Below are 55,077 nucleotides of genomic sequence, written 5' to 3' on the forward strand. Positions count from 1 at the left end.
AGCGTGCCACCGACTGGCGCGGCAACAACAACATCGCCGAATCGATCTTCGATCAGATGGCGCAGGAGCTGCACCCCATTCCGGAATGGGTGGTGGTGGGTGCGGGGACCGGCGGCACCAGCGCGACCATCGGTCGCTACATCCGCTACCGGCGCCACCACACTCGGCTTGCGGTGGTCGACCCGGAGAACTCCGCATTCTTCGGTGGCTACGAGACGGCCAACGCCGACTACTCGACCGGAATGCCCTCGCGCATAGAGGGAATCGGACGGCCGCGCGTCGAGCCGTCGTTCGTGGGGCAGGTCATCGATCGGATGATCCAGGTCCCCGACGCGTCGTCGGTTGCTGCGGCCCGCCATGCCAGCGAGGTCTTGGGTCGACGCGTGGGGGGATCGACCGGAACCAACCTGTGGGGTGCGTTCGGCTTGATCGGTGCGATGCTCGGCGAGGGGAAGTCCGGCAGCGTGGTGACGCTGTTGTGTGACGGCGGGGATCGCTACGCGAGCACGTATTTCGACGACGAATGGGTACGGGGGCAGGGGATGGACTTGGGCGAGCCGACGGCAGTGTTGGAGGAATTCGCCGCGTCGGGAGTCTGGCGAGGATAGGGCGTGCGGATCCTGTTGGCCGCGCTCTGCGTTGCCACGGCCACGATGATGTGTCCTGCCGTCGCCGCTGCCGAGCCGGGATCGGGCGGCGTGTGGAGCGAGGAATATTTCACCGGACCGGACGGCGTCGTGCTCCATGCGGATGTGTTGCGGTCGAAGGGGCTCGGTTCGACTGATCGCACACCGGTCATCATCTCCGTCGGTCCGTATTTCAACCATTCCGGTCAGGGCGGTGTGGCGGGCGCGTTGGACGGCATCCCTTACGATCCGCGCATCCCGGTGGAGCACGGCACCCGTTTTGCGGATTTCGTCGACGGTGCCCACCTCATGGAACGTGGATACACCTTCGTCACGGTCGACTTGCGCGGAACCGGTGCAAGCACAGGCTGTTTGGATCTGACCGGCCCCGGCGAGCAGAGCGACGTCGACACCGCGGTGCGGTGGGCGGCGACGCAGCCGTGGTCGACCGGCAAGGTGGGGATGTACGGCAAGTCCTACGACGCGACGACAGGTCTGATGGGTGTCGGCTCACGGCCCGAGGGGCTGTCGGCGGTGGTGGCGCAGGAACCGCTCTACGACATGTATCGCTATCTCTATACCAACGGCATCGGCTACCTGAAATCCACTGTGACGCCGCTGTTCTATTCCCAGATCGCGGCTACCCCTGGCGTGCTGTTCGGTGACTCCCAGCGCTACCTGGATGCGTCGCTGTACGAGGTGGCGCACCCGAACTGCCTGACCGACAACGTGATCGAGCCGTTGGATCGAAACCCGAACTCCGCGTACTGGACCAGCCGCAACCTGATTCCGAAGCTGCGCGGATCGACCGTCCCGCTGTTCCTGACGCAGGGCTTGATCGAGGACAATACCAAGCCGGATGGATTCACCGACGCGCTCGACGCCGTCGCCGGACCTACGCGAGCATGGATCGGCATGTGGGATCACAAGCGCGGGAACGATATCGACGGATTCGGTCGGCTGGAGATGGGTCGAGCGGGTTGGTTCGACGAGGTGATGCGGTTCTACGATCAGCACCTGAAAGGGATCGCCCCCAGCGTGGCCGATCCGGCGTTCGCGGTGCAAAGCAGCGACGGCACGTGGCGGGCAGAGTCGTCGTGGCCGCCGAAGTCGGCGTACACCGGTATCGCCCCGATCCCGACGGGCGAGTATCTGGATGTGTTGCCCGCCATCGGGTCCGGCCGCACTGTGGGCGGAATCGCAGATCTGAACAAAGGCCTGTGGTCGGTGTCTGCGCCGCTGCGTGTCGAGGCACACTTGGCCGGTAAGCCGCGCGCGACGGTGCGCCATGACGCCACATCGCCGAACGCGAACGTCGTCGTCGACCTGTACGACGTTGCGCCGGACAACAGCTCGCTGCTGGTCACCCGCGGTGCGACCGTTGCAGGCACGGGGACTTCGAACGCATTCGATCTACTGCCCAACGACTGGAAATTCGCTGTCGGACATCGCATTGCGGTCCGGGTGACCAACGCCAATGCCGAGTGGTGGCTCGGTATTCCGAGTGCGGCGAACGTCCGCGTCACCGGTGGTGAGGTGAGCATGCCGTTCACGACCTGCGCTTCGACCCAGCCGCTCGACGGTCGGCCTGCGGTGTTCCTGGATCGATATCGTGCGAGTTCGGGCGTATACGACGTGGATGCCGGACTTGTCGCGCGGAGCGAAAATCCTGCCTTTCGGGTGCAGGAAGTTACTTGCTGACGGGAGACGGATTGATTGCGTTTCCTCCCGGTTTCCGGGAGGAATGCCACGCGATCGGGTTGGTGAGAACTGTGGGTGGGCCGGCGGCAGCAGTTGTCAATTTGTGTTGACAGCACCCGCATGTCAACGTAAATTGACAAACATGACCGAAGCAACCAATTTGGCGGCCGCAGCCGCCAGCCCGGACCCGAAAGTGGGGTTGCGTGCGGTGCTTGCGCTACGGCGCCTGCTCGAACGGCTCGAGGCGATTCAGGTCGCCAACGCCAGAGAGCAGGGCTGGCCGTGGCAAGCCATCGCCGACTCGCTCGAGGTGAGCAGGCAAGCCGTCCACCAGAAATACAACCGTCGAGACAGGGGTAGGTAGATGTTCGAAAGATTCTCCAAGAGTGCACGTTTCGCGGTGATCGATGCGCAGAAAGAGGCACGCGATCTGAAATCCGAGCGCATCGACGTCGAGCACGTTCTGCTCGGTGTGCTCACCACCGCGGACAAGCCGCTCGCCGATCTGCTCACAGCCGCAGGACTGACCCCCGATGCCGTCCGCACCTCGATTGGCCAACACAAGCACGGCGAGCCGCTCGGTGAGGAGGACGCGGAAGCGTTGAAGTCGATCGGCATCGATCTCGAAGCCGTCCGCGAAAGCCTCGGGGCCACCTTCGGCGACGACGCGCTCGATCGGGTGGAACCGGAAGAGCGTCGTGGACTGTTCGGGAAGCGGATGGGCGGCCATATTCCGTTTCGGAACAGCGCGAAGAAGACGCTGGAACTCGCACTGCGAGAGGCGCTCCGACGTGGCGACGACTACATCGGGTCCGAACATATGTTGCTCGGCATCCTCCGTGCGCCCAATGCGATTGCTCGCGACGCGATCGAAGAGCATGTCACTTCGGCGGAGCTGCGTCGGCAACTCGAAGCTCTGTTGGACCGCGCGGCGTGAAGATGTGCCAGCATTGACGCATGGTCCTTGTAGTTCGTCTGGTCATCAACGCGATCGCCATTTGGCTTGCCGCCCACTGGATCGTCGGAATCGACATCATCAGCTCGGGGCGAGGCACGGGGTGGGACATCGTGGTTCTGCTGGCGGTTGCCGCCGTGTTCACGCTGGTGAACACACTGGTCAAGCCGCTGGTGAAGCTGCTTTCCTTGCCGCTCGTGATTTTGACGCTGGGATTGTTCCTGCTGGTGATCAACGCGCTGATGCTGAAGCTGACGGCGGCGATCACCGAAACAACTCAGTACGGTCTGCGCGTCGACGGCTTCTGGGCAGCCACCTGGGGTGCGATTCTCATCACGATCGTGAACTGGGTACTCGGCATTTTCGTGCCGGACAAAGACTGACTCGATGCCCGACCTCGCAAGCGACGACACGTTACTGACTCGGTTGCGTGCGCGAGACGAGCGGGCGTTCGAGGCGATCGTCGACAGCTGGTCCGGCGGAATGGCGCGGGTCGCAAGAAATTTCGTGTCGACGCACGAGTCGGCGGCGGAGGTCGTCCAGGACACTTGGCTCGCGGTGATCCATGGACTCGACACGTTCGAGGGGAGATCGTCCCTCAAGACCTGGGTGTTCCGAATCCTGATCAACACCGCGAAACGCCGGGGATCGAACGAGTACCGAACGACACCCATGAGCAGCCTCGTCGACGACGAGGGTGTGGGCCCGACCGTCGATCCGGCCCGGTTCCGGTCCGAGGGTGAGTCGTATCCCCATCACTGGCGCGAGCTTCCACTGCCGTGGCCGTCACCCGAGCAGCGGGTGCTCGACGGCGAACTGCGGGCTCGCGTCGTCGATGCCGTGAACCGATTGCCCGCCCGACAGGCCGCGGTGATCACCCTGCGCGACATCGAGGGGTACGACTCCGGCGAAGTGTGCGACCTACTCGACATCAGTGCCGCGAATCAGCGGGTGTTGCTTCATCGCGCTCGCGCATTCGCGCGAGGCAGAATCGAGGAGTACGTGATGGCAGTCGCAGCTGGTGAAGGGTCGGTGACGGCATGACCGACATGCATTGCGACGAGTTCGTGGAGTTGGTTACGGCCTACCTGGACGGCGCACTGGACGCAGACGATCACGCCCGCATGGTCGAGCATCTGTCATTGTGTGACGCCTGCACGATGTATCTGGATCAGGTACGCGCCACCATCGGCGAGCTGACCACCTTGCCTGCCGACCCGGTCGATCGCGAGGTCAAGAAGGCCCTGCTGAGCGCATTTCGCACCCATACCGAAAAAGATCCCGGACCCGCGTAACGCTTCTGTCCCGTGCTGACACTGCATCTCCATACCCGTTCACCAACGTCGCATGGAGATGCACATGATCACAGTTACCACCAGCCGAGTCACAGGCCGAGCCGCAACTGTCACCGCAGTCGTCAGAATTCTCGTCGGAGTCCTGTTCGTACTGGCGTCCATCCCGAAATTTCCGTTCGCCGGGAGCGCACACGACAGCGAGGTGGCCCAATTCATCAGTTTCGGCTTTCCAGCGTCGTCGGTGGAGGCGTTCGTCCTCTTCACCGGCACCGTCGAGTTGGTTTGTGCCGCATTGCTTATCGCGGGATTCCTCACCCGATTCGCTGCGGCCGGACTCGCTGCGGTGATGATCGGGGCGATTTCGACGGCAGGACTACATGTCGGGGGACCGTTGCACCTGGGGGTTGCGCCGACGCTGCTGGTGATCCTGCTGGTCTTGGTCGTCGTGGGAGCCGGTTCGTGGTCGATAGATCAGCGACTGGCGGACCGAGTGCGCTGAGCTGTACACCCGTCGCTCACCGGCCTACGCCAAGCCCAACGCGAGGCCGGTGAGCGCGGCCCAGATCAGCATCGCAATCCCTGAATCACGCAGTGCGGGGATCAGTTCCAGGCCGTGTTTGCCGCCGCGGACCGGCGCGTTCGCGCGCCAGATCAGCGGCGCGGCAAGCAGTCCGAGCAGCGCCAGCGGCGTCCGCACGACCAGCGCCAAACTCACGACCAGCGGCACGATCAGCAACGCCAGGTGCAGCGTGCGGGTCCGCGCATCGCCGAGGCGCACCGCAAGGGTGTGTTTTCCGGACTCAGTGTCGGTGGGGATGTCGCGCAGGTTGTTCGCTACCAGTACGGCACTGGAGAAGCAGCCGACCGCGATCGCAGTGACTAGACCGGCCCAGTCGATGCGATCGGCTTGCACGTACTGGGTTCCGAGCACCGCGATCAACCCGAAGAACACGAACACCGCGATCTCACCGAATCCGCTGTAGCCGTACGGATTCTTGCCGCCGGTGTAGTACCAGGCGCCTGCGATGCAGATCGCGCCGACCAGGATCAGCCACCACGCCGACGTGAGCGCAAGCACGATTCCGGCGACCGCCGCGATACCGAACGCCGTCATCGCCGCCGTTTTCACGGCCTTCGGCGACGCCACCTTCGAGCCGACCAACCGCAGCGGCCCGACGCGCACATCGTCGGTGCCGCGAATGCCGTCGGAGTAGTCGTTGGCGAAGTTCACACCCACGATCAACGCCAGCGAGACCACCAGTGCCAGCAACGCCTTCCACCACACGCCGCCGGAAAGCGATGCGGCCGCGCCGGTTCCCGCGAGCACCGGGGCAATGGCGTTCGGCAGAGTGCGGGGTCGAGCCCCTTCGATCCATTCAGCAGCTGTGGCCATGGCAGCGATCTTTCCATGTGAGGGAACAATGGACTCGCGAGGTGTGAAGCACCTCGAATACGATCGGATATCAGTGCATCCAGACAAGAGCGCGACCCAGCTGTCGACGCCCGCAGGCGCCTCGGTGGTGGTCGCCCTGCTCGGCGAGGTTTCCACGCGCCGGGACGGCGAACTGGTCCCGTTGCCGGGTGCTCGCGCACGCAGCCTGTTGGTGGCGCTCGCCGGTCATCCAGGGCGTAGTCGCAGCGCACAGGCCCTGATCGACGAGATCTGGGGCGACGACCCGCCCCGATCACCGATGAACGCGCTCCACACCCAGGTGTCTCGACTCCGCGCCGCGCTGCCCGACGGTGCCGTCGAAATGGGGCCGTCGGGTTATCGTCTCGCACTCGACAAGAACCAGGTCGATCTCACCCTCGCCAGGCTGCTGGAGCAACGCGCGCAGCAATCTCATGCCGAGGGCGACGACAAGGCCGCGGTCGCCGCCGTCGAGGAAGCCCGCGCCCTGTGGCGCGGCGAGCCCGGCGCCGATCTGCCCGACGGCGTCCTGGCGCGCGAACTCGGTGGCGAAGCGGCGGCGAGGCAGAGTGCTCTCGACACGGTCGAGGTGGCCGCTCGTACAGCAATCGGCGACTTTGCCGGCGCCCTACCGCGAGCGCGTGCGATGGCCGGGCGTGCTCGTCTCGACGAAGCGGCGCATCTGCAATTGATGCAGGTTTTGGTCGGGTTGGGCCGGTCCAACGACGCACTCGACGTCTTCGGTGGCCTGCGGGCGCGGCTCGCCGATCAGCTCGGCACCGATCCCGGGCAGGCGCTGGTCGAGCTGAACACCGCGATCCTGCGCGGCGATGCGATCGAACCGCCACGCGATACCGGCTCGCGATTGCCCAACGCGATCGGGCTCCGCGCCGCCCCGAACACGCTTCTCGGCCGTGAAGCCGACATCGCCGCCATCGAAGATCAGCTGCGCGCCGCTCGCGTCACCACTGTGCTCGGGCCTGGCGGCACCGGCAAGACGCGGATCGTGCACGAGGTGGGCGCACGGGCGGCACACTCGATGCCGGTCGCGTTGGTGGAGCTGGCGTCGTTGCGCAGTGGCGAAGACGTGGTCGCCGCGATCAGCGGCACCCTCGGCGTCAGCGAAGTGGACCTGACGCCCGGCCTCGGCCGGACCCGATTGCATTCTGCGCGTGAACGATTGCGTGAAGCGCTGTCTGCGCGTGCAACTCTGCTGATCCTGGACAACTGTGAGCATGTGATCGGCGACGTGGCCGAGGTGGTTGCCGATCTGGTCTCTGCCAGCGACCGATTGGTGGTCCTCGCGACGAGCAGGGCACCGATGTCTATCACCGCGGAATCGGTATATCCGTTGCCCCCGTTGGTGATCGACGAGGCCGGCTCGCCCGCTACCGACTTGTTCCGGGCCAGAGCCAAGGCCGTTCGACCGTCGGCGCGCCTCGATCCGGTGGAAGTTGCGCGGCTGTGCCGGACACTGGACGGGCTTCCGTTGGCGATCGAGCTCGCGGCCGCCCGCGTTCGCACGATGAGTGTCGAAGAGATCAACACCAGGCTGGCCGACCGATTCGTGTTGCTGCGCAGCGGTGATCCCACGTCGCCGCAACGACATCGGACCCTGCACGCCGTGATCGACTGGAGTTGGAACCTGCTCGACGAGCAACAGCAGATCGTCCTGCAACGGCTGTGTCGGTTCCCTGCAGGTTTCAGCCTGTCGGCGGCGGAGCAGGTTGCCGAATGGGGCGAAGTCACCGACGTGGCGTCGGCACTGGACGGGCTGGTCAATCAATCGATGGTCGCGGTGACCGAGAACGACGAGCCTGTCGGGTTGCGTTATCACATGCTCGAGACGGTGCGTGAGTTCGGCGAGGAACAACTGGACAGCGCGGAGGCGAACGAAGTCACGGCCCGCATGTGTTGTTGGGCAAGGGGATTCGCCGCTGCTGCCGCCGCCGATTTCCGCAACGAGCACCAGGTCGCCACCGTCCACGCGGTGGAGGCGGAGCACGACAACATGCTGGCTGTCCTGCGCTACGCCGTTGCGCGTCGTGATGCGGCGACGGCCTATACGACGTTCCCGCTGGTCGGCCTGCTGTGGGTGATTCGGGGTGCGCACTCCGAGGTGTTCAACTGGGCGCCGAAGATCCTCGACATCGATGCGCGAGACGTCCAGGACCGCGTTCCAGGCGATCTCTTGGTGATGGCGTACCTCTTGGCCGGGATGCACATGGTGCTCGGTGGCGATGTTCGATTGATCGCGATCGCACGTGCCCGACTTCGGCCGCTGCTGCGCGATCGTGACGACATCAGTTCCGCCATGCGATTGCAGGCATCGCTGATTCTCGGCCCGCTCAACGGTGCGGGCGTCGCACGGAAACTCGCGGTCGCCATTCGATCCGACGATCCGTGGACACGCGGCTCGGCGCTGTCGAACCGCGCCAACCTGCGCGAGAACAGCGGCGACATCGACGGGTCGATTCGCGATGCACTTCGTGCGCTCGACGTGATCAGAAAGATGGACGATCTGTACGGTCTTGCGATGATCTGCCAGCATCTCGGCAGTGTCTACGCGCAGACCGCCCGATACGCCGAATCCGTTGTCTACTACCGAGAGTCAGCCGATGCCCTGGCGACGCTGCATGCCTACGAGGAAAGCACGCAGAGCCTCGCGTACATGAGTGCCGCACTGATCGGCTGTGGCCGAATCGACGAGGGTCGGCGTCAGCTTGCTGCGCTCTACGGATTGGAATCCGTCCCGGTGCGACGTGAAGACAACGATGCGAGCATGTGGCCGGAGGAAAGCAGCCAGCGCCTTGCTGCGCTGAGCAGTGGTCTCGCAGAAGCAGATCTGGCGGAAGGCGACATCGAAGGCGGGCTGAGTCGATACCGAACGGCGTTGACGGTCGCAGGCTGGCCGGAATCGGGAATCGCCCCAGGTCCGTACGAAACGATGGTGGCAAGTGCCGTCATCTGTGCGCACGTGCTCTACGGGCAGCCCGAACTCGTCGTCGAGACGGTCCCGCAGATCAGGGAGATCGCTGTTTCACGGTTGAGTCAGTTCCGAGATGTTCCCCAAATGGGTTGTGTCGGTACCGCTGTCGGCAGCTACCTGATCGCCACGGGCACGGCCCTCGAGCTGGGCGCGCGGTTGCTCGCCTTGGCTGTTCGGTGTCGAGCGCGGCAGGACTACCCGGCGATGCGACTCGACAGACACCTCGATGCCGCCCGCTCCGTTCTCGGCGACTCGGTGGTCGATCGAGAGTTGGAGCGGACGGCATCGATAACGCGTGAAGCAGCACATGCGGAGCTGCTCGCCTCGATCTAGCAGGGCGACTACGCCTTTCGCATGTACATCTTCACGGTGAGCGGGGCCAAGACCGCGACCAGGATCGCGGAGCCGAGCAGCGACCAACCGAAGTCGGCGCCGATGTGACCGTGGTTCGCGAGATCGCGAACCGCACCGATGATGTGCGTGACCGGGTTGACCTTGACGAACGCTTGCATCCAGCCGGGCATCGTGTTGATCGGCACGAACGCGCTGGACATGAACGTCAGCGGGAACATGATCAGCATCGAATAGCCCTGCACCGTAGACGCTTTGCTGGCGAGAACGCCCATCAGCGCCCAGATCCAGCTGGTGGCGAAGGCGCAGACGATCACGAGGACCGCGGCAGCGAGGACGCCGAACACACCGCCTTCGGGACGCCAGCCCATGATGATGCCCATCACGAGCGTGAGCGTGGTGGCGACGAAGTAACGGACCATGTCTGCCGTCAATGCGCCGGCGAGAGCCGAAATTCGCGCGATCGGAAGGGATTTGAACCGGTCGAACACGCCCTTGTCCATGTCCTCACGAAGCTGGGTGCCGGTGACCATGGACGTGGTGATGACGGTCTGGACCAGAATGCCGGGAATGATGACGGGCAAGTAGGCCGAGACGTTGCCGGAGATGGCACCACCGAAGATGTAGGTGAACATCAGCGTGAACAGAATCGGCTGCACGGTGACGTCGATCAGCTGTTCGGGGTTATGCTTGATCTTGAGAATGCCGCGGTAAGCCATTGTCATCGAGTTGGCGAAAGTCTGGCGCAGCGTGATCTTTTGCGCCTGCGGCGTGATGACGGGCGCTCGGCTCGTCAGTGTCGAATTGTTGTCCGGGGGGCTTGCGAGTGTGGTTGTCATGCGACGCTCCGCTCTGAATCGTTGTCGGTTGCATCTTCGGCTGAGTGGCCGGTGATGGTGAGGAAGACCTCGTCGAGGCTGGGCTTCTGGACTGCGATCTCGTCGACCGCAATTCCGTTGTCACGCAACCGAATCAAGATCTCGGGAGTGGCGCTCGGATCGGCGAGGGGGACCGTGAGTCGCGCTGCTTCCGGCGTGACGGCGGCGTCGACACGGAGTGCCTCGCTGACGATGCGTCGGGCATCGTCGATCTGAGTGCGGTCCTGCAGGGTGAGGTGCAGCGACGAGTTGCCGACCGAAGCCTTCAACTCGTCGGAGGTGCCGTCGGCGACCAGCTTGCCACGGTCGATGACGGCGATCCGGTCGGCGAGCTGATCGGCTTCGTCCAGGTACTGCGTGGTGAGCAGCACCGTGGCGCCCTCGCGGACCAGTCGTCGGATGGTTTCCCACATCTGGGCGCGGGTGCGCGGATCGAGACCGGTGGTCGGCTCGTCGAGGAACAGCAGCGGCGGGGTCGCGATGAGGCTTGCCGCCAGGTCGAGCCTGCGTCGCATGCCGCCCGAGAAGTTCTTCAGCGGCTTGCTGGCAGCCTCGGTGAGATCGAATTCTTCGAGCAGGTCGGCAGCGCGACGCCGGGAATCGGCACGGCTGAGGCCGAGCAGGCGGGAGAAGATGATGAGGTTCTCGGTGGCGGACATGTCTTCGTCGACCGAGGCGTACTGGCCGGTGACGCCGACGAGCGAGCGGACCGCGTTGGGCTCGTGGACCACGTCGTGACCGAAGATGCGGGCGCTGCCGCCGTCGGGATTGAGCAGGGTCGCGAGCATCTTGATGGTGGTTGTCTTGCCGGCTCCGTTGGGGCCGAGGACGCCGTAGACGGCGCCTTGCGGAACGGTGAGGCTGACGCCGTCGACGGCGCGCTGTTTGCCGAAGACCTTGATCAGGCCGTCTGCCTCGACCGCGGGGACTGTTGCGCTTGCAGAAAAGTTCATGGGAGAACAATGACGTGGCCCTCTTGCAGCGGCCTTGCACGTCGATTGCGTGGGCTGTCGTCCGCTGTCGCGGTTAGCTGACCTGGGTGGGAGCGGCCATTACTTCGAGCCCGGAAGCCATGCGTAGTTGGCGGTACGAGAACCGTACTTTGCGTAGCGGTTGATGGTTTCCTTGCTGATCGAACCGACCCGGCCTGCGATGAACAACCGCCGTGGTGTGTCGTCGCGGCGGCACGCCAGCACCAGACCGTTTCTGCGTCCGAGGCTCACCGCCTGGCCCGCATAGCCCATCGAGAACGGCTTGATCTTGCGTCCTTTCGCCAACCGGATCAGCGTGGCTGCTGCGTGCGCGCCTTGCGGGGTAGCCGTTGCGCAGGCGAATCGCGCGCCGGGAACACTGGCGCAGTCACCGACGACGAAGACGCGGGGATCGGTCACGCTGCGGAGGTGTTCGTCGACCACCGCACGGCCGTCCGGATCGACGGCCATTCCGCTGGATGCGACGAGTGCCGGCACGCTCGCGATGATCGCCCACAGCGTCAGATCCGAATGGAATTCTTCTCCAGACGCGAGTACGACCGTGCCCTCATTGCCTGCATGTGTGGAGCGCATCTCGCTGACCATATCCTCGTTGACCTGCACCTTCATCGATTCAAGGTCCGTTCGCACTCGGCGCTGCGCGCCCGCCGACAGGGTTGCGCTGATCGTTTGACCGACGACCCGTACCTGCAGGTCCGGCCGAGCTTCTGCGACTTCGGCGGCTGTCTCGATGCCCGTCAATCCGCCACCGATGACGGTCACCACCGCGCCGGCAGGTAGGCCGGCCAACGCGGTTCGGGCGCGTTCGGCACCCTCGAAAGTCCCGACCGGCACGGTGCCGGGCAGCGGTGTGACCGTACTTCCGACAGCCACGACCAGGTAGTCGAAACCGATGCTGGTGCCGTCGTCGAGGCCCACGGTGCCGTCGCCGATCTTGTCGACCGACCCGACGTGCACAGCGATGTCCTCACGCAGCATCTCGGTCAATGGTGTTGCGGCAGAGCCGGTTCCTGCGATTTGCTGGTGCAACCTCACGCGCTCGACAAAGTTGACGCGCGGGTTCACCACGGTTATGTCGGCGTCGGCCAGCTTCTTCGCGAGCCGGTTCGCCGCGATGGTTCCCGCGTAACCGGCGCCCGCTACGACGACCTTCATGACGACTCCTCATGTTCGTTGAATTGGGTTGGCACTTCCGTTGGACCGACCCCTCGTCAGTCCAACCGCAGGACAGTTGCGGCGATGTCCTCGAGTCCGGACCGAACGACGCGTGGATCAGCACCCTCGACGGCCGCCGCACGTAGCAGGCCGAGATAGCCGTAGTAGAGGGCACGAGCGGCAGCAGGGGCTTTTGCGCCTCGACCCGCGGCCCGGGCGACCTGTTCGAACTCGTCGATCAGTGTTGTTGCCAAGTTGCCGAACACGGCGGTCCGGTGGGTCCCGCGAGCGAGGATGGCTCCGTGTTCGCGGGCAAGCCCGGCGTTCGACGCGAACAGGTCCAAAAAGGGCTGCACCACGTCACCGACATTGCGCACGGGGTCGTCGACGGGCACGGCGCCTGCAGCAGCGCGTGACTCGTGTACTGCGCCGATCCATCGATCGAACGCCATGAGCAGCAGCGAATCCTTGTCTCCGACAGCCATCACGCTTCCGACGCTCACACCTGCGGCCTCCGCAATCTTGCGGACAGTAGTGGCCTGGAAGCCGTCAGTCATGAACATCCGCTGCGCTGCGTCGACGATGCGAGCCCGTGTCTCTTCACGCTGTCGACTTCGACTTGAATGAACGTGTTCAGTGAACATGTTCAGGACGGTACGCCCGCGCGGGAACCACGTCAAGCCGGGTTGCGCACCCGGCGTGATTAGGCTCGTCGTATGTGCCTGCTGCTGATCGCGTGGAAGGTGCACCCGACCTGTCCGCTGATCGTCGCGGCCAACCGGGACGAGTTCTACCGGCGGCCAACGAAGCCAATCCATCGGTGGGACGACGGGTCGGGGATTGTGGGCGGGCGCGATCTGACCAGTGGCGGTACGTGGCTCGGGGTTACAGCGTCCGGTCGATTCGCGGCGGTGACCAATGTTCGAGACGGCAAGGCCGAGGGCACGCCGCCGCAGTCGCGTGGTGCGCTCCCGACCGGGTTCCTCGACTCGACGGCGACACCGCAGGCGTACGCGGCGGCGGCCGACGGCGACGACTTCGCCGGGTTCAACCTGCTGGCATCCGATCTGGACGAGTTGTTTTGGGTCTCCAACAGATTCGACGGTGCAGGGGTTGCGGTCGAACCCGGTATCCACGGCCTGTCGAATGCGCAGTTGGACACCCCGTGGCCGAAGGTGACGGCGGGCAAGGCTGCGCTCGCGGCCGCGGTGAGCGAGGACTCGGGTGCGCCGGACGCCGACGTGGAGTCCTACTTCGAATTGCTCCACAGCACAGATCCGGCTCCGCGCGCCGACCTGCCGAACACCGGCGTCGGCGTGCGACGCGAGAAGCAACTGTCGCCGCTGTTCGTGCGGACCCGGTTCTACGGCACCCGCGCGAGTACCGTCCTGCGTGTGCGATCGGACGGATCCTTCGACCTGACCGAGCGGACTTTCAACTCACGTAGGCAAACCGGTGAAACCAGAATCGAGGAGACTTCGTGAACAGCGCACTGATTCGGTGGATCGCGGCCATCGCTCTTGCCGGTAGCGTCGTGGTTGCCGCGCCCATCGCGTCTGCGGCGCCTGCCGACAACGCGCCCGGGACCGTCGTCGACGTCAGCGATCTACCTGCGGCACTGTGGTTTCCGAGCACCGGCAGCGCGAAGCGGGTGACGTATTGGTCGGTCGGATCCGACGGGAGGCCTGCCCTGTCCAGCGGCGCGTTCTACCTACCGGAGGGAACACCGCCGGCGGGCGGCTGGCCGGTAATCGGTTGGGCGCACGGCACTTCCGGGCTTGCGGACGACTGTGCGCCGTCGCGCGTCGGACCGGCACTCGCCGGTCGTGATCGGCCCTATCTGGGGAACTGGCTGGCCCGCGGCTATGCGATCACCGCGAGCGACTACGTCGGACTCGGGACGCCCGGCGTTCACCCGTATCTCGACAGCAAGGTCGAAGCTCACAGCGTTGTCGACATGGTCAAGGCGGCTCGAGCGGTGACGCCCACGTTGTCGAATCGGTGGGTCGCGATCGGGCAGTCGCAAGGCGGCGGCGCAGCGGTGGCGACGGCTGCGCATGCCTCCGAATATGGCGGTCCCGCACTGGATTTCCGCGGAGCGGTGGGAACAGGTGTGCCTGCCTACATCGAAGACACCCTGTTGCCGCTCGGCCCCGGCGTCCCGCCGGTCGCACTGCCTGCGGGGATCACGTCGTACGTCTTCGACATTCTCGCCGGCTTTCGTGCGGCACACCCGGAGTTGAACGTGAACTCGTACCTGACGCCGCTCGGTCGCAAGTACGTCGACCTCGCAGAAACGTTGTGTACCAACGAAACCGAAGATGTCGTCCGTGGGGTCGTGCTAGGCGACGCGGTCAACAAGCCGCTCCGCGACGTCCCGAACTTTCAGGCAACTCTGACGGATTACATGGCGCTGCCGGAGACCGGGTACAACCGGCCGCTGTTCATCGGGCAGGGCCTCACCGACACCGATGTGCCTGCACCGCTTGCGACCGCTTTCGCCGCGCGGCTTGCGGCGAACGGGCAACCGGTCACGTTCAAGACCTACCCGACGGATCACAGCGGGACGTTCGTGCAATCGCAGGCCGACGCAATTCCGTTTGTGGAGAGGCTATTTGGGAAATAGTGCTGGTGGCGGATGTCGGTGGTTCCGGGTATACTCGAACACATGAGCGATACGGGGGTGTTGGAGGTAGAGCAGTCGATGCTCGGTGACCTCGTCGACATCTCCCGGGCTGCGAACGCCGCGGATGCCCGTCGGCTCGCATTGACCAAGACGTTCTTCGAGTCACGAACCACCTATCGGGCTGCCGGACTGGATGCCCGGTTCGACACCGATATGGCAGGTCGGTCCGCGATCGCAGAAATCGCGCTCACCTTGTCGACGACGTATCACGCGGTGTCGGAATGGGTGCGGATCAGCTTCACCCTCGAACGATTCCCCTACGTAGCGGACGCATTCGAGGCCGGGCTGATCCCCTTGGCGAAGATCCGCACCATCCTGACGCACACCGCAGGTGCACCCGCAGAAGTCACCCGGCTCATCGAAGGGCAGATCGTCAGCGCCGCGCAACGGTTGGCGACGCGGGCGTTGGGAGAAGAAATCGACCGGCTGCTCCTCGAAACCGACCCCGATGCCACCGAACGCAGCACAGAGCGTGGCCGTGCAGCACGTCGGGTGTGTACGCGTCGGCGGGCGCATGGGATGGCGGATGTGTCCGCCACCCTGTCTGCGGCTGAAGCCGCCGAAGTCACCGCCCTCATCAACGAGATGGTGGGCACAGTGTGTGTGCAGGATCCGCGGGATCCGCAACAGTTGCGGGTCGACGCCTACCTGGCGATCCTGCGGGGCTGCACCACACTCGCCTGCGAATGCGGCTGCGGCCGGGCAGACGACACCGGTAACGATGTGCGCCCCGATATCCGGTTGCAGCTGATGTGCAGCCTCGACACCCTCCTCGGGCTCGGGAAGAACCCCGGCTACCTCGCCGGCTACGGTGCGATCGACCCGCAAACGCTGCGTGACCTGGCCCAGGACGCGACGTGGCAAGCGATGATCAGCTGGGCGAAGGCGCACTACAACAAGCACGATCCGGTTTCCGCGTGTGAGACCACCGCCGAATTCGAGCGTCTCCTCACCGAGGATCCTCAACACCTCGTGCGGCGCCGTGATCTGTGGTCACCTGCGGCACCGTCCGCGGGTCTGACCGGCACGGCGGGGACGGTGGTTGTGAAGACACCACCGTTCGATCCGGGAATGGTGTTCCCACCCGGCCGCCGCCACCAAACGACGAGCCGTAGCACCGAGTTGAACACCCTCCTCGACCGCTACCACGCCAACCCCAGTCTGGCGCAACCCGAGTTCCCGGACGGTCATGGTGGTTTCACCGAACCACCACCCGGCGCCCTCACCTACCAACCCAGTGCGTTGCTTGCTGCTGTCGTTCGGTTACGTGACGGCACCTGCCGCCACCCCGGGTGCGCGGTCCCGGCCGCGGATTGCCAGCTTGATCACCTCGTCGCGTACCTGAAAGCGCATCCCGAAGCTGGCGGGTGGACCATCCTCGCGAACCTGCACTGTTTGTGCCTGGGTCACCACCAACTCAAAACCGCGAAATTCTGGTCCTACGAACTACTCCGCGACGGCATCATCCACGCCACCAACAGACTCGGCAACCACGGATTCACCCTCCCAGCGCATAGGTAGTCGCCGAGTGAACGCTATCGAGCGTTCGGTAATGGTCACCCGCAATATCGAGATACCGTAGACGTTCGGAAAGTGGATCCGGGAGGACAAGCCGTGGATGACATATCGGTGGCCCATCCACCACCGCTGGCGGCGCGGTTCGATCTTGCGAGCGAGACGATTCTCGACTTTCTTCGTGATGCCGTTCCAATGGGGCTGTGGACGGTTACTCGCGTCGTCGACAATCGGCAGACGTATTTGACTGTCAACGGCACCGGATTCGGGCCGATACCGGCGGGAATATCGGTTCCGTGGGACGCCGCACTGTGCAAATACATGATCGAGGGCGAACCTCATGTCGCTCCTGACGTGCGCGAAGTGCCTGCTTACTTTGCAGTAACAGAGGCCGACGGCGGACGCGTCGCCGCGTATATCGGCTATCCGTTGATCACCTCCGACGGACATCTCTTTGGCACGCTGTGTGCTTTCGCCCCCACGGCGCAGCCGGCGGATTTCATCCGGCACGGACCGCTGGTCGAATTGTTGGCAAGGTTGTTGTCGACGATCATCGAATCGGATCTCGAAAAGACCGCACTCCATCGCGAATTGGAGGTCGCCGAGCAGCGAGCAGCGACGGACGGCCTCACCGGACTGATGAACCGAGCAGCGTGGGACGTAGTGCTCGACAGGGAAGAGCGGCGGTACCAGCGCTTCGGTGACTCGTGCGCGATCATCTGTATCGACCTCGACGGGTTGAAGTCGGTCAACGACACGCTGGGGCATCCGGCAGGCGACGACTATCTGCGACGGGCAGCGAAGACGCTCGGTGAGCAGTTGCGGGATACCGACATCATTGCCCGAGTCGGCGGCGATGAGTTCGGCATCATCGTGCCGAACGCAGATCCTGTTGCCGCGGCGGAGTTGGTCGAACGACTGTCCGTGGCGCTCGACCGAGCCGAAGTCTTGGCGTCGATCGGCCACGCCCAGTATTCGATGACCGACGGATTTGCGGGCGCGTGGAATTCCGCGGACAAAGCGATGTACGAGCGAAAGCGCACTCGCAGGTCGCTCGAGCCATCACTTCAGAACGAATAGTCGCGAAACGTCATCAGGCAGCCTGCCAATCCGGCGACGACGGCAAAGACGTACAAGCAAATGCTCAGCCACAATTCATCGACCGTCGCAGCCGGCCAAATCGACAGGAACGCAAGGATCATCAAACACGCCCCGTAGAAGGGTGTTCGTTTCGGATGATCGCCGCGGGCCATAGTTATGGGTTCCCCGCAACGTCGGCGCGAAACACTGTCTCTGCGCTCGACGAAACCGATTGAAGAATCGCCGAATTCGCGAAAACTGCCACCATTCAGTCGTGATCACGGACTAGCCGAACTGCTTCCGCAATGCTGCACGATCGACCTTGCCAGGCCCGCGCAACGGCAGCGCGTCGATCAGATGCACCTCACGTGGTGCTGCTGTCGAATCCAATTGCTGTGCAACATGATCGCGCAGTTGCTCCACCGTGGGCGTCGAGCCCGGCACCGGAATCACCGCTGCCACTACGCGCTCGCCCAACCTGGGGTCGGTGACGCCGAATACTGCGCATTCGCGAACATCGGGATGGGTTGCCAACGCTGCTTCGACCACCTGCGGCACCACAGTCAATCCACCGGTCGAGATGGCCTCGTCCAAGCGGCCAAGGATCGTGAGCACCCCGTAGTCGAATGTGCCTGCGTCTTCGGTGGCGAACCAGCCCGATCGCGCAAATGCCGGATGATCGGGCAGCCCTCGGTATCCCGAGCTGAGCATCGCGCCGCCCAGTAGCACTCGGCCGTCGGAGATCTCGACCTCGGCGCAGTCGAGCGGCACTCCGTCGTAGACGCAGCCACCACAGGTTTCGCTCATGCCGTAGGTGCGCACCAACGTAATTCCCTCGCTCTCCGCGCGCTGCCGCAACGGCACCGGAGTTGCTGCGCCGCCGAGCATTACGGCATCCAACTCGGCGAGAGCGGCGACCGCATCGGGGTTGTCGAGGACCTTCACCAACTGCGTCGGCACCAGCGACGTGTAGCGGCGTGGCCCGGGCATCGCCGCGATGCCGGTAACCAGATCGGCGGGATCGAATCCGGCCGACACATCGACGATCGTCGGCTCCGTCCCAGCAGCAAGCCCGCGCAACAGCACCTGCAGGCCCGCGATGTGATGGGCGGGGAGTGCGAGCAGCCAGCTGCCGGGACCACCGAGCCGGCGGTGGGTGGCGTCGGCGCTGGCCCGCAGCGCCGATGCAGACAGCATGGCGCCCTTGGGCGTTCCTGTCGTCCCGGAGGTGGCGACCACCATCGCAACGTCGTCGTCGATGGGTCGATCGGGCGACAGCGCCTGCGTCAGCCTGTCGATCTCACGCTGATCGCCCGACGGCACCGGCAGCCAGGCGGGGCCGGTGCCGGCGAGGGCGTCGCGTAACTGCGGGAGAACCGCGGCGGCAGCAGCACCGGTCGAGATGGGCAGGCTGCGAAGGGTATTGCTCACACAGGGATGGTGTCACGCCTCCGGATCGGGGCGACGAATCGGATCCACCGTCGGCATCCCACCGGAGAGCAGATGCTTGCGGACTCGATCGGTATCCGTCTCGGTCGGCAGCTCGTTGGTGATCTTGGTGATGAGCACCTGGATATCGGTCTTGTCGACGGGTAGGTCGCCCTGTGCGATCAGCTCGGCGGTGACCTGATCCACCTCCTCGTCCGACAGCCGACGGGTCAGCAGCGCGAGCAGAGGCACGTAGTCGCCCTCCGGAACGCCGTCGGGGTATCCGGCGCGCAACCAGCCGATGATGTTGCTGAGAAACGGTGGTAAGGCCATGGCAGTCCAGTTTCGTGTCAGTGGACGGTGTCAGGATTCGGACGGTTCGGCCAACTGCCAGCCGCCCGCTTCGAGTCTGGATCTAACCCGACCGATGTCCTCGTCGCCCGGTGTTTCCTTCGCGAGATCCGAGATGGCGGTCTCTATTTCCTCAGGATCGATTGCGTCGTCCGGATGATCGCGCGTGCGGTCGGCAGTCAATTCGCGCACGATCTGCCGAACCTCGTCGTCCGTCAGCTTGCGATGCAGCACGGCCAGCAGTGCCACGTAATCCTCGCGTGGCACTCCTTGGGGGTAGCCCGCCCGCAGCCAATCCAGAACCCGCGCCAAGATCGACGCTTTGGCTTCGGCGGTCACGCGGCCTCGCTTCTACGAGCAGTACTGCTCAGAACAGGTGGATTCCAAAATCGTGGGCAAGGAAGTCTTTCATGACGAACAGTATCCCCGTCACGATCGCGACAAGAATCACCGCGAAGCACGCCAACGCCCCTGCGGTCCCCGTCACGCTCCGCTTGCCGACACTGCCGTCCCTGTCTATCCCGTCCTTGTCGATTGTTGTCCAGGATAGGCAGCGAATTCCCATCGCGAACAGTGCGGGCAGCCCTGCGCCGAGAACCAAGCCGATCAGCAGTACCTGCCACAACGAGTTGAGGGTTTTCAGAAAGAGATCCACGGGCTCAGGCGTTTCGGGTTTGCGGCGTATCGGACGTGGTGGCCTGCGGTTCTGCGTCGCCTGCGTCCTCCCACGCCTCGGTGACGTTGCTGGTGTCCACCGGGTTGCGACGCGACCGGGCGTACATGTACCCCGACGCGATCAGCAGCACACCGAACACCACCAACACGCCGGTGAGCCCGTCGAAAGCGTGCGCGAGAGCCCAGCAGAGCGCGCCGACTACGCCTGCCAAAGGCAACGTCAGCAGCCATGCGGTCACCATGCGCCCTGCGACGCTCCACCGCACTTCGGCATCCGCCTTGCCGATGCCGGTGCCGAGAATCGAGCCGGTTGCCGTCTGGGTGGTGGAGAGCGGCAGGCCGAAATGACTGGACGTGAGAATGATTGCGGCGGTGGACGAGTCGGCCGCCAAGCCCTGCGGTGACGAGATCTCGACGAGCCCCTTGCCCAGCGTTCGGATGATTCGCCAACCGCCCAGGTAGGTGCCGAACGCGATGGCCAGCGCGCACGCCAACTTCACCCAGAACGGCATCGACGCGCCCGGATCGATGGTGCCGTGTGCAACCAACGCGAGAAAGATGATGCCCATCGTCTTCTGTGCGTCGTTGGTCCCGTGCGCCAGCGACACCAGCGATGCCGAACCGATTTGACCCCAACGGAAGCCGTCTTCGCGGGACTTCTCGTTGACTCGGGACGTGATTCGGTAGATCAGCTTGGTGCCTGCGATGGCTACGAGCGCCGCTACCGGCGGGGCAAGCACGGCCGGAATGATGATCTTGCTGACCACGCCGGACCACTCGACGCCGTGCATACCGAGGGCGGCTATCGCGGAGCCGATCAAACCGCCGAACAACGCGTGCGAGGAGCTGGACGGGATGCCGAACAGCCAGGTCGCCAGGTTCCACAGGATGCCCCCGACCAGCCCGGCGAACACGATGATCAGCAGCGGTTGGCCGCCGACGCCACCCAGGTTGACGATGCCCTTCGCAACCGTGGCCGCGACTTCCACCGACAGAAAGGCTCCGAGCAGGTTCAATGCTGCCGAAAGCGTGACTGCGACCTTCGGTTTCAAGGCTCCGGTTGCGATCGACGCGGCCATCGCATTGGCCGTGTCGTGGAAGCCGTTGGTGAAATCGAATCCGAGTGCGGTCACTACCACAATGAGCAGGACGAGGAATTCTGCAGTCACAGGCTCAGTGTGCGGAGTTGAACGGCAAAAATCCAGCTAGTGACAAATTGGGGTCGCGCAATCTAATTTTGTTACCGTTTGTTCACTTTATTGGTTGATTTGTCGCTTTTCATGGTCGACGTGAATCCAGCCGGATCGGATGATCTTTCGGAATTTCCACGACGACGATCCGCACACCGTCGGGATCGCGCAGCCACATCTCCCACAGCCCCCACGGCTCCAGCACCGGCTCTCGCTCGATCGAGACACCGTGATCGGCAAGCTCCTGCTGCGTTTCGGTGACGTCGCGAACCTGCAGCCAGAGAGCACCCTCGAAGGTCGACGACGCGTCCGTGCCGCCGTGTGCGGCCACCTCGATCAGTCCTTGACCTGCGAAAAAGACTGTCCCGCCGGGATACTCACGCGCAATCGCCAAGCCGAGACGATCGCGATAGAACGCCAGCGTGAGCGGGTAGTCGGCTGGTCGAAGGATGATCCGGCTGCTCAATACCTGCACGACTCAGCCCTCCTTGCTCGGCACAGCCTCGTGATCGCGTCGGCCATGGGTGCGGCGCTCCTCTTTCATCTCCGACTCGAAGACATGACGCTTACCTGCCATCAGCCGATCGCGGGTGTGCTGGTCGAGGTCTCGAAAGGTGGACCAGTAGCCGTCGTCGAATTCTTCGACGATCTGGAACGTCCAGCGCCCTTCCAGCACGTTGCGGCCGACCAATTCCTCCTGCAAACGGTCCGCGACCTCGGTGTGCCCGGCCTTGCGCAGCTGATCGACGGCGTCGCCGAGCTGCAGATCGGCGTGGCCGAGCAGTTGATGAAATTCGTAAAGGTGGCCGCGGGCGCGCTCGACCGTCTCCAGCGCCTCGGACACCTTGCCTACGGCGGCGACCGTAGCGTCGTCGACGCCGTCGGGTCGGATGTGCTCGGGGCCGGGTTTCTCCCTGTCCATGGCGATCAGAAGTACCAGGGGTACGGGGACCAGTCGGGTTCGCGCTTCTCCAGGAACGAGTCGCGACCTTCGACGGCCTCGTCGGTCATGTACGCCATGCGGGTAGCTTCGCCCGCGAAGAGTTGCTGTCCGACCAGCCCGTCGTCGGCGAGGTTGAACGCGTACTTGAGCATGCGCTGCGCCTGCGGCGACTTGCCGTTGATCTTCTCGGACCATTCGAGCGCCACGTTCTCCAACTCGGCGTGGTCGACGACCTTGTTCACAGCGCCCATTTGGTGCATCTCTTCGGCCGTGTAGGCATCGCCGAGGAAGAAGATCTCGCGGGCGAACTTCTGGCCCACCATCTTCGCCAGGTAGGCGCTGCCGTAGCCGCCGTCGAAGCTGCCGACGTCGGCGTCGGTCTGCTTGAAGCGAGCATGCTCGCGGCTCGCGAGGGTCAGGTCGCACACCACGTGCAGGCTGTGCCCGCCGCCCGCTGCCCAACCGTTGACCAGCGCGATCACCACCTTGGGCATGAACCGGATCAGTCGCTGCACCTCGAGGATGTGCAGGCGACCGGAGCGCGCCTTGTCGACGGTGTCGGCGGTCTCGCCGTCCGCGTACTGATAGCCGCTGCGGCCGCGGATGCGCTGATCACCACCGGAGCAGAACGCCCAGCCGCCGTCCTTGCTGCTCGGTCCGTTGCCGGTGAGGAACACCGCACCCACGTCGGACGTCATGCGGGCGTGGTCGAGGACTTGGTAGAGCTCGTCGACTGTGTGGGGCCGAAAGGCGTTGCGCACCTCGGGTCGATCGAACGCGACGCGGACGGTGCCCTGCGTGACGTGACGGTGATAGGTGATGTCCGTGAGGTTCTCGAACCCGGGAACAGGACGCCAAAGCTGCGGATTGAAGGTCACCCGATTCACCCTAGGGCCACGGCCTGACTGGGCGTGCGTAAAACCAGGCCAGCTAACGTGCAAGTCATGACCGAGCAGCACGACGACGTATTCGAGCATCACGGTGGCTTCCCCAAGTTCACCGCGGCCGAAGAGACCGAGAACTTCGGGCCCTTCGTCGAGCAGATGCGACAACTGCAAGATCTTGCTGTCTCGGTGGCGCCGCCGGACGACGTGTTCGGCGAGGCGCGAGCCCTGGCGCAGAAATTGATCGACCTGCTGGAGCCTTATCAGGTGCCCGAAGGTCAGCAGCCCGCTGGTCGGATCATCAGCCTGCCCGGCCGCGGCAGCCTGTTGATGTTGCCGTGGCAGGTGGAGCGATTCGACGAGGGTGGTGTCCGCGCCACCGGCGTATTCCGGCGCTTCCACCTCGGCGGAAACGGCGCAGCGCACGGCGGCGTTCTGCCATTGGCGTTCGACGACGTCTTCGGGATGGTGGTGCATGCGTCTGGCCGCCCGATCAGCCGAACTGCGTTCTTGCACATCAACTATCGCGCGGTGACGCCACTGAACACCAAGCTCACGGTCGAAGGGCGATTGGACCGCATCGAAGGTCGGAAGTCCTTCGTGAGTGCTCGCATGACCGACGAGTCCGGCAAGCTCATCGCCGACTGCGAAGCGTTGATGGTGCAATTGCTGCCCGGCCAACCCTGAGTGGTGCTGCCAGCACATACGCAGGGAGATCACCGCATTCGCTTCGATTGGGGCCTGTCCGGGGCCCGTGCGATCGTCGGCGGGTGCGATATCGCCGTCGTCGTCGATGTGCTGTCGTTCACCACGACGCTGACGGTCGCGCTCGATCGCGGGATCGAAGTGCTGCCGTATCCGTGGGCGGACGGGGCCGCCGAATTTGCGCGCGACCACGGCGCAGACTTGGCCGTCGGTAGACGGCAGCGCCAGCCGGGCCAGGTGAGTCTGTCGCCCGCGACCGTGCGCGACGCGGTGGATATCCAGCGGTTGGTGTTGCCGTCGCCGAACGGATCGTCGATCTCGTTCGCCCTCGCCGATGCAGGAGTCACGGTGATCGGAGCGTCGCTGCGCAATGCGGGTGCGGTGGCGCAGTATCTCGCAGCCAGCGACGCGGTGGTTGCAGTGATCGCGGCGGGGGAGCGGTGGCCGGACGGAACGCTACGACCTGCCGTCGAAGATCTGTGGGGTGCTGGGGCGGTGTTGGCGAAATTGGACGGGTTGTCGCTGTCGCAAGAAGCTCGTGTTGCACGGTCGGCCTTTCTCGCTCTCGACGACATCTCTGCTCAATTGCATTGCTGCGCAAGCGGTCGTGAGCTGATCGAGGGTGGCTTTCCCGAGGACGTGGAGATAGCCGCCGAGCTCGACGTCAGCTCGGTGGTGCCAGAGTTGCGCAAAGGGGTGTTTACGGCACCCAGTCCATGACGGCTGGTCTAGAGTCGCACCAATGATGCACAACCGATGCAAGCTTGCCCTGTGAGCGCGACCATCGCGCTGTTCACACGCGACCTCCGAGTGCACGACAATCCGGTGCTCTCCGCAGCGCATCAGGCGGGCTCGACTGTGGTGCCGCTGTTCGTCCTCGACAAGAGGATTCTCGGCAGCACGTTCAACTCGCCGAACCGCGCGAAGTTTCTGGCGGAATCGCTTGCCGCACTTGACAAAGAGCTGCGCGACATCGGTGGACGCCTGGTGATTCGGCACGGCAATGTCGTGGACGAGGTGGAGCGGCTTGTCGGCGAACTCGACGCCACCCAGGTACATATCGCATCGGATGTCAGCAGGTTCAGTCACCGCCGCGACGAGGCGCTGCGGGAGCGTCTGCAGGGTCGTTGCGAGATGCACACCCACACCGCGGTGCATACGGTGGTCGAACCGGGCGATGTGCTGCCGACCGGCACTCGCGATCATTTCGCGGTGTTCACGCCGTACCTTCGCCGGTGGTCGTCGGCGGACAAACGTCGCACCTTGGGTAAGCCACGATCGCTCAGTGTGCCCAATATTCGTGGCGACGGACTACCGAAGCAGAGCGACATCTGCCCGGGTGACACCTCGCCCAACCTGGCGTCGGGCGGCGAGACCGTTGCGCGAAAGCTGTTGAAGGACTGGCTCGCCGGGCCGATCGAGTCGTATCACGAGATTCACGACGACCTGTTCGGCGACGCCACGTCGAAGCTGTCGCCCTACCTGCATTTCGGCTGCCTGTCTGCGACAGAGGTGGTCGATCGCGTCGACGGGACCACCACCGGTGGTGATGCGTTCATCCGGCAGATGGCGTGGCGCGATTTCCACCATCAGGTGCTGGCGGCACGTCCGGATGCCACGACCGCCGACTACCGCGACCGCCACGACCGGTGGCGTGACGACGCGAAAGCCGCGGAGGCGTGGAAGGTGGGGCGGACCGGCTATCCGATCGTCGATGCCGGGATGCGGCAACTGCTCGACGAGGGCTGGATGCACAACCGCGCCCGGATGATCACCGCCAGCTTCCTGACCAAGTCGATGTATCTGGACTGGCGAATCGGAGCGCAGCACTTCACCGACCTGCTGCTCGACGCCGACATGGCGAACAACATCATGAACTGGCAGTGGGTGGCAGGGACCGGAACGGATACGCGACCGAACCGGGTGCTCAGCCCGATGCGGCAGGCCGAACGCTTCGATCCCGACGGTGAGTACGTGCGCCGCTGGGTGCCGGAACTGGCCGACATTCCCGGCGGACTCGTGCACAAGCCGTGGGATGCGTGGGAAGACACCCACGGCTACCCGGACCGCATCGTCGATCACGCCGAAGGTGCGGCGCATTTTCAGGCGATGCGGAACGGGTAGCGGCCGCTACTGCGGCAGCGTGCAGAGCGGCGCGATCTGGTTCAGCCCGCCCGGCGTGGGTGAGGTGAGGAAGACGCACTCGTTGTAGCCGGCGGTGCGGATGGCGCTACGCACGTCTTTCCACTGCTGCGGCGTGAGGGCCGTGGTGCGCGACAGGACGAAACCGGAGAGCCGATTCGGATCACCGACGAGTGCCCACGAGTAGTCCGGCGCAATCGCCGTCACGATGTAATTCGTGGGCCCGTTGGGGTCGCTCTGGAACGGCACGTCCGGAAAGCTCACGTGCAGTTGGGCATTGGTGACCTTGTCGTTGATGGTCGCCTTGCCGAGGATGTCGTTCTTCCCGCCCTGCCAGGTGGTGCAGGTGTTGTGGACGGTGACGTTGCCCTGCGGGTCGAGGGTGTAGTTGGCCTGCGTGTCACGTGCACAGTTCAGGTTGTAAGGCTGCGGCAGTGCAGCCAACTGGTTCCAGGTCCCGAGGTAGCGCTGCACGTCGAGTTTGGGGATCGGGCCGAGCGGTTCGGCCGACGCGCTGCCGGAACCCAGCACGGCGAAAGTGGCGACAAGTCCGACAAGGGCTGTTCTCACAATGGTTGCTCGCATGCTCGAACCCTAGCCCAGTTCGATGCACAACCGATGCGCCCACTGTGCGTGATTTTGGGTGCCAGGGCACTGAATATCACTCACGGGCGGCGCAGCCGCAATACTGGTCGAGTGCTCCCCACCCTCACCGACCTGCTGGCCGATGCCCATGTCGTGAGTCTGCCGATGCGGGTGCGATTTCGAGGCATCACCACCCGCGAAGTGGTGCTGATCGAAGGACCCGCAGGCTGGGGGGAGTTCGGTGCCTTTCCCGAGTACGACGACGCCGAGGCCGCGCAGTGGCTGCGGTCGGCGATCGAATCGGCGTGGGAGGGTCCGCCACCTGCTTTGAGGAACAGCATCCCGGTCAATGCCACGGTGCCGGCCCTCGACGCCGCGCAGGTGGCGGGCGTTCTGGCCCGTTTCCCCGGCGCCACTACCGCCAAGGTGAAGGTCGCCGAGCCCGGTCAGACCCTCGACGACGATCTGCAGCGCGTCGCGGCGGTGCGTGAGCTGATCCCGAACGTGAGGGTCGACGCGAACGGCGGCTGGACCCTCGACGAGGCGACACGAGCGCTCGAGGCCCTGACCCGAGACGCGCCGCTCGAGTACGCGGAGCAGCCGTGCGCATCCGTCGACGACCTCGTCGAGTTACGTCGACGGCTGCCACAGATCCGCATCGCCGCCGACGAGAGCATCCGCCGCGCCGACGATCCGATGCGCGTGGTTCGCGCAGGTGGACTGGACGTTGCTGTGGTGAAGGTCGCACCCCTCGGTGGTATGCGGCCGCTGCTTGCGATCGGCGACCAACTCGGTGCACACGGCATTCCGCTGGTGGTTTCCAGCGCTCTCGATTCGGCTGTCGGGATGAACGCGGGACTTGCGGCAGCTGCCGCTCTCCCCGAGCTGGAACTGGCCTGCGGGCTCGGGACCGGCGGGTTCTTCGTACGAGACGTCGCTGCACCGCGCGAGCTGGTGGCGGGATCGCTGGACGTCGAGCCTGTGGTTCCCGACATGACAGCGGTGCGTGAGCTGGCTGCGCTGCCCGAGCGGGAGCAGTGGTGGCGCGATCGGGTGCGTCGGTGCTATCGGTTGCTGGCAGAGAATTAGCCGTCTCTGTCCGTATAGAGTGTCGGTCGCAAGTCAACGAACCCCGATACGGAGGCCATGAAAGTGGTTGTAGCACTGAACGAAACACTGCTCGAAGAGTCGCGTCGGCCGACCGTCGTAGCCGATGTGAAGACCCTGATCGATGCAGAGGTTTCGGATAAGAAGGGTGCGTCGGGGCTCGCCGTCAAGGGTGGGTACGCCGCAGTGAAGAAGGTGAGCCCGTCGATCGTGACGGATGCCGTGGAGACGCTGCTCCCGCAGTTCTCCGAGCGCCTCGAGCCGTTCTGGGCGAGCTTCCAGGGCAGTGGTGAGGGCAGCTTCGCCAACTACCTGGTCGGCCGTGGTGAAGAGGTCTCGGATGCGCTGCTCAGCGTCACCGATGCGCGCATCGACGCGTCGTCGCGGCCGTCGTTGAAGAAGGTGTACGCAACGATGCGTCCGTCGGCGAAGAAGAACGTCGTCGAGGCACTCCCGCGTCTCGGCGAGTTGGTGCAGAAGCACGCGAGCTAGTCCCTGCGTCACCTTCGCCGGCTACGACCGCCAGTAGCCGGTGAAGGTGACGTTGTGCTTCGGCACCTTGCGCTCGTTGACAAGATGCCTGCGGACGCCGGTCGCCAATTTCTGCTCACCCGCGACAAAGGCGTAGACCTCGCCGTCGAGAAGGTGAGCGGTCTTCACCGTCTCCAGGGCAAGCGTGCCAGGGGTCGCCGTGGAATCGGTCCGCACCAGCCAGTGCAGGTTCGCCCCCGCGGGAGCGGCGATCTCCTGCGCGTCGTCGGCGTGCGGGATCTCGATGAACACCTCGGCGCGCAGATCCGCGCGGGCCGACTGCAGAATTCGACGATCGCAGGCAATGCGCTCTCGTCACCGACCAGGAGCTCCCAATCCGCCCCTGCAGGCGGGTTGTACGTGACGCCCTCGTCCAGAATCCCGATCCTGTCGCCCACCTGCGCGTTTTCCGCCCATGCCGATGCTTCGCCGCCGCCGTGCACGGCAAAGTCGATGTCGAGTTCCGGTCCCGCGCTGAACACACCCTCGGTACGGAAGTTGCGAACCGTGTAGTTGCGCCCCAACGGCCTGGTGTCCTTCGACATCAGCATCCACTGCGCGAACCACAGCGGGCTCGTGGTGGTCGGCAGGCGCAGCTCCGACTGGCCGTGCTTCGGAATGAACACCCGAAACCACTGGTCGAAGCCCATAGGGACGAACTGTCGTAGCCCGTCGCCGCCCATGGTGACCCGAATGAACGTGGGGCTCACCTGCTTGGACGCGACCACCTCGACGGTGAGGACATGCCGCTCGTCCGGCTTGATGTGCTTGCCCATTTTTGAATTCCCCTGTCAACCCTCCGCGAGAACTGCAATTATCGCTAAGGTTAGCAAACCCTAATAACGACGCGAGCGCCGTGCAATCGCCACGATCTGACAATCTTGAGTAGTGAATCCGTCCACCGCGCAGGCCGCCGTCGTCGTCGACGAATTGATTCGTGGTGGCGTGGCGGACGTGGTGCTATGCCCCGGATCGCGCAACGCCCCGCTTGCCTTCGCCCTGCAGGCGGCCGACGCGCAAGGGCTGCTCCGGCTCCACATGCGCATCGACGAGCGCACGGCGGGGTTTCTCGCGGTGGGTCTCTCGTTGGCGAATCGCAGGCCCGTCCCCGTCGTCATGACGTCCGGAACCGCTGTCGCCAACCTGGGACCCGCTGTGCTGGAAGCGAATTACGCGCGGGTGCCGCTGGTCGTACTCAGCGCCAATCGGCCGTACGAAATGCTGGGCACCGGCGCAAACCAGACCGTCGAGCAGCTCGGCCTCTTCGGTAGTCAGGTTCGGGCGACCATCAGCCTCGGCCTCGCCGAAGCCGGCAACGAGCAGAACAGTCAGTGGCGATCCGCCGTGTGCCGCGTCCTCGCCGCCGCGCGAGGCACTCGATCGGGCAACGCCGGTCCCGTGCATTTCGACATTCCGCTCCGTGAGCCGCTGGTGCCCGAGGCGTTGGCGCGAGACAACGCACCGGAAGGCCGACCCGACCGGGCGCCGTGGACGCAGACGCAGAACGCCACGCTCGACGTGCCGATCGACATCGATTTCACGCCCGACACCGTGGTGATCTCCGGGCACGGATCGGGTCATCGCCCCGAACTCGCAGGGATCCCGACGGTCGCCGAGCCGACCGCGCCGCTACACGGCCCCCGATTGCACCCGTTGAGCCTGCCGTTTCTGGAACCACGCCAGGCCATCATCACCGGACGTCCCACGCTGCACCGGCCGGTGTCGAAGCTGCTCGCCGATCCATCGGTCGCCGTCTTCGCGTTGACCACGGGTCCGCGCTGGCCGGACGTGTCCGGCAACGTGGTCGGCACCGGCACCCGTGCCGTCGCAACCGGCGCGCCGCGTGAGGCGTGGCTGGCGCGCTGTGCACGGCTCACCGACAAGGCTGATCGCGCTGTCCGCGAACAGCTTTCGGTGCACCCTAAGCCGACCGGCCTGCACGTGGCTGCCATCGTCACCGACGCCCTGCGCGACGGTGATCAGCTGCTGCTCGGCGCGTCGAATCCGGTGCGTGACGCCGCCCTGGTGAGCTATCCGCGACCCGGTGTGACCGTGCTGTCCAATCGCGGCGTCGCGGGCATCGACGGCACGGTCTCGACGGCCGTCGGCGTCGCCCTGACCCATCCAGGTCGCACCATTGCGCTGATCGGTGATCTCACCTTCCTGCACGACGCGTCCGGTCTGCTGATGGGCACCGGCGAGCCACGACCGAACGACCTGACGATCGTGGTCGCCAACGACGACGGCGGCGGCATCTTCGAACTGCTCGAGCAGGGCGATCCGCAGTACGCGGGCGTGTTCGAGCGCGTCTTCGGCACCCCGCACGGCATGGACCTCGCCGCGCTCTGCGCCGCCTATCGGGTGCCGCACCGGCTGGTCGATCCGCAGCAACTTGCGGCGGCCCTCGCCGAGCACGCGGACGGAATCCGCGTGCTCGAGGTGACCACCGAACGATCCGGGCTACGCGAACTGCACGCTGCAGTTCACGCGCGGCTCTAGGCAGCCTGCTCGGTAATCCACTTTTCGACATACTTGCGCTCGCTGTTCAGCATCTTCGTGAACAGTTGCTCGACCAGCGCCTCGATGGCGCCGCCGACGAATCGCACCTTCACCTCGATCTCGCCTGCGACATCGATCACAGCACCAGCCGCGGTGTCACGCAGCGCGAACGTGCCGTTCAGCGACGCAGGCAGGCCGGTCGAGCCGCCGCTGAACGTCCCGGTCGCGCGGTCGCCGTCGAACGCACCCCACTTGTCGGTGCGACTGATCGTCAGCTCGCCTTTGAGGACCTTGCGGACCAGCGCCGGAATGCGCTCCTGCTTGATGGTTTCCTTCATCGAAATCGATGCGGTTCCCGGACCGTCCGGTGTGCCGAAGTCCAGTTCGGCACTGTCGACGCCCTCGATTCGCGACTGCCACAGCCGCTGGTCGGTGATGGCGCCGTGGACGACGGACGCAGGTGAGGTGTAGCTCAGGGGGAAGGCGAATGTGCGTGACATGAGCGGCACGCTACCGGAGCGATCGGACGCGACCGATAGCCTTTCGACGTGACTCCCGATCGATCCACGCTCCACCGTGTCCGGCTGGGCATCATGATCTTCGCGATCGCCCTGTCCGCGCTCGCGGTGCTGCTGGTTCTTGCCGCATGGCGGGACGATCACACCATCGCGTCCGACAAGGGTGTCGCCACCGCGGAAGTACTCTCCGCCGGTCGGTTGCGGTCGGCAGTCAGCTTCGTGACACCCGACGGTGTGACGCACAACCCGCGTCTCGGCGTGCTATATCCGACCAATCTGACGGTCGGGCAGCGTATCGACGTCGAATATGCGATCAATGACCCCGACCTGGTGCGGGTCGCGGGGCGCGATGCCAGGGTCGCGATAGTGCCCGCAGCCTCGGTGATCGTGGTGACCTGGGCGGTCGCGTTGCCCGCGTTGTGGCTGGTCCGGCGCAAACAGCGACAAGCATTCGTATGAACTTCGCCTCGGCGTCACTTCGCGGTGGCTACCCTGCGACGCTGCTCCACAACACTGAGGCTCATGCGAGTAGCAATCGTCGCTGAATCTTTCCTGCCGAACATGAACGGGGTTACCAACTCCGTTCTCCGGGTCCTCGAGCACCTCGAGCGCAACGGACACCAGGCGCTTGTCGTGGCGCCCGACACGGTCCGTTCACTTCCGGCCGCACCCACCGAACACAACGGATTTCCTGTCGTCCGGGTGCCCGCGGTGATGGTCCCCAAGGTCAGTTCGCTCCCGGTCGGTCTGCCGCAGTCCCGGATGACGGCGGCCGTCCGCGACTTCGACCCCGATGTGGTGCACCTGGCATCGCCGTTTCTGCTCGGTGCGGGTGGGCTGAGTACCGCACTGCGACTGGACGTTCCGGCCGTTGCGGTCTATCAGACCGACGTCGCAGGCTTCGCCGAGAGCTATGGGCTCGGCTTGACGAGTCGCGCAGCCTGGGCCTGGACGCGGCGGATCCACTCTCGTGCGGCCCGCACACTCGCGCCCTCGACGTCCGCCGTCGAAGCCCTGGAGGAGCACGGCATTCCGCGGGTGCATCGCTGGGGCAGAGGCGTGGAGATCGCTCGGTTCACGCCGAGCGCCCGGAGTACGGAACTTCGCGAACGGTGGACCCCGGACGGCAAGTTGATCGTCGGGTTCGTCGGCAGGCTGGCACCGGAAAAGCATGTCGAGCGGCTGGCTTCGCTGGCCCACGACCCGAAGATCCAGTTGGTGATCGTCGGCGACGGCCCCGACCGGCCCGCTCTGGCCAAGCTGCTACCCACCGCGGTGTTCACCGGTCAGCTCGGTGGCAGTGAACTGGCGCAGGCCTACGCAAGCCTGGACGTGTTCGTCCATCCCGGCGAGCACGAAACCTTCTGTCAGGCAGTGCAAGAGGCGCTGGCCAGCGGTGTGCCGGTGATCGGGCCGGATGCTGGTGGCCCGCGTGATCTGGTCGCGCATTGCCGAAACGGCTACCTGCTGCCGGTCGACCGCTTTTCCGAACTGCTGCCGAGTGCGGTCGGTGCGCTGGCCGATCGCACAGCACGGGTGCGTTTCGGCGAGGCTGCCCGCAAGTCGGTGCTGCATAGGACGTGGCCTGCGATCTGTGGCGAACTGGTCGAGCACTATGCCGATGTCGCGGGGCTGACCGACCGGAAGCTCTCCGACACCGCGTGAGGCGGAGTGAGGATCGCAGCGAGGAACGAGCGAGGACCGGAGCGACAACGCAGCGCGGCCAAGAGGACACCGCGTGAGGCGGAGTGAGGATCGCAGCGAGGAACGAGCGAGGACCGGAGCGACAACGCAGCGCGGCCAAGAGGACACCGCGTGAGCGTCGCCGGGTACGGTCGGCACGTGAGTAGACACGGGTCCCGCGCATCGCTGGAGAAGGAACCGCACGAGGTCGCGTCGATGTTCGACGGGGTCGCGAAACGGTACGACATCACCAACACCGTCATCTCCGGCGGCCAAGATCGGATCTGGCGGGCGGCGACGCGCAAGGCGTTGGCACTGAAGCCGGGCGAGCGGGTCCTCGACCTCGCGGCCGGGACCGCAGTGTCCACCGTCGAACTCGGCAAGTCCGGAGCCTGGTGCGTGGCAGCCGACTTCTCCAAAGGCATGCTGCGAGCGGGTCTTTCGCGCAACGTGCCGATGGTGGCAGGCGATGCGATGCATCTGCCGTTCGCCGACAACGTCTTCGACGCCGCGACCATTTCCTTCGGCCTGCGCAATGTCTCCGAGTTCGATCAGGGCCTTCGGGAACTGGCCCGCGTCACCAAACCCGGTGGCCGACTTGTGGTGTGCGAGTTCTCAACCCCCGTCTTCGGGCCGTTCCGCACCGTGTACATGGAGTACCTGATGAAGGCGCTACCTCGGGTGGCGCAAGCGGTCAGCAGCAATCCGGATGCGTATGTCTACCTTGCCGAATCGATCCGCGCCTGGCCAGATCAAGAAGAGCTGGCGAATCGTATTGCGGCTGCCGGTTGGCGAGATGTGAAGTGGCGCAACCTCACCGGTGGGGTAGTTGCCCTACACCGGGCGACTCGCGCACTATGACCACCGGGCGCACGCCCCCCGCCGTCGACCTGTCGATGTTGCTCAATCAGGCGAGCTACGCCGTCACTGCGCGACTGGGTGTCGCACTCGACGCGATCGGCGTCTCGGTCAAGGTCTATTGCGTGCTGAGCAAGGGTGTCGACGGCGATTTCACCCAGGCGCAGTTGGCCGAGCGGGCCTGGTTGGACAAGACGACGCTGGTCAACGTGCTCGATGCGATGGAGCGGGACGGATTGGCGGTTCGCACGCTGTCACCGACCGACCGTCGGGTTCGCGTCGTTGCGATCACCCCCAAGGGTCGAGAACTGCTGGATCGCGCCGATGTTCTGGTCCAAGGCGCGTACGACGACGTGCTCGGCGCGCTGCCGTCCGGTGAGCGCGAGGCGTTTCTGGCTGCGCTAACCGGCCTCGTCGCGGGGCCACTCGCGGCGCCGTTTCATATGGAGGATCAGTTGACGCGGCGGCGGCGTTCGAAGCCTTGAGTATCGGTCGCTAACAGATTGTCTATTAATAGACGATCTGTTAGCGTTCGATATATGGACTCATCTGCATTCACCGGTAGACGACTGGCTGCGCTGGTCGTGCTGTGCGCGGCGACGATGATGACCGTGCTGGACGAGACGGTCGTGAACGTTGCGATCCCGTCCATCCAACGTGATCTCGGATTCGGATCCGACCAGCTGTCCTGGGTCGTGAACGCCTACCTGATCAGTTTCGGCGCCCTGCTGTTGCTCGCCGGTCGGCTCGGTGACCTGATCGGGCGGCGCCGGGTGCTGCTCGGCGGTCTGGTCGTCTTCACCGTCGCGTCGCTCGCGTGCGGCCTTGCCCCCTCGGACGGTGCTTTGATCGGAGCACGATTCGTCCAGGGCAGCGGTGCCGCGATGGCCTCGTCGGTCGCACTCGGCATGATCGTGTCGCTGTTCGACCAGCCCGCGGCACGCGCCCGCGCGATCGGGATCTATGCCTTCATGGCCTCGGCCGGTGCGGCGTCGGGGCTGTTCCTGGGCGGTGTGATCACGGGATGTGGCGGGATGGCGGTGGGCGTTCTTCATCAACGTCCCGATCGGGTTGGCAATGTTGGCGATCGGCCGCCGCGTGCTCGATCGCGAAGCCGCCGAAGGGTTGCGGGCCGGTGCCGACTACCTGGGCGCCCTACTGCTGGTGGGTGGTCTCGGCGCCACCATCGTCGCGGTCGTCGATCCCGATCGCCGATCGGTCGCGGTGCTCGCCGTCGTCCTCCTGGCCGGGTTCGTCGCCCGACAGCTTCGAGCCGATCGTCCGCTGCTCCAACTTCGTGGACTGATGTCACGGTCGGTGGTCGGGGCAAATCTGGTCCTCGCGATCCTGGCAGGCTCGATGCTCGGCTTCCAGTACCTGGTCACGCTCTTCTTTCAGAGCGTCCTGCATTACACGCCTGCCCAATCCGGCGTCGCGATCCTGCCGATCGCCTGCGGGATCGGCTTTCTCTCGCTTGTCGTATACCCGCGCATCAGCCAGCGCACCGGGCCGCGGGTGCTGGTCGTTCCGGGCATGCTGATCGTGGCGTTGGGCATGTTCCTGCTGGTGTTCGCACCGATCGATGCCAGCTACGGCGTCGATGTGCTGCCAAGCATGGTGCTGTTCGCGATCGGTGGCGGCATCGCGATCCCGGCGATAATGTCCACGGCGATGTCCGCGACAACCCCCGATGCCGCAGGTGCGGCGTCCGGGCTGCTCAGCACCTCTCAGCAGGTCGGCTCGGCGATCGGGCTCGCAGTCCTGTCGAGCATCGCCGCGGCGACAACCAGCCGTCTCGCCTCCCACGGCAGCACAGAAATGGATGCAACTGTCAGCGGATATCACCTGGGATGGGCGATCGGTATCGCGTTGCTGGTCGGGGCGGCGGTGATCGCGGCCAGCACACTGCGGCCGAAGAAGGAGCCGAAACTCAGCCCCGCAACGCCGCAATCCGCGGAGCTCTGCTCTTCGGCGAATCCAAGCTGAAACTCCTCGCATCGCCGAGCTGATCGCGCACGAAAGACTCGGTGCTCGCGATCACATCGTCCAACGCATCGTCGCGGTCGACGAACACCGAAGCGACGATCTCGCCGGCATCGGTGTCGAACTCCCACAGCCCGACGATCCGCCCACGATCGACGATCAGATGCGCGGGCGGATCGGCCTCGGTGCCCAACGTCGAACCCTGTTTCCCACCCGGCACCGGGCGAGCCGCATCGGCGGGATCGAGCAGCGTTTCCATGTCGCGGTGCAGGAGGTGGATACCGTCGATTCCGCCGACCAACGCGTACTGAGGCGTTGCGGGACAGGCGAAGTCGTCGAACTCCGCGATCAGGTGGCGGGGAATCAGCAGGCCGTCGCGGTCGAGGAGATCCAGCTCGCCGATCGCCTTCTTCGCCGCTGCCGCCGTAAACGCCGAGAACCACCGGAAATGCGCGAGCGAGGCCGGTGCCGCCCAGTCGAAGTACTTGCGCGCCAAACTGATTCGTGCCGAATCGGCATCGATCATGGTGGGCGGCTCGGTCCAGCGAACGTAGCCGTAACGCTGCTGGTCGAGGCGGCCGTTGACGGGCACCCGTCGAATCAGGCCCTGATTCTGCAGCCTGCCCAAGCCTAACGACAGCGTGGTCGACTGGCCACGCTTCTTGCCGTCGGCGCCCAGATTGCGCACCGCGTCGCCGACCGCCGATTTGATCGCCGTCGGGTCCAAGGTCTGGTCGCCGAGTGCCGCGAGGATGGCGTCGCACAGTGCGTCGATCTCGCGCTCCGTGACGCCGAGATGCTTGGTGGCGACAGCCATTCCGACGTTGCCGCCTCTGAGCGTCGCCAACGAGAGCGCGAGCCCGAAGTCCTCTGCAGGCACTACGTAGGTGCAGGCTCGGGTAGACGGCAGTTCGTGGATGTCCAGGGCCGCGACGTCGGCGTCGACGCTCCGTCGATCGATACCCGCGCGCGCGAACAAGCCCAGATAGGGCGTCGCGCCCGCCACCGACCTGGCCCAACCGGTCCTGGACAGCACCTGCGCGGCCGAGCCGGTGATCGATCCGTCGAGGCATTGCCGATGTGACCACCATGCTCGCAGCGTCGTTCGATCCATCTTGGCAGTATCGACCAAGAGCGGAAAGATCGGAGCAACACGGCTCGGGAGGTAGCGATGGTGGCGCAAGACAAGGTCTTCGCCGGGTCGATCCCTTACATGTACGAGCGCTATTTCGTGCCGCTGATATTCGAGCCCTACGCACGCGATCTCGCGACGCGCGTTGCACTGGCGGACCCGCACCGAGTGCTCGAGACCGCGGCCGGAACCGGAGTACTGACGCGACACCTCGCGCGGCGGCTGCCGTCGCAGACCCGCCTCGTCGCCACCGATCTCAACGAACCGATGCTCGCTGTCGCCGCCGCGAAACTTCATGACGACCGCATCGAATGGCGCCATGCCGACGCGCTGGCATTACCGTTCGCCGACGTCATCACGCAGGCGCTGGCGAAGATGTTCCCGTTGGACCCGCCCCGATTCCTGGCGCGGACGCCGCACGGCTACCACGATGTCGAAGCGATCGAGCAGCACGTGACGGCGGCCGGCTTCTCCTCGGTCTCGATCGAATCCGTCGACGACGTGAGCCGGGCCGATTCGCCGACCGACCCGGCGGTCGCCTACTGCCAGGGTTCACCGCTCTGCAACGAGATCGAGCCGGAACGGTTGGTCGAAGCGACGCACGTCGCCGCGACCGCACTTGCCGAACGCTTCGGAACCGGTGCCGTCGAAGGAAAGATCAGGGCCCACGTCGTCACCGCCGTGCGCTGACCTCACGCGTGCGGAAAGTCCTCTCCGCTGAACTCTTTCCGTTCGACGAGCACCAGCCAGTTGCCGGAGTTGTCGCGCAGCACGGCTTCCACGCCGTACGGCCGCTCCGACGGTTCCTGAACGAACTCGACGCCCTTCGCCGAGAGTTCTTCGAACGTCTTGCGGCAGTCTGCGGTCGCGATTCCCAGGCCGCCCATCGTGCCCTTCGCCAGCGTGCGTCGAACAACGTCCGCCATCTCGGCATCCAGCGGCGGACCTGGAATCATCAGTGTCACTTCGAGTTCGAGATGATCGGGGTGAGCGACCGTCACCCAGCGGAAGCCGTCGCCCATGCTCACATCGGAGATTTCGACGAAGCCGAGCTTGTCGACGTAGAACTTCTTGGACTCGTCTTGATCGGTCACGTAGACGGTCACCAGGGACACGTTGGTAATCATGTCGCCCAACCTATTCGGTGGCGTCGCCGTCGCGCTTCTCCGAAATTGCTCTGTCGCCGGTCGCTCGGTCACTGAGTCCGTGCATGAAGACGAAGCAGCCCGGAATGTGCGGCACTCCGGTCGCGAATTTCTGTTGATACGCCGACGGCGGCGTCCCGACCAGCTCGCTGAATTTTCTGCTGAACGAGCCGAGGCTGGTGTAGCCGACCATGACGCACACCTCGGTCACCGTCAGGTTGGTGGCGCGGAGTAGATCTTGCGCACGCTCGATCCGCCGTTCGGCCAGATAGAGCGCAGGCGTCTTGCCGTAGGTGGCGGCAAAGCTGCGCAGGAAGTGGTACTTCGATACGCCTGCGGTAGCGGCGAGCTCATCGAGATCGAGTGGTTCGGCGTAATGCTTGTCGGCGAGGTCGCGGGCGCGTCGTAGATGAACCAGAAGATCCGCCGGAACGTTCACGTGAACGGGGGTCGGCGGTCCACCCGTAGCGATGCGCCACCGGACGCTCGCCACGCGCGGGCAGTGACATCGGCGTCTTCGTCGGTCACCAGGTTTCCCATCACCCGAACGGCGACCCGCATCAAAGCTGCGGACCGGAAGCCGATCGGACCGCCTGCGGGCAGCACGCGGGGGACCGTCAGCAAGCCGGCGAGCCTGCGCGCGATGGAGAAGGCGCGGCCGTAACGATCGCGGAGCAGTTCGGGCCACAGTTCGCTGAGGTCGGGGGCGTCGAGCACGTCTGCGAGCAGCCTGCCGCCCTCCAGTCCGTAGTCGATGCCTTCGCCGTTGAGCGGATTCACGCAGCCCGCGGCGTCGCCGATCAACGCCCAGTTGCGGCCTGCGACACCGGATACCGAACCGCCCATCGGCAGCAGCGCGGACGACAACCGGGTGACCGGACCGTCGAGCTGCCATTCGTCGCGTCGCATGCGGGCGTAATGCTCCAGCAGGGGTCGCAGTGCGACGTTGGCCGGACGCTTCGCGGTCGCCAACGATCCAACGCCGATGTTCACCTCACCCGTCGAGAGTGGGAAGACCCAGCCGTAGCCAGGTTGGATCTCACCGTCTTGATCGCGCAGTTCCAGGTGTGACGTGATCCACGGATCGTCGCTGCGACCGGAGTTCACGTACGCGCGGGCCGCCACCCCGTACGCGGTGTCGCGGTGCCAGGTTCGGCCGAGCTTCTTGCCGAGGGTGGAGCGGACACCGTCGGCGACGATCAGTTTCTTGCACGCGATCGACTGCGTTCCCGACGCGGTTTGCAGGCTCACAGCGGCCACACGGTCACCGTCACGTGTGACGTCTATCGCACGAGCGCCCTCCACCATGCGCGCACCCGCCGATACCGCGGTCAGGCGGATCCGCTCGTCGAGTTCCGTTCGGGGAACGGCACTTCCGATCGACGGCAACGATCCGCCGGGCCATGGCAGCTCCAGTTCGCGGCCGAAACCCGTGAGGCGCAAACCGTGGTTCACCGAGCACGATCGGACCCACTCGCCGAGCCCCAGGTGGTCCAGTTCGGCAACCGCCCGCGGGGTCAGGCCGTCGCCGCAGGTTTTGTCGCGCGGAAACGTCGCGGCGTCGACAAGTGCCACGTCACGGCCGTTTCGGGCCGCCCACGCCGCCGCCGCCGAGCCTGCGGGACCGGCCCCGATCACCACGACGTCCGCCCCGGCAGGCAACGGCGCGGCAGTTGTCGAATCCGACTCGCTCGTTGTCATCACTCCATCTTGGCAGGCACCGGTGAACGCAGCCCGCGCACGACCGGGCCGAAGTCGGCTGGAACCATTAGGTTCATTACCGTATGAGCCGACGGCCGGCCGAATAAAAGGAACGGGCACCGAAACAGTGAACGAACAGGGCGCGATCGTCGCGGGGGTGGACCTCGGCGACGCCGAGTTGGCGCGCGTGGTCCGTGAGGGAATGCAGAGCGTCGAAGAGCTGCTCATCTCCGAGCTGTCCGACGGCGAGGACTTTCTGACCGAAGCAGCGCTGCACTTGGCCAAGGCCGGTGGAAAGCGCTTTCGTCCGCTGTTCACCATTCTGACCGCTCAGCTGGGGCCGAAGCCTGCCGATCCATCCGTTGTGGTCGCGGGCACCGTGGTCGAACTCGTGCATCTGGCGACGCTCTATCACGACGACGTCATGGACGAGGCGACCATGCGCCGAGGGACGGAGAGCGCCAACTCCCGCTGGGGCAACAGCATCGCGATCCTTGCGGGCGACTACCTGTTCGCGCACGCGTCGCGCCTGGTGTCGACGCTGGGACCGGAAGCCGTTCGTGTGATCGCCGAGACGTTCGCCGAGCTGGTCACCGGCCAGATGCGGGAAACCATCGGCGTCAAGCAAACGCAGGACCCAGTGGAGCACTACCTGCGGGTGGTCTGGGAGAAGACGGGATCGCTGATCGCGACGGCAGGCCGATTCGGCGGCACCTTCTCCGGCGCGTCGCCGGAAGACATCGAACGACTGGAGCGCCTCGGCGACGCGGTGGGTACCGCGTTCCAGATCTCCGACGACATCATCGACATTGCGTCCGTGTCGTCGCAGTCGGGCAAAACGCCAGGCACCGACCTTCGCGAAGGCGTGCACACGCTGCCCGTCCTGTACGCCCTGCGCGACGAGGGGCCGGGCGGTGACCGGTTGCGCGCGCTGCTGGCCGCACCGCTGACCACCGACGAAGACGTCGCCGAAGCGCTGGCGTTGCTGGGGGAGTCGCAAGGACTGTTGCTGGCGAAGGAGAAGCTCGCGGGCTATGCCGATCTTGCTCGGGCCGAGCTTGCCCAGTTGCCGCAGGGACCTGGCAACGAGGCCCTGAAACACCTGGTCGCCTATACGATCGAGCGAGTCGGCTAGGGCCTCATCTTTTGGTTGCTGGGAACTGTCTCACCCAGTTGCTTCGTTGAGTGAACACACGTCGGCGGAGAGAAGGGGCACATGCACGGACACGGGTACGCAAACGGGGTCAAGACGGCGGCGCTGCTGATCGGCATGTCGGCGCTGATCGTGTTTGCCGGCGCACTGTTCCGCAGCCCGATGATCCTGGGCCTCGCCATCCTGTTTGCCGTAGGTATGAACGCCTACGCGTACTTCAACAGCGAGAAGCTGGCGTTGAAGGCGATGCACGCGCAGCCGGTCACCGAGGTAGAGGCACCGGTGATCTATCGGATCGTCCGTGAGCTGGCGACACTGGCGCACCAGCCGATGCCCAGCCTCTACATCAGCCCCACCAACGCGCCCAATGCGTTCGCGACCGGACGTAATCCTCGTCACGCGGCCGTGTGTTGCACGAGTGGAATCCTGCAGATCCTCGACGAACGCGAGCTGCGCGCTGTGCTCGGCCACGAGCTGTCCCACGTCTACAACCGCGACATCCTGATCTCGTCGGTCGCCGGTGCGATGGCAGCGGTGATTTCCGGCCTCGCCAACATGGCGTTCTTCGCGTCGATGTTCGGCGGCCGCGGCAACGGTGAGGGCCCCAACTTCCTCGGCATCATGCTGGTGTCGATGCTCGGACCGATCGCCGCGACCGTCGTCAAGATGGCGGTGTCGCGCTCTCGCGAGTTCCAGGCCGATCAGTCGGGTGCGGAGCTGACCGGCGATCCGCTGGCCCTGGCGTCGGCGCTGCGCAAGCTGGAGCAGGGTGTTGCGGCAGCACCCCTGCCGCCGGAGCCGAAGATCGCCGCCCAGTCGCACATGATGATCGCAAGCCCGTTCCGCGGCGGCGAGAAGATGGCGCGGATGTTCTCCACCCACCCGCCGATGGCGGAGCGGATCGCACGACTGGAGCAGATGGCGGGTAGGTAGAAGTTTCTAGCGGTAGTTGACGAACTGCAGCGCGATGCCGAAGTCCTCGCCCTTGAGCAGCTGCTGCACAGCCTGCAGATCGTCGCGCTTCTTGCTGCTCACCCGCAGTTCCTCGCCCTGAATCTGCGCCTTGACGCCCTTGGGGCCGTCGTCGCGGATCTTCTTCGAGATCTTCTTCGCGTTCTCCGACGTGATGCCCTGGACCAGCGTTCCGGTGATCTTGTAGAGCTTTCCGGACTGCACGGGCTCGCCGGCGTCGAAGGCCTTGAGTGAGATATCGCGACGGATCAGCTTCTCCTTGAACACGTCCAGCGCCGCCGCAACACGCTCATCGGCCTCCGCGGTCAGCACGATGGCCTCGTCGCCCGACCACTCGATGGTCGCTCCGGTTCCGCGGAAGTCGTAGCGCGTCGTGAGCTCCTTCTCCGCCTGATGCAACGCGTTGTCCACCTCTTGACGATCGATCTTGCTGACTACATCGAAGGACGAATCGGCCACCAGGTACCCCTTTGGAAATCGATGAAGAATCTCGGTTGTGTCGACGGTATCGCCCGCGTCACTTGCATCAGCCACCCGGTTTGCGTTTCGGGTGCCGGTTCGTTGTATTCTGCTGTGCGCGTCGGAGAATGTTTCGGAAAAGCTTTCCGAGATGCCCGAAGCCACGGCAGATTGCCCGAGCGGCCAATGGGAGCGGACTGTAAATCCGTCGGCTTATGCCTACGTAGGTTCGAATCCTACATCTGCCACACCATCACCCCGAGACACCGAACAGGCGTCTCGGGGTGTTGTGGTTTCGGGTGTGAGAACGCACGCTGAACTGACGGTTTGGCAGCGAGCGGTGCGACTGTGTAATCTCTTGAAGGCTTCAAAGCACCGAGGACAGCTGTTATCGGACTCGGTGCGTTGTTGTTGTGCCCCCTTAGCTCAGTCGGTAGAGCGTTTCCATGGTAAGGAAAAGGTCAACGGTTCGATTCCGTTAGGGGGCTCGCCGGATTGTGACTGCGAGCGGGACCGCAAGTGGTCGCTATGGCCGACCTCAAGGCGGTGTAGCTCAGTCGGTAGAGCAAACGACTCATAATCGTTGTGTCGCCGGTTCAAGTCCGGCCATCGCTACAGATTCGACAAAGAAACGCACTGACGGCCGCAATCATCGAGCGATTGCAGTCATCAGCTAGACCTGAAAGAAGGCATCCAGTGGCCTCCACCGATGTTCGACCGAAGATCACCTTGGCGTGTGAGGTGTGCAAGCACCGTAACTACATCACCAAGAAGAACCGTCGCAACGACCCAGACCGCCTCGAGCTGAAGAAGTTCTGCCCCAACTGCGGAACCCACCAGAGCCATCGCGAGTCTCGCTAGTCGTTTCACCTTGGCCGCACCCACGACGACGATCCCTGTCGGCTGCCCCAAGCTGACGGGGATGTCCAGGGCGGATAGGTAGGTACGACGTGACCGACATCGCAACTCCCGGCGAGCAGCCCGGCGAGCCTTTCGACGCCGCTGCCCACGCCGAGTCGATGGTGGGTCATCACTACCGAGTCGACGACTATTACGAAGTAGGCCGCGAAAAGGTCCGCGAGTACGCCCGTGCTGTCCAGGACTTCCATCCCGTGCATTGGGACGAGGACACCGCCGAAGAATTCGGCTACGACGGCCTGCTGGCGCCGCTGACCTTCATCTCCTTGGTCGGACTTCTCGCGACGCGTCGGCTGTTCGAGACCATCGTCACCGGCTACGACGTCAGCCAGATCATGCAGACCGATCAGGTGTTGGAGTTCCATCGTCCGATCAAGGTCGGCGATCAGTTGGTGTGCGACGTCTACCTCGATTCGTTCCGCCGCGCACCGCAGGGTGCCGACATCATCGTCACCAAGAACGTCGTCACCGCGCAGAACGACGAGCTGATCCAGACCGCGTACACCACGATCGTCGGGCGCGCGAGCACCGATGTGGACGATTCGCTCAGCCACGCGATGGCCGATGTGCTGATGCACGGCACCAGCGGCGAAGCGCCCGCGCACCTGCCGCGCAAGGTTCCCAAGATCCTGCAGCAACCCGTGCGCGACGTCGTGGAGCCGGAGCCTACGCCGCCGAGCAAGCACGCACTCAACTTCGACGACGTCGCGGTGGGTGACGAACTCCCGACGCGAATCGTCAAGCTGACCCGTGGCGACCTGGTCAATTACGCAGGTGTGTCCGGCGATCCGAACCCCATTCACTGGAGCGACGACGTCGCAAGGGTCGTCGGTATCGACAACGTGGTGGCACACGGCATGCTCACCATGGGTCTGGGGGCGGGCTTCATCACGTCGTGGCTCGGCGATCCCGGTGCGGTCAAGGACTACAGCGTTCGAATGACCAGCATGGTCTTCGTCGATCCCCACGAGCCGGCCGAGATCGAGTACAGCGGCAAGGTGAAGTCTGTCGATGCCGAGTCGCGGACCGCTGTGGTTGCGATGACCGGCAAATTCCGCGGCAAGCGAATCTTCGGCCGAGCAACGGCGACGGTTCAGCTGGCGTGAGCGCCGCCGGATTTCGGTCCGATGCAGGCTGTGACGTACACTGAGATTTCTGGGTTCATTCAGCGCTGCGCGCTGCCCTACGGTGCTGGTCCAGGCCGTCGAGGGTAGCGCGCGTGTCATGTAATCCCAGAACGGGAAGGTCGGCGTATGCGACCTGACCGAAGGGGCGTAGCTCAACTGGCAGAGCAGCGGTCTCCAAAACCGCAGGTTGCAGGTTCAAGTCCTGTCGCCCCTGCGTAGCGACGACGGAGAGGATCGACGGTGAGCGACGAGCGCGACACGCGCGACGACGGCAGTTCGGAGGAGAACACCTCCCGAGCCGCCGACTCCGCCTCCGACTCTTCGGTGAGCCGGCCGACCGGTAAGCGGTCGACTCGTCGGGCGCGCGCAGGCGCCGATGGCGATTCGACGGCAGCGCCGTCCACACGGGGAGCGGTTGCGACCAAGTCGCGGCCGACGCCCAAGCGTGCGGAGGCGACGGCGCCGAAGAAAGAGAACATCTTCAAGCGGCTTCGGCGGTTCTTCCGCGAAGTGATCGCCGAGTTGCGCAAGGTCATCTGGCCGAACCGCAAGCAGATGGTCACCTACACGAGCGTCGTGTTGGTGTTCGTGATCTTCATGGTCGCGTTCATCAGCGGTTTGGACTTGGCGTTCATCAAGGGCGTCAGCTGGCTGTTCGGCTAGCGAAGAGCGCACCAACCGATGGACACGAAAGGAAGCGAGTTTCAGTGAGCACCCCCGAGAACGACGCGGCAGCCGAGTTCAGCGTGGAGGTCGATGACCCGTCGGCCGAGCAGGTCACCGAAGAGACCTCCGCCGACGAGCAGCCGACCGACGAGGTCGCTCCTGACGCCTCCGACCCCGAAGAAGCAGCCGAGGCTGAAGCAGTCGAAACCGAAGCAGAAGCCGAGCCGGAAGAGCCTGCCGATCCGGTCGAGGAGATGAAGGCCGTGCTGCGTCGTGCACCCGGCGACTGGTACGTCATTCACAGCTACGCCGGTTACGAGAACAAGGTGAAGGCCAACCTCGAGACCCGCGTCCAGAACCTCGATGTCGGCGACTACATCTTCCAAGTGGAAGTGCCCATCGAAGAGGTCACCGAGATCAAGAACGGCCAGCGTAAGCAGGTCAACCGCAAGGTGCTGCCCGGTTACATCCTGGTCCGCATGGAGCTCAACGACGAGTCGTGGGGTGCCGTCCGGAACACGCCTGGTGTCACCGGCTTCGTCGGTGCAACGTCGCGGCCGTCGCCGTTGACCATCAACGAGGTGGTCAAGTTCCTGCTTCCGCAGGGTGCGCAGAAGAAGCCCGCAGCGGGTGCCGCGGCGGCAGGCGATACGTCGTCGGAGACGTCGGCCAAGCCGGTCATCGAGGTCGACTTCGAGGTCGGCGAGTCGGTGACCGTCATGGACGGTCCGTTCGCGACCCTGCCTGCGAGCATCAGCGAGGTCAACGCCGAGCAGCAGAAGCTGAAGGTGCTGGTCTCGATCTTCGGTCGCGAAACTCCGGTCGAGTTGGGCTTCACGCAGGTCTCCAAGATCTAGCGTTCACCCGCTCGCCTCACAACACTTGCTCTACACAGCGCAAGAAAACGAAACAAGGAAACAAGGATGCCCCCCAAGAAGAAGAAGATCGCCGGGATCATCAAGCTTCAGATCCAGGCAGGCGCCGCCAACCCGGCACCGCCCGTCGGCCCCGCGTTGGGTCAGCACGGCGTCAACATCATGGAGTTCTGCAAGGCGTACAACGCCGCGACCGAGTCGCAGCGCGGCAACGTCGTTCCTGTGGAGATCTCGGTGTACGAAGACCGGACCTTCGACTTCAAGTTGAAGACCCCGCCCGCCGCCAAGCTGCTGCTCAAGGCCGCTGGTGTGCCGAAGGGCTCCGGCGAGCCGCACAAGACCAAGGTTGCCAAGGTGACCATGGATCAGGTGCGCGAGATCGCGAAGACCAAGCAGGAAGACCTCAACGCGAACGACATCGACCAGGCCGCGAAGATCATCGCCGGTACTGCGCGGTCGATGGGTATCACCGTCGAGGGCTGAATCCCGAATCGAGACAAAATAAGTACAGCGTGGGAGGGCCTGCCAGGCCCGGTAACCACATCTGAACCAGAAAGTAAGGACAGAACAAATGGCAAAGCGCAGCAAGGCGTATCTCGCCGCCGCTGAGAAGGTCGATGCGACCAAGCTCTACAGTCCCCTTCAGGCCGCCAAGCTGGCCAAGGAGACGGGTTCCAAGAACACCGATTCCACCGTCGAGGTTGCCGTCCGTCTGGGCGTCGATCCGCGTAAGGCCGACCAGATGGTTCGCGGCACCGTCAACCTGCCGCACGGCACCGGTAAGACCGCGCGCGTCATCGTGTTCGCCGCCGGCGAGAAGGCCAGCGAAGCCGAAGCAGCCGGAGCCGACGCCGTCGGCGCCGAGGATCTGATCGAGCGGATCCAGGGTGGCTGGCTCGACTTCGACGCCGCGATCGCAACGCCGGATCAGATGGCCAAGGTCGGCCGCATCGCCCGCGTCCTCGGACCGCGTGGCCTGATGCCGAACCCGAAGACGGGCACGGTCACCACCGATGTGACCAAGGCTGTCAACGACATCAAGGGCGGCAAGATCAACTTCCGCGTCGACAAGCAGGCCAACCTGCACTTCGTCATCGGCAAGGCGTCCTTCGGCGACACCCAGCTGGTGGAGAACTACGGCGCGGCGCTGGACGAGATCCTGCGTGCGAAGCCGTCGTCGGCCAAGGGTCGCTACGTCAAGAAGGTGACGGTGTCGACCAACACCGGACCGGGCATCCAGGTGGACCCGAACCGTGTGCGCAACCTCCTCGTCGAGGATGCTGAGTAACTCTCTACATCTAGACGCGGCCGGCACGGATTTCCGTGTCGGCCGTTTCCGTTTCGTCGGGTGTCGCGAACCTATCCGCGGGGGCGCACGGCCGCGAAATTGCTCAGCAGGTAGCCCGTCAACTCCGTGTGCAGCTGCTGCGGCAGATCGTGGCCCATGCCGTCGACAATATGCAGCGTCGCACCGCGGATGGCCTTGGCAACGGCCCGGCCGCCTGCGGGACGAATCAGTCGGTCGGCAGATCCGTGCACGACGACGGTGGGGGCGGTGATCCGCGTCGAATACGACAGCAAGCTCCCTGTCCCCAGCGTCGCGCCGAACTGGCGGACGATGCCTGCCGGGCTGTAGCTGCGATCGAAGGCTTCGCCCGCGCGGGCAGCGGTGACGTCCTCGGCTTCCGGGTATTTCGGGCTGCCGATCACCTTGTGCGCCTGGACGGCTTTCGCGACGATCTGCTCGCGCGTCGGATTGCGGCCCGGGCTCTCCAGCAGCGTCCTGATGGCAGCCGGATGCGGCGGTGGCATGAGCGCCTGATTGGTGTTGGAGAACAGGATGCCCAGCGACGCAACGCGATCCGGATGCTCGGCCGTGTAGACCTGCGCGATCATCCCACCCATCGACGCACCGACCACATGCACGGAGTCGATGCCCAAGTGATCGAGCAGCCCGTCGGTATCCGCAGCCATATCTACGAGTGTGTAGGGCACAGGGCTCGGCAGCCCCAGCTCGAACCTGGCCATCCGCAGCAGTTGCGAACCCTCCAGCCGAACGCTGTCGAACTTGGTGGACAGTCCTATATCTCTGTTGTCGAAGCGGATCACGCGATAGCCGGCGTCGACCAGCAGCTGACAGAAGTTCAGCGGCCAGTGGATCAACTGACAGCTGAAGCCCATGATCAGCAGTACCGCGGGATCGTCGATATTGCCGATGTCTTCGTAGGCGATTTCGAGGCCGTTGGCGGTCGCGGTGCCTTTACGAACGTCCTGTGACGTCACTGTCGTTCCCCGATCTGTTCGCGTATACCGACATCAGTTGTACGCGAACAGACCGCTGGGGGAACATGCAGGTCAGCCGCTGACTGTGAACACTCCGTTCGCGCCCGCGGGGAAGAAACCGCCCGACCTGGCCGGACTGGGTGTCAGGTAGACGATGTTGAGAACCTGCAGTGGGGTCCGACCGAACGCGATGCCGTTGTTGTCGGACGGCACGATGTTTGCCGCGCCATTGATACTGATGCCCTGATCCTTGTCGTCGGATCCGTCCAGACTGTCCCGCGCATCCGAGATGGCCTGCGCAGGCTGTTGCAGGCCCATGTTGTAAAGGCTGGTTCGGATCAGCGCCGCGTGATACGCCTCGACGGCCAGGATTCCCGCAGCAGCGTCCAGGTAGGTCTTGCTGCCGATCAGGGGAGCGGCACCCTTATACGCGGTCACACCGACATCCTCGAAGACAAAGGCGCCGAGCAGGAAGTTCCGCTCGTTTGCGTAGACGTCGAACGTCTCACCTGGGCCAACCAGCCCGGCCGCCCTCGCCGCGGCGGTGAAGCTGTTTTCGAGATCGATTGCCGGCCGCGATACTGCGGCCGAACCCAGCGCTCCGCGAAGAAATTCGACGTGCTGCCGCTCGTCGTTCGCGATTTCCTGGGCGTACTGGCGGATTGCGGGGGTTTCGAAATTGACCTGCCGCCCGCCCGTGACCGGACCGACCGGCCCTTGTCCGGCAGCAATGTTGTCGAGGCGTTGGCCGTTGACCGCGATCGAGTAGAACTCGGCTTCGAGGTATTCCAGGTTCAGGGCGAAGTTCAGGATCGCGCCGTCGCTGATGGGTTGCACGGGCGGCGGGATCAGATTTCCCGCGCTCGGAGGAATGTCGGGGTTTGCTGGGTCGGCCGACGCAAGAGTGGTTCCTGCGAGCGTGGCTGCACCGACGCCGACGGCCGATATCCCGACTGTCTTCAGGAATCGCCGCCTTTCCATCGCGTTCTCTGCACTTCGGGAAATCGCTGATCTGATGAACTGACGGTCGAACATGAACACCTCCGGTTCCCGCAAGTGCACACGAGCGGGCTACTGAACATTCGTATCCACGGACGTGTTGGATGTATTCGAGATCACATTCGCTCCGAACGCTCCACCGTTTGGCGGATCGGACCCCGACCAGCTAATCTGGACGACGGTCTTCGAGCTATTCGAAAGCCACCCAATCACGTTCTACCCAAGACCGTTGGTCACTGCGTTCGCAAGAATGCGGTAGAAGGTCCGGCTATTGCCCGGCGACCCACGCAGGTGATCGAGGTAGGGAGAAGCGATTCTTCCTGTACGCCCCGTGCGCCCTGCACCGGGGCGTTTTGCATTTTCCGGCTCCTCTCGTCGGTGTAGGACAGGGTTCATCACCGACCGTCATGAGAGGAGGCGAAGTATGGCAAAGCCTGAGAAGGTCACCGCGGTAGCGGAGATCGCCGAGCAGTTCAAGGAATCCACGGCCGCAGTGATCACGGAATACCGTGGCCTGTCCGTTGGCAACATCACCACGCTGCGACGTGCGCTCGGCGCGGACGCTACCTACTCCGTCGCCAAGAACACCCTGGTCAAGCGCGCTGCCAAAGAGGCAGGTGTCGACGGCCTGGATGAGCTGTTCGTCGGACCGACCGCCATTGCATTCATCAACGGCGAACCGGTCAACGCAGCGAAGGCCATCAAGACCTTCGCGAAGGAGAACAAGGCCCTCATCATCAAGGGCGGCTACATGGACGGCCACGTGCTGTCCGTGGACGAGGTCAACAAGATCGCGGACCTCGAGTCCCGCGAGATCTTGCTCGCCAAGCTTGCCGGCGCGATGAAGGGCAACTTGTCGAAGGCGGCAGGCCTGTTCAACGCTCCGGCATCGCAGGTTGCACGTCTGGCCCAGGCCTTGGCAGACAAGAAGGCCGCAGAAGCTCCCGCAGCTGCTGCCGTAGAAGCACCGGCCGAAGAGGCACCGGCAGAAGCAGAAGCTCCCGCCGAAAGCTGATCCGCACTCACAGCGAACAGCTACACAACCAACTGTGTCGCGGATCAGCGACTCGGTACTAAAGGAAGGACCGCCACCATGGCGAAGCTCAGCACCGAAGAATTGCTCGACCAGTTCAAGGAGCTCACCCTCCTCGAGCTCAGCGAGTTCGTGAAGGCATTCGAGGAGACCTTCGAGGTCACCGCAGCCGCTCCCGTCGCCGTTGCCGCAGCCGGTGCTCCGGCCGCCGGTGGCGCTGACGCCGCCGAAGAGCAGGACGAGTTCGACGTCGTCCTCGAGTCGGCCGGCGACAAGAAGATCCAGGTCATCAAGGTGGTCCGTGAGGTCGTTTCCGGCTTGGGCCTCAAGGAAGCCAAGGATCTCGTCGAGAGCGCACCGAAGGCCATCCTGGAGAAGGTCGCCAAGGACGCAGCCGAGGCAGCCAAGGAGAAGCTGGAAGGCGCCGGCGCCAAGGTTTCGGTCAAGTAGTTCGACCTTCCGCACGACAGACTGTGCGGCTGGTCAGCGGACGGTCCCCGGTGGGGACCGTCCGCTTTTACGTGTGTACGACCGGATTGCCAGGTGTGACCCAGCACCTCTGGTGATGCGATACAGTGACCGCACCCACACAGTGGGTTTGTCGTGTGTAAGAAAGCGTGGAGGTTGGCGTGGGAGTCGAAGTACGGACCGAAGGTCTCACCAAATCGTTCGGCGCTCAGCGAATCTGGCAGGACGTCACCCTCACCCTGCCCCCCGGTGAGGTGAGTGCACTGCTCGGCCCGTCGGGTACGGGTAAGTCCGTGTTCCTGAAGTCGATCATCGGTCTGCTGCGCCCCGAAGAGGGCGCCATCTACATCGACGGCACCAACATCATGGAGTGCTCCAACAAGGAGCTCTACGAGATCCGCAAGCTCTTCGGTGTGCTGTTCCAGGACGGCGCGCTGTTCGGTTCCATGGACCTCTACGACAACACTGCCTTCCCGCTTCGTGAGCACACGAAGAAGTCGGAATCCGAAGTCCGCAAGATCGTCATGGAGAAGCTGGAGATGACCGGTCTCCTCGGCGCGGAGCACAAGCTTCCCGGCGAAATCTCCGGCGGTATGCGCAAGCGTGCCGGACTGGCTCGCGCGCTGGTGTTGGACCCGAAGATCATTCTCATCGACGAGCCGGACTCCGGCCTCGACCCCGTTCGTACGACGTACATCAGCCAGCTGTTCCTCGATGTGAACAGCCAGATCGACGCGACCATGCTGATCGTCACGCACAACATCAACCTTGCCCGTACTGTGCCGGACAACATCGGCATGCTCTTCCGCCGCAACCTGGTGATGTTCGGGCCGCGCGAAGTGCTGCTCACCAGCGACGAGCCCGTTGTCAAGCAGTTCCTCAACGGACGCATGATCGGCCCGATCGGCATGAGCGAAGAAAAAGACGAAGCTCAGATGGCCCGTGAGCAGGCCTTGGTCGAGGCAGGCCACCACCAGGGTGGTGCCGAAGAAATCGAAGGCATCATTCCGCAGATGCAGCAGACGCCCGGTATGCCGATCCGCCAGGGCGCGATCCGCCGTCAGGAGCGCGTCCGTCAGATCATGCACACCCTGCCGCACGACGCGCAGGTAGCGATCCAGGACAGCCTCGACAGCGGCCAGGACACCCAGGTGATTCCTGCGTACCGCGATGACGAGTACGAGCGATCCACCAACGGACCGCGGTAGACACACTGATGGCAGTTACGCGAGCCTCCGTCACGAGGCCAGTCACCGGTGCGTTCACGCAGGCAGGCAACATCGTCGAGTTGTTGATCGACGTCATTGCGAAGACTTTTAGGCCGCCGTTCCAATTTCGGGAGTTCATCACCCAGGCGTGGTTCATCGCCAGTGTGACGATCCTGCCGACCGCTCTGGTGGCCATCCCGTTCGGCGCCGTGGTGTCGCTGCAGACCGGTTCGCTGATCAGTCAGCTCGGTGCCGAGTCGTTCACCGGCGCGGCGAGCGTGCTCGCGGTGATCCAGCAGGGCAGTCCGCTGGTCACCGCGCTGCTCATTGCCGGTGCGGCGGGTTCCGCCGTCACCGCCGATCTCGGTTCCCGAACGATTCGTGAAGAGATCGATGCCATGAAGGTGCTCGGCATCGACCCCATTCAGCGACTGGTGGTTCCCCGTGTGCTTGCGATGATTCTGGTCGCCTTGCTGCTCAACGGCATGGTGTCGGTGGTCGGCATCGCAGGTGGTTACTTCTTCAACGTGATCCTGCAGGGCGGCACCCCCGGTGCCTACCTGGCGTCGTTCTCCGCATTCGCGCAGCTTCCCGACATCTGGATCGGCGAGATCAAAGCTGCCGTCTTCGGTGTCATCGCCGGCGTCATCGCTGCGCACCAAGGTCTCAACCCCAAGGGCGGCCCGAAGGGTGTCGGCGATGCCGTGAACCAGGCTGTCGTCATCACCTTCCTCATCCTCTTCTTCGCGAATCTGATCCTGACGCTGGTGTATCTCCAGATCGTCCCGGCAAAGGGCGGCTGACCCATGACGATTGCAAAAGGACGCGGCGACCGCACGCTGATGCGGGTGCGCAAGACGGCGGGTGCGCCCCTTGCCGTGCTCGACAAAGCGGGCGAGCAGATGTCGTTCTACGCCCGCGCCATCGCGTGGATTCCGCGCACCACCCTGCACTACCGCAAGGAAGTGCTGCGCCTCCTCGCGGAGGTGACCTTCGGTAGCGGTGCGCTAGCCGTCATCGGCGGCACCATCGGCGTGATCGTGATGATGTCCGGCTTCACCGGCCTTGTCGTCGGTCTACAGGGCTTCGCCGCGTTGGATCAGCTCGGTACGTCCGTACTGACCGGCTTCCTGTCCGCCTACGTCAACACCCGTGAGATCGCACCGATCGTCGCGGCACTGGCGTTGTCGGCGACCGTCGGCTGTGGTTTCACCGCGCAACTCGGCGCCATGCGGATCTCCGAGGAGATCGACGCGCTCGAGGTCATGGCAGTGCCCAGTCTGCCGTTCCTCGTCAGCACCCGCATGATCGCAGGCTTCGTCGCGGTCATCCCGCTCTACATCGTCGGTTTGCTCGCGTCCTACCTGGCGTCCCGCGCCATCACGACGATCTTCAACGGCCAGTCCACGGGCTCCTACGACCACTACTTCAACCTGTTCCTACCACCTGCCGACGTGCTGTGGTCGTTCGGAAAAGTGCTGGTCTTCGCCTTCATCTTGATCATGATTCACTGCTACTACGGCTTCACCGCCTCGGGCGGGCCCGCAGGCGTCGGCGTTGCCGTCGGACGCGCGGTGCGTACGGCCATCGTGACCGTGGCCGTACTCGACTTCTTCCTCAGCCTCGCGATCTGGGGAACGACTACAACAGTGCGGGTGGCCGGATGAAAGCGCACGTCGGACGGCAGCGACTCCTCGGACTCGCGTTCTTCCTGATCGTGATCCTTTTCGTGGGATACACCATCGGCCAGTACAACAAGGCGTTCACCAAGGTCGTGAAGGTCAACCTCGTCACCGATACCACCGGCAACCAGCTACCGACCAATGCAGATGTGAAAGTGCGCGGGCTGATCGTCGGCGAGGTGCGGTCGTCGACCACGGAAAACGGAAAAGTGACGTCTGTTCTCGCCTTGAACCCCGACAAGGCGAAGCTGATCCCGTCCAACGTGACGGCCCGACTGCTTCCCAAGACCTTGTTCGGTCAGCGCTACGTTGCGCTGCAGTTGCCGAAGGACGACAAGGCATCGCCGATCCAGGCGGGCTCGACCATCCAGCAAGATGTCAGCGGTAACGCGGTCGAGGTCGGCAAGCTGCTCGACGGCTTGCTGCCGCTGTTGCAGGCAATTCCGCCCGCGAAGTTGGCGACAACCCTCGGTTCGCTGTCGCAGGGTCTGAGCGGTCGTGGCGAAGAACTCGGCCAGACGTTGGATCGCCTCGGTCAGATCGTCGGGGGCGTGAACAACGAACTGCCCAACCTGACGCAGGGCATCCGCGGTCTCGCCGATTTCTCGCAGACCTACTCCGATGCTGCTCCTGAGCTGATCGATGCCCTGGACAGCCTGCGAACCACCGGTAATACCGTTGTGCAGCAACAGGATCAGATCCGGTCGCTGGTGTCGTCGCTGACGACGACGGGCGCAACGACAGCCGACTTCCTCGAGGCCAACCGCGATTCGGTCATCTCCATTGCGGCGGACTCGAAGGACGCACTGCAGACGCTCGCCAAGTACTCGGGCACCTTCGGCTGCACGTTCGCGCAGTTCGTCCCGATCGTCGGCCGCGCGTCGGCGATCCTCGGGCTCGACGAGAACGGCAATCCGGGTAAGTACCCGGGCGCACGAGCCAATGCGATGTTCGTCAACCCTCGCGGCCGTTACCTGCCGAACCAGGACGAGCCCCGACTGCTCGACGACCGTGGTCCGCGGTGCTATCAACCAGCGCCCGCAGGCCAGAAGTTCGGTCAGTACCCGGGTGGTTCGCTCAACGACGGTTCGTATCAGCCGCCGTCACGCAACCCCGGACCGGCCGATGTACCGGAGTTGCCCGCGCCGCAGTACTCGGTGATTCCGGGCGCCGCAAACGCACAACCGGCGGCCTACGCGGGTTCGAAGTTCGAGGAGAACACGCTGGCTCTCGTGTACAGCAAAACCAATGGCATGGCGCCGCAGGAAGTTCCGGGTTGGACCACCCTCATGGGTGCGCCCGCGATGCGCGGCATGGAGGTGACCGTCAAGTGAAAAGTTTGACTCCCGCGCTGATCAAGCTCGGCATCTTCGGTGCGGTCACGCTGCTGATGACGGCGTTTCTGGCGTTCGCCATCGCCAACACCAGCGGTGGTGGCGGCAAGAAGTTCAACGCGATCTTCTCCGATGTCACCTCCCTGAACACGGGCGACGAAGTGCGAATCGCCGGTGTCCGCGTCGGCCAGGTCAAGAAGATCTCG

Annotated in this window: 62 protein-coding genes, 4 tRNA genes and 2 pseudogenes (2 of these 68 only partly in view); 45 read left to right on the forward strand and 23 right to left on the reverse strand. The window is 64.5% G+C overall.

Annotated features, from left to right (window positions below):
* The 8 genes from cds1 to FOY51_RS21460 all read left to right on the forward strand — a co-directional run.
* Positions 1-608, forward strand: the 3' portion of a protein-coding gene (gene cds1, locus FOY51_RS21425) for an L-cysteine desulfhydrase Cds1 (protein WP_149432307.1). 478 nt of this gene lie to the left of the window's left edge; only the last 608 of its 1,086 coding nucleotides appear in the window; the start codon falls outside the window, past its left edge; its stop codon occupies positions 606-608.
* A 3-nt stretch (positions 609-611) separates the two neighbouring features.
* Positions 612-2,327 (forward strand): CocE/NonD family hydrolase, encoded by a 1,716-nt coding sequence (locus FOY51_RS21430; protein WP_149432308.1) that lies wholly within the window; start codon positions 612-614, stop codon positions 2,325-2,327.
* 142 nt (positions 2,328-2,469) lie between these two features.
* Positions 2,470-2,691: a helix-turn-helix domain-containing protein gene (locus FOY51_RS21435; protein ID WP_149432309.1), complete on the forward strand. Its 222-nt coding sequence runs from the start codon at positions 2,470-2,472 to the stop codon at positions 2,689-2,691.
* Complete coding sequence (locus tag FOY51_RS21440; RefSeq protein WP_149432310.1) at positions 2,692-3,264, forward strand: Clp protease N-terminal domain-containing protein; 573 nt, start codon at positions 2,692-2,694, stop codon at positions 3,262-3,264. It abuts the gene before it with no gap.
* Between the two features lie 20 nt (positions 3,265-3,284).
* Entirely contained in the window at positions 3,285-3,665 is a 381-nt protein-coding gene (locus tag FOY51_RS21445) for a phage holin family protein (RefSeq protein WP_149432311.1), read from the forward strand.
* A gap of 4 nt (positions 3,666-3,669) precedes the next feature.
* Positions 3,670-4,326 (forward strand): RNA polymerase sigma factor, encoded by a 657-nt coding sequence (locus FOY51_RS21450; RefSeq protein WP_149432312.1) that lies wholly within the window; start codon positions 3,670-3,672, stop codon positions 4,324-4,326.
* Entirely contained in the window at positions 4,323-4,577 is a 255-nt protein-coding gene (locus FOY51_RS21455) for an anti-sigma factor family protein (protein ID WP_235916605.1), read from the forward strand. The genes FOY51_RS21450 and FOY51_RS21455 overlap by 4 nt, the downstream gene beginning before the upstream one ends.
* A 64-nt stretch (positions 4,578-4,641) precedes the next feature.
* Entirely contained in the window at positions 4,642-5,076 is a 435-nt protein-coding gene (locus FOY51_RS21460) for a DoxX family protein (RefSeq protein WP_187776417.1), read from the forward strand.
* Positions 5,077-5,100: 24 nt separating this feature from the next.
* Here FOY51_RS21460 and FOY51_RS21465 read toward each other — a convergent pair whose 3' ends face one another.
* The gene (locus tag FOY51_RS21465; protein WP_149432314.1) at positions 5,101-5,970 is read right to left on the reverse strand and encodes a 1,4-dihydroxy-2-naphthoate polyprenyltransferase; all 870 of its coding nucleotides are present in this window, start codon (positions 5,968-5,970) and stop codon (positions 5,101-5,103) included.
* 73 nt (positions 5,971-6,043) lie between these two features.
* Between FOY51_RS21465 and FOY51_RS21470 the strand changes: the two genes are divergently transcribed.
* Complete coding sequence (locus FOY51_RS21470; RefSeq protein ID WP_235916607.1) at positions 6,044-9,310, forward strand: ATP-binding protein; 3,267 nt, start codon at positions 6,044-6,046, stop codon at positions 9,308-9,310.
* Between the two features lie 8 nt (positions 9,311-9,318).
* On the opposite strand, the gene FOY51_RS21475 is transcribed toward FOY51_RS21470, so the two are convergent.
* The 4 genes from FOY51_RS21475 to FOY51_RS21490 form a co-directional block, all read right to left on the reverse strand.
* A complete protein-coding gene (locus FOY51_RS21475; RefSeq protein ID WP_149432316.1) occupies positions 9,319-10,167 on the reverse strand; it encodes an ABC transporter permease in 849 nt (282 codons plus the stop codon).
* Positions 10,164-11,159, reverse strand: a complete 996-nt coding sequence (locus FOY51_RS21480) for an ATP-binding cassette domain-containing protein (protein ID WP_149432317.1) — start codon at positions 11,157-11,159, stop codon at positions 10,164-10,166. The genes FOY51_RS21475 and FOY51_RS21480 overlap by 4 nt, the downstream gene beginning before the upstream one ends.
* 99 nt (positions 11,160-11,258) lie before the next feature.
* Positions 11,259-12,353 (reverse strand): NAD(P)/FAD-dependent oxidoreductase, encoded by a 1,095-nt coding sequence (locus FOY51_RS21485; RefSeq protein WP_149432318.1) that lies wholly within the window; start codon positions 12,351-12,353, stop codon positions 11,259-11,261.
* Positions 12,354-12,409: 56 nt separating this feature from the next.
* Complete coding sequence (locus FOY51_RS21490) at positions 12,410-13,171, reverse strand: TetR/AcrR family transcriptional regulator (RefSeq protein ID WP_149432319.1); 762 nt, start codon at positions 13,169-13,171, stop codon at positions 12,410-12,412.
* Here FOY51_RS21490 and FOY51_RS21495 point away from each other — a divergent pair.
* The 4 genes from FOY51_RS21495 to FOY51_RS21510 all read left to right on the forward strand — a co-directional run bounded on the left by FOY51_RS21495 (position 13,070) and on the right by FOY51_RS21510 (position 17,634).
* Positions 13,070-13,837 (forward strand): NRDE family protein, encoded by a 768-nt coding sequence (locus FOY51_RS21495; protein WP_149432320.1) that lies wholly within the window; start codon positions 13,070-13,072, stop codon positions 13,835-13,837. The genes FOY51_RS21490 and FOY51_RS21495 overlap by 102 nt on opposite strands.
* On the forward strand, positions 13,834-14,979 hold the full coding sequence (locus FOY51_RS21500; protein WP_371830478.1) for a lipase family protein: 1,146 nt from the start codon (positions 13,834-13,836) through the stop codon (positions 14,977-14,979). The genes FOY51_RS21495 and FOY51_RS21500 overlap by 4 nt, the downstream gene beginning before the upstream one ends.
* A gap of 42 nt (positions 14,980-15,021) precedes the next feature.
* The gene (locus tag FOY51_RS21505) at positions 15,022-16,560 is read left to right on the forward strand and encodes an HNH endonuclease signature motif containing protein (RefSeq protein WP_187776419.1); all 1,539 of its coding nucleotides are present in this window, start codon (positions 15,022-15,024) and stop codon (positions 16,558-16,560) included.
* 93 nt (positions 16,561-16,653) lie between these two features.
* Complete coding sequence (locus FOY51_RS21510; RefSeq protein ID WP_149432322.1) at positions 16,654-17,634, forward strand: GGDEF domain-containing protein; 981 nt, start codon at positions 16,654-16,656, stop codon at positions 17,632-17,634.
* Positions 17,635-17,919: 285 nt separating this feature from the next.
* Here the strand turns inward: FOY51_RS21510 and menE are convergent, their stop codons facing one another.
* The 8 genes from menE to FOY51_RS21550 all read right to left on the reverse strand — a co-directional run bounded on the left by menE (position 17,920) and on the right by FOY51_RS21550 (position 23,099).
* On the reverse strand, positions 17,920-19,065 hold the full coding sequence (gene menE, locus FOY51_RS21520; RefSeq protein WP_149432324.1) for an o-succinylbenzoate--CoA ligase: 1,146 nt from the start codon (positions 19,063-19,065) through the stop codon (positions 17,920-17,922).
* Positions 19,066-19,077: 12 nt separating this feature from the next.
* A complete protein-coding gene (locus FOY51_RS27705) occupies positions 19,078-19,395 on the reverse strand; it encodes a DUF3349 domain-containing protein (RefSeq protein WP_235916608.1) in 318 nt (105 codons plus the stop codon).
* A gap of 30 nt (positions 19,396-19,425) precedes the next feature.
* Positions 19,426-19,752 (reverse strand): DUF3349 domain-containing protein, encoded by a 327-nt coding sequence (locus tag FOY51_RS27710; protein ID WP_235916610.1) that lies wholly within the window; start codon positions 19,750-19,752, stop codon positions 19,426-19,428.
* A gap of 28 nt (positions 19,753-19,780) precedes the next feature.
* Positions 19,781-20,068, reverse strand: a complete 288-nt coding sequence (locus FOY51_RS21530; RefSeq protein WP_149432325.1) for a hypothetical protein — start codon at positions 20,066-20,068, stop codon at positions 19,781-19,783.
* 4 nt (positions 20,069-20,072) lie between these two features.
* A complete protein-coding gene (locus FOY51_RS21535) occupies positions 20,073-21,257 on the reverse strand; it encodes an inorganic phosphate transporter (RefSeq protein ID WP_149432326.1) in 1,185 nt (394 codons plus the stop codon).
* Positions 21,258-21,366: 109 nt separating this feature from the next.
* Positions 21,367-21,753, reverse strand: coding sequence for a VOC family protein (locus FOY51_RS21540; RefSeq protein ID WP_149432327.1), 387 nt, complete (start codon positions 21,751-21,753; stop codon positions 21,367-21,369).
* 3 nt (positions 21,754-21,756) lie between these two features.
* The gene (locus FOY51_RS21545; protein ID WP_149432376.1) at positions 21,757-22,206 is read right to left on the reverse strand and encodes a hypothetical protein; all 450 of its coding nucleotides are present in this window, start codon (positions 22,204-22,206) and stop codon (positions 21,757-21,759) included.
* Positions 22,206-23,099 (reverse strand): 1,4-dihydroxy-2-naphthoyl-CoA synthase, encoded by an 894-nt coding sequence (locus tag FOY51_RS21550; protein ID WP_149432328.1) that lies wholly within the window; start codon positions 23,097-23,099, stop codon positions 22,206-22,208. The genes FOY51_RS21545 and FOY51_RS21550 overlap by 1 nt, the downstream gene beginning before the upstream one ends.
* 66 nt (positions 23,100-23,165) lie before the next feature.
* Between FOY51_RS21550 and FOY51_RS21555 the strand changes: the two genes are divergently transcribed.
* Genes FOY51_RS21555 through FOY51_RS21565 form a run of 3 tightly spaced genes read left to right on the forward strand, consistent with a single transcriptional unit; the run spans position 23,166 to position 25,934 of the window.
* The gene (locus FOY51_RS21555; RefSeq protein ID WP_149432329.1) at positions 23,166-23,792 is read left to right on the forward strand and encodes a PaaI family thioesterase; all 627 of its coding nucleotides are present in this window, start codon (positions 23,166-23,168) and stop codon (positions 23,790-23,792) included.
* Positions 23,793-23,795: 3 nt separating this feature from the next.
* A complete protein-coding gene (locus FOY51_RS21560) occupies positions 23,796-24,530 on the forward strand; it encodes a 2-phosphosulfolactate phosphatase (RefSeq protein ID WP_149432330.1) in 735 nt (244 codons plus the stop codon).
* Positions 24,531-24,581: 51 nt separating this feature from the next.
* Positions 24,582-25,934: a cryptochrome/photolyase family protein gene (locus FOY51_RS21565; RefSeq protein ID WP_149432331.1), complete on the forward strand. Its 1,353-nt coding sequence runs from the start codon at positions 24,582-24,584 to the stop codon at positions 25,932-25,934.
* Positions 25,935-25,940: 6 nt separating this feature from the next.
* Here FOY51_RS21565 and FOY51_RS21570 read toward each other — a convergent pair whose 3' ends face one another.
* A complete protein-coding gene (locus FOY51_RS21570; protein ID WP_149432332.1) occupies positions 25,941-26,537 on the reverse strand; it encodes a lipocalin family protein in 597 nt (198 codons plus the stop codon).
* A gap of 111 nt (positions 26,538-26,648) precedes the next feature.
* Here FOY51_RS21570 and FOY51_RS21575 point away from each other — a divergent pair, with 111 nt between their 5' ends.
* Both FOY51_RS21575 and FOY51_RS21580 read left to right on the forward strand, forming a co-directional pair.
* Positions 26,649-27,626 carry an o-succinylbenzoate synthase gene (locus FOY51_RS21575; RefSeq protein WP_290367910.1) on the forward strand — a complete coding sequence of 326 codons (978 nt, stop codon included), beginning with the start codon at positions 26,649-26,651 and terminating at the stop codon, positions 27,624-27,626.
* A 63-nt stretch (positions 27,627-27,689) separates the two neighbouring features.
* Positions 27,690-28,136 carry a DUF6918 family protein gene (locus FOY51_RS21580; protein ID WP_149432377.1) on the forward strand — a complete coding sequence of 149 codons (447 nt, stop codon included), beginning with the start codon at positions 27,690-27,692 and terminating at the stop codon, positions 28,134-28,136.
* Positions 28,137-28,157: 21 nt separating this feature from the next.
* Here FOY51_RS21580 and FOY51_RS21585 read toward each other — a convergent pair.
* Positions 28,158-28,951, reverse strand: a pseudogene (locus FOY51_RS21585) (siderophore-interacting protein).
* Between the two features lie 112 nt (positions 28,952-29,063).
* Here FOY51_RS21585 and menD point away from each other — a divergent pair.
* Complete coding sequence (gene menD / locus FOY51_RS21590; protein ID WP_149432334.1) at positions 29,064-30,674, forward strand: 2-succinyl-5-enolpyruvyl-6-hydroxy-3-cyclohexene-1-carboxylic-acid synthase; 1,611 nt, start codon at positions 29,064-29,066, stop codon at positions 30,672-30,674.
* Here menD and FOY51_RS21595 read toward each other — a convergent pair.
* Positions 30,671-31,174, reverse strand: a complete 504-nt coding sequence (locus FOY51_RS21595; RefSeq protein WP_149432335.1) for a DUF2505 domain-containing protein — start codon at positions 31,172-31,174, stop codon at positions 30,671-30,673. The genes menD and FOY51_RS21595 overlap by 4 nt on opposite strands.
* Before the next feature lie 93 nt (positions 31,175-31,267).
* Between FOY51_RS21595 and FOY51_RS21600 the strand changes: the two genes are divergently transcribed.
* From FOY51_RS21600 to FOY51_RS21625, 6 genes and pseudogenes are all read left to right on the forward strand, one after another.
* Positions 31,268-31,651 (forward strand): DUF3592 domain-containing protein, encoded by a 384-nt coding sequence (locus FOY51_RS21600; protein WP_149432378.1) that lies wholly within the window; start codon positions 31,268-31,270, stop codon positions 31,649-31,651.
* A gap of 63 nt (positions 31,652-31,714) precedes the next feature.
* Positions 31,715-32,857 (forward strand): glycosyltransferase family 4 protein, encoded by a 1,143-nt coding sequence (locus FOY51_RS21605; protein ID WP_187776420.1) that lies wholly within the window; start codon positions 31,715-31,717, stop codon positions 32,855-32,857.
* 177 nt (positions 32,858-33,034) lie between these two features.
* On the forward strand, positions 33,035-33,736 hold the full coding sequence (locus FOY51_RS21610; protein ID WP_290367911.1) for a demethylmenaquinone methyltransferase: 702 nt from the start codon (positions 33,035-33,037) through the stop codon (positions 33,734-33,736).
* Entirely contained in the window at positions 33,733-34,218 is a 486-nt protein-coding gene (locus tag FOY51_RS21615) for a MarR family winged helix-turn-helix transcriptional regulator (protein WP_149432336.1), read from the forward strand. Before FOY51_RS21610 ends, FOY51_RS21615 begins: the two co-directional genes overlap by 4 nt.
* A gap of 120 nt (positions 34,219-34,338) precedes the next feature.
* A pseudogene (locus FOY51_RS28005) lies at positions 34,339-34,698 on the forward strand (MFS transporter); the annotation flags it as partial.
* A gap of 61 nt (positions 34,699-34,759) precedes the next feature.
* Positions 34,760-35,719, forward strand: coding sequence for an MFS transporter (locus FOY51_RS21625; RefSeq protein ID WP_149432337.1), 960 nt, complete (start codon positions 34,760-34,762; stop codon positions 35,717-35,719).
* Here FOY51_RS21625 and FOY51_RS21630 read toward each other — a convergent pair.
* A complete protein-coding gene (locus tag FOY51_RS21630; protein ID WP_149432338.1) occupies positions 35,664-36,830 on the reverse strand; it encodes a DNA glycosylase AlkZ-like family protein in 1,167 nt (388 codons plus the stop codon). The two genes, FOY51_RS21625 and FOY51_RS21630, sit on opposite strands and share 56 nt — an antisense overlap.
* Before the next feature lie 57 nt (positions 36,831-36,887).
* Here FOY51_RS21630 and FOY51_RS21635 point away from each other — a divergent pair, with 57 nt between their 5' ends.
* Positions 36,888-37,538 (forward strand): methyltransferase domain-containing protein, encoded by a 651-nt coding sequence (locus FOY51_RS21635; protein ID WP_149432339.1) that lies wholly within the window; start codon positions 36,888-36,890, stop codon positions 37,536-37,538.
* A 2-nt stretch (positions 37,539-37,540) separates the two neighbouring features.
* Here the strand turns inward: FOY51_RS21635 and FOY51_RS21640 are convergent, their stop codons facing one another.
* Genes FOY51_RS21640 through FOY51_RS21650 form a run of 3 tightly spaced genes read right to left on the reverse strand, consistent with a single transcriptional unit; the run spans position 37,541 to position 39,694 of the window.
* Positions 37,541-37,975, reverse strand: a complete 435-nt coding sequence (locus tag FOY51_RS21640) for a VOC family protein (RefSeq protein WP_149432340.1) — start codon at positions 37,973-37,975, stop codon at positions 37,541-37,543.
* 10 nt (positions 37,976-37,985) lie between these two features.
* Complete coding sequence (locus FOY51_RS21645; RefSeq protein ID WP_149432341.1) at positions 37,986-38,432, reverse strand: helix-turn-helix domain-containing protein; 447 nt, start codon at positions 38,430-38,432, stop codon at positions 37,986-37,988.
* Entirely contained in the window at positions 38,429-39,694 is a 1,266-nt protein-coding gene (locus FOY51_RS21650) for a geranylgeranyl reductase family protein (protein WP_149432342.1), read from the reverse strand. The genes FOY51_RS21645 and FOY51_RS21650 overlap by 4 nt, the downstream gene beginning before the upstream one ends.
* Before the next feature lie 127 nt (positions 39,695-39,821).
* On the opposite strand from FOY51_RS21650, the gene FOY51_RS21655 reads away from it, so the two are divergent.
* The gene (locus FOY51_RS21655) at positions 39,822-40,829 is read left to right on the forward strand and encodes a polyprenyl synthetase family protein (protein WP_290367912.1); all 1,008 of its coding nucleotides are present in this window, start codon (positions 39,822-39,824) and stop codon (positions 40,827-40,829) included.
* Between the two features lie 81 nt (positions 40,830-40,910).
* A complete protein-coding gene (htpX, locus tag FOY51_RS21660) occupies positions 40,911-41,780 on the forward strand; it encodes a zinc metalloprotease HtpX (protein WP_149432343.1) in 870 nt (289 codons plus the stop codon).
* Between the two features lie 6 nt (positions 41,781-41,786).
* Here the strand turns inward: htpX and FOY51_RS21665 are convergent, their stop codons facing one another.
* Complete coding sequence (locus tag FOY51_RS21665; RefSeq protein WP_149432344.1) at positions 41,787-42,278, reverse strand: YajQ family cyclic di-GMP-binding protein; 492 nt, start codon at positions 42,276-42,278, stop codon at positions 41,787-41,789.
* 165 nt (positions 42,279-42,443) lie between these two features.
* On the opposite strand from FOY51_RS21665, the gene FOY51_RS21670 reads away from it, so the two are divergent.
* The 10 genes from FOY51_RS21670 to rplA all read left to right on the forward strand — a co-directional run bounded on the left by FOY51_RS21670 (position 42,444) and on the right by rplA (position 47,152).
* Positions 42,444-42,526: transfer RNA gene (locus tag FOY51_RS21670), tRNA-Tyr, on the forward strand.
* Between the two features lie 167 nt (positions 42,527-42,693).
* Positions 42,694-42,766, forward strand: a tRNA-Thr gene (locus FOY51_RS21675).
* Positions 42,767-42,820: 54 nt separating this feature from the next.
* Positions 42,821-42,893 (forward strand) — tRNA-Met (locus FOY51_RS21680).
* An 81-nt stretch (positions 42,894-42,974) separates the two neighbouring features.
* Positions 42,975-43,139 carry a 50S ribosomal protein L33 gene (gene rpmG, locus FOY51_RS21685; protein WP_149432345.1) on the forward strand — a complete coding sequence of 55 codons (165 nt, stop codon included), beginning with the start codon at positions 42,975-42,977 and terminating at the stop codon, positions 43,137-43,139.
* A gap of 158 nt (positions 43,140-43,297) precedes the next feature.
* The gene (locus FOY51_RS21690; protein ID WP_149432382.1) at positions 43,298-44,302 is read left to right on the forward strand and encodes a fused (3R)-hydroxyacyl-ACP dehydratase subunits HadA/HadB; all 1,005 of its coding nucleotides are present in this window, start codon (positions 43,298-43,300) and stop codon (positions 44,300-44,302) included.
* Positions 44,303-44,464: 162 nt separating this feature from the next.
* A tRNA-Trp gene (locus tag FOY51_RS21695) sits at positions 44,465-44,537 on the forward strand.
* 26 nt (positions 44,538-44,563) lie between these two features.
* Positions 44,564-44,986 (forward strand): preprotein translocase subunit SecE, encoded by a 423-nt coding sequence (gene secE / locus FOY51_RS21700; protein ID WP_149432346.1) that lies wholly within the window; start codon positions 44,564-44,566, stop codon positions 44,984-44,986.
* Between the two features lie 44 nt (positions 44,987-45,030).
* Entirely contained in the window at positions 45,031-45,846 is an 816-nt protein-coding gene (nusG, locus tag FOY51_RS21705) for a transcription termination/antitermination protein NusG (RefSeq protein WP_149432347.1), read from the forward strand.
* A gap of 66 nt (positions 45,847-45,912) precedes the next feature.
* On the forward strand, positions 45,913-46,347 hold the full coding sequence (gene rplK / locus FOY51_RS21710; RefSeq protein ID WP_149432348.1) for a 50S ribosomal protein L11: 435 nt from the start codon (positions 45,913-45,915) through the stop codon (positions 46,345-46,347).
* A gap of 88 nt (positions 46,348-46,435) precedes the next feature.
* Positions 46,436-47,152 (forward strand): 50S ribosomal protein L1, encoded by a 717-nt coding sequence (gene rplA, locus FOY51_RS21715; protein ID WP_149432349.1) that lies wholly within the window; start codon positions 46,436-46,438, stop codon positions 47,150-47,152.
* A 71-nt stretch (positions 47,153-47,223) separates the two neighbouring features.
* Here rplA and FOY51_RS21720 read toward each other — a convergent pair whose 3' ends face one another.
* The gene (locus FOY51_RS21720) at positions 47,224-48,147 is read right to left on the reverse strand and encodes an alpha/beta fold hydrolase (RefSeq protein ID WP_235916612.1); all 924 of its coding nucleotides are present in this window, start codon (positions 48,145-48,147) and stop codon (positions 47,224-47,226) included.
* A gap of 72 nt (positions 48,148-48,219) precedes the next feature.
* Entirely contained in the window at positions 48,220-49,128 is a 909-nt protein-coding gene (locus FOY51_RS21725) for a ferritin-like domain-containing protein (RefSeq protein ID WP_235916613.1), read from the reverse strand.
* Positions 49,129-49,570: 442 nt separating this feature from the next.
* Here FOY51_RS21725 and rplJ point away from each other — a divergent pair, with 442 nt between their 5' ends.
* The 7 genes from rplJ to FOY51_RS21760 all read left to right on the forward strand — a co-directional run.
* A complete protein-coding gene (gene rplJ, locus FOY51_RS21730; protein WP_149432351.1) occupies positions 49,571-50,161 on the forward strand; it encodes a 50S ribosomal protein L10 in 591 nt (196 codons plus the stop codon).
* Between the two features lie 78 nt (positions 50,162-50,239).
* Positions 50,240-50,629 carry a 50S ribosomal protein L7/L12 gene (rplL, locus tag FOY51_RS21735; RefSeq protein ID WP_149432352.1) on the forward strand — a complete coding sequence of 130 codons (390 nt, stop codon included), beginning with the start codon at positions 50,240-50,242 and terminating at the stop codon, positions 50,627-50,629.
* Between the two features lie 179 nt (positions 50,630-50,808).
* Complete coding sequence (locus tag FOY51_RS21740; RefSeq protein WP_187776421.1) at positions 50,809-51,855, forward strand: ABC transporter ATP-binding protein; 1,047 nt, start codon at positions 50,809-50,811, stop codon at positions 51,853-51,855.
* A gap of 8 nt (positions 51,856-51,863) precedes the next feature.
* Positions 51,864-52,658 (forward strand): MlaE family ABC transporter permease, encoded by a 795-nt coding sequence (locus FOY51_RS21745; RefSeq protein ID WP_149432354.1) that lies wholly within the window; start codon positions 51,864-51,866, stop codon positions 52,656-52,658.
* A gap of 3 nt (positions 52,659-52,661) precedes the next feature.
* Complete coding sequence (locus FOY51_RS21750; protein WP_149432355.1) at positions 52,662-53,522, forward strand: MlaE family ABC transporter permease; 861 nt, start codon at positions 52,662-52,664, stop codon at positions 53,520-53,522.
* Positions 53,519-54,871, forward strand: coding sequence for an MCE family protein (locus FOY51_RS21755; protein WP_149432356.1), 1,353 nt, complete (start codon positions 53,519-53,521; stop codon positions 54,869-54,871). The genes FOY51_RS21750 and FOY51_RS21755 overlap by 4 nt, the downstream gene beginning before the upstream one ends.
* Positions 54,868-55,077 carry the beginning of an MCE family protein gene (locus tag FOY51_RS21760; protein ID WP_149432357.1) on the forward strand. The gene runs 858 nt beyond the window's last position, so 210 of the gene's 1,068 nt are visible here — the first part of the coding sequence; the start codon lies at positions 54,868-54,870; the stop codon falls past the right edge of the window. Before FOY51_RS21755 ends, FOY51_RS21760 begins: the two co-directional genes overlap by 4 nt.

Source organism: Antrihabitans cavernicola, assembly GCF_008297975.1.
GTDB classification, from domain to species: domain Bacteria; phylum Actinomycetota; class Actinomycetes; order Mycobacteriales; family Mycobacteriaceae; genus Antrihabitans; species Antrihabitans cavernicola.

What these genes read in the sequence shown, in the direction of transcription:
- FOY51_RS21475 (WP_149432316.1), bottom strand. Translation starts at nt 10,167, where the DNA reads ATGACAACCACACTCGCAAGCCCCCCGGACAACAATTCGACACTGACG.
- FOY51_RS21555 (WP_149432329.1), top strand. Translation starts at nt 23,166, where the DNA reads ATGACCGAGCAGCACGACGACGTATTCGAGCATCACGGTGGCTTCCCC.
- FOY51_RS21460 (WP_187776417.1), top strand. Translation starts at nt 4,642, where the DNA reads ATGATCACAGTTACCACCAGCCGAGTCACAGGCCGAGCCGCAACTGTC.
- FOY51_RS21755 (WP_149432356.1), top strand. Translation starts at nt 53,519, where the DNA reads ATGAAAGCGCACGTCGGACGGCAGCGACTCCTCGGACTCGCGTTCTTC.
- rplL (WP_149432352.1), top strand. Translation starts at nt 50,240, where the DNA reads ATGGCGAAGCTCAGCACCGAAGAATTGCTCGACCAGTTCAAGGAGCTC.
- FOY51_RS21505 (WP_187776419.1), top strand. Translation starts at nt 15,022, where the DNA reads ATGAGCGATACGGGGGTGTTGGAGGTAGAGCAGTCGATGCTCGGTGAC.
- FOY51_RS21570 (WP_149432332.1), bottom strand. Translation starts at nt 26,537, where the DNA reads ATGCGAGCAACCATTGTGAGAACAGCCCTTGTCGGACTTGTCGCCACT.
- FOY51_RS21690 (WP_149432382.1), top strand. Translation starts at nt 43,298, where the DNA reads ATGGTGGGTCATCACTACCGAGTCGACGACTATTACGAAGTAGGCCGC.
- FOY51_RS21440 (WP_149432310.1), top strand. Translation starts at nt 2,692, where the DNA reads ATGTTCGAAAGATTCTCCAAGAGTGCACGTTTCGCGGTGATCGATGCG.
- FOY51_RS21750 (WP_149432355.1), top strand. Translation starts at nt 52,662, where the DNA reads ATGACGATTGCAAAAGGACGCGGCGACCGCACGCTGATGCGGGTGCGC.
- rplJ (WP_149432351.1), top strand. Translation starts at nt 49,571, where the DNA reads ATGGCAAAGCCTGAGAAGGTCACCGCGGTAGCGGAGATCGCCGAGCAG.
- FOY51_RS21595 (WP_149432335.1), bottom strand. Translation starts at nt 31,174, where the DNA reads ATGTCACGCACATTCGCCTTCCCCCTGAGCTACACCTCACCTGCGTCC.
- FOY51_RS21435 (WP_149432309.1), top strand. Translation starts at nt 2,470, where the DNA reads ATGACCGAAGCAACCAATTTGGCGGCCGCAGCCGCCAGCCCGGACCCG.
- FOY51_RS21490 (WP_149432319.1), bottom strand. Translation starts at nt 13,171, where the DNA reads ATGGATTGGCTTCGTTGGCCGCCGGTAGAACTCGTCCCGGTTGGCCGC.
- FOY51_RS21640 (WP_149432340.1), bottom strand. Translation starts at nt 37,975, where the DNA reads ATGATTACCAACGTGTCCCTGGTGACCGTCTACGTGACCGATCAAGAC.
- FOY51_RS21650 (WP_149432342.1), bottom strand. Translation starts at nt 39,694, where the DNA reads ATGACAACGAGCGAGTCGGATTCGACAACTGCCGCGCCGTTGCCTGCC.
- htpX (WP_149432343.1), top strand. Translation starts at nt 40,911, where the DNA reads ATGCACGGACACGGGTACGCAAACGGGGTCAAGACGGCGGCGCTGCTG.
- FOY51_RS21445 (WP_149432311.1), top strand. Translation starts at nt 3,285, where the DNA reads ATGGTCCTTGTAGTTCGTCTGGTCATCAACGCGATCGCCATTTGGCTT.
- FOY51_RS21615 (WP_149432336.1), top strand. Translation starts at nt 33,733, where the DNA reads ATGACCACCGGGCGCACGCCCCCCGCCGTCGACCTGTCGATGTTGCTC.
- FOY51_RS27705 (WP_235916608.1), bottom strand. Translation starts at nt 19,395, where the DNA reads ATGGCCTTACCACCGTTTCTCAGCAACATCATCGGCTGGTTGCGCGCC.
- FOY51_RS21450 (WP_149432312.1), top strand. Translation starts at nt 3,670, where the DNA reads ATGCCCGACCTCGCAAGCGACGACACGTTACTGACTCGGTTGCGTGCG.
- FOY51_RS21465 (WP_149432314.1), bottom strand. Translation starts at nt 5,970, where the DNA reads ATGGCCACAGCTGCTGAATGGATCGAAGGGGCTCGACCCCGCACTCTG.
- rplA (WP_149432349.1), top strand. Translation starts at nt 46,436, where the DNA reads ATGGCAAAGCGCAGCAAGGCGTATCTCGCCGCCGCTGAGAAGGTCGAT.
- rplK (WP_149432348.1), top strand. Translation starts at nt 45,913, where the DNA reads ATGCCCCCCAAGAAGAAGAAGATCGCCGGGATCATCAAGCTTCAGATC.
- FOY51_RS21630 (WP_149432338.1), bottom strand. Translation starts at nt 36,830, where the DNA reads ATGGATCGAACGACGCTGCGAGCATGGTGGTCACATCGGCAATGCCTC.
- FOY51_RS21455 (WP_235916605.1), top strand. Translation starts at nt 4,323, where the DNA reads ATGACCGACATGCATTGCGACGAGTTCGTGGAGTTGGTTACGGCCTAC.
- FOY51_RS21480 (WP_149432317.1), bottom strand. Translation starts at nt 11,159, where the DNA reads ATGAACTTTTCTGCAAGCGCAACAGTCCCCGCGGTCGAGGCAGACGGC.
- FOY51_RS21635 (WP_149432339.1), top strand. Translation starts at nt 36,888, where the DNA reads ATGGTGGCGCAAGACAAGGTCTTCGCCGGGTCGATCCCTTACATGTAC.
- FOY51_RS21725 (WP_235916613.1), bottom strand. Translation starts at nt 49,128, where the DNA reads ATGGAAAGGCGGCGATTCCTGAAGACAGTCGGGATATCGGCCGTCGGC.
- FOY51_RS21600 (WP_149432378.1), top strand. Translation starts at nt 31,268, where the DNA reads ATGATCTTCGCGATCGCCCTGTCCGCGCTCGCGGTGCTGCTGGTTCTT.
- FOY51_RS21485 (WP_149432318.1), bottom strand. Translation starts at nt 12,353, where the DNA reads ATGAAGGTCGTCGTAGCGGGCGCCGGTTACGCGGGAACCATCGCGGCG.
- FOY51_RS21745 (WP_149432354.1), top strand. Translation starts at nt 51,864, where the DNA reads ATGGCAGTTACGCGAGCCTCCGTCACGAGGCCAGTCACCGGTGCGTTC.
- FOY51_RS21495 (WP_149432320.1), top strand. Translation starts at nt 13,070, where the DNA reads ATGTGCCTGCTGCTGATCGCGTGGAAGGTGCACCCGACCTGTCCGCTG.
- FOY51_RS21605 (WP_187776420.1), top strand. Translation starts at nt 31,715, where the DNA reads ATGCGAGTAGCAATCGTCGCTGAATCTTTCCTGCCGAACATGAACGGG.